Source organism: Rhodoferax sp. GW821-FHT02C08 (assembly GCF_059421805.1).
On record NZ_JBWKVR010000006.1, the window covers coordinates 116,269 to 173,939 of the forward strand.

The following is a 57,671-nucleotide window of genomic DNA, read 5'->3' on the forward strand; positions in this document are numbered from 1 at the left end:
ACCGCCAAGACCGTCACCGAAACCTTCGGTATCGGCGGCAGTGCCGCCGGCAACTATGTGCTGGCCAGTTCCACCGCCACTACCACCGCCAACATCACCCCGGCCACCGTCAGCGTCAGTGGCGCCGGCGCCGCCTCCAAGACCTATGACGGCACCACCACCGCCAGCGTCAGCGGCGGCACGCTCAGCGGTGTCGTCAGCGGCGACACCGTAACGCTGAGCCAGAGCGGTAGCTTCGATACCAAGAACGTGGGCACCGCCAAGACCGTCACCGAAACCTTCGGTATCGGCGGCAGTGCCGCCGGCAACTATGTGCTGGCCAGTTCCACCGCTACCACCACCGCCAATATCACCCCGGCCACCGTCAGCGTCAGTGGCGCCGGCGCCACCTCCAAAACCTATGACGGCACCACCACCGCCAGCGTCAGCGGCGGCACGCTCAGCGGTGTCATCAGCGGCGACACCGTAACGCTGAGCCAGAGCGGTAGCTTCGATACCAAGAACGTGGGCACCGCCAAGACCGTCACCGAAACCTTCGGCATCGGCGGCAGTGCCGCCGGCAACTATGTGCTGGCCAATTCCACCGCCACCACCACTGCCGATATCACCCCAAAAGCGATCACAGTTTCCGCGCAAGGTGCAAGCAAGGTCTATGACAATAACGCCGCAACCGATCCGGCTCTCATTTATGTGGCGAACGGTCTCATCGGCGGCGATGGTTTGGAGGGCACATTGAGCCGGGTCAGCGGTCAAAATGCAGGTAGCTATGCGATAAATCAAGGCAGCCTGGCCAACGCGAACTACAGCATTGCATTCACAGGCAATACCTTCTCCATCACTCCTGCGCAACTAACGATCGCAGCGAATAGTGCCAACCGCTTAGTGGGACAAAACAACCCCGCGTTCAGTGCAACATTTAATGGTTTTGTGCCTGGTGAAAGTGTCAGCAATTCTGACTTGTCAGGCAGTTTGGTTTTTGGCACCACTGCAGCCAGTAACTCCGCGCCAGGACAGTACCCCATCGTTCCGAGTGGGTTGAACAGCAATAACTACCAATTGCACTATGAAGCAGGCACCTTGCTTGTCGACCCTGCCAGCTTGGTAACCGTCGCACTAGGCTCATCAACCAACGAAACAGGCTATACAGCCGCAATGCACGGGCTGTCCAATTTGGAACCCAGCAGCAACCGACTGACTCAAACAGTTTCAGCCGGTCATGCTGATTGCGGCTGGAGTTCAACCAAAGCCAGTTTAAGAGTAAGGGTCGTGTGCCGCACCAAGTGATAGCCACACTACAGCATGTTCTGTCGCTAATGCTATGCAGCATGCTACTGCCAGCAATGGCACAGACGTTTCCAGATGCAACTGGCACGCCCTCTTCCGCCTCTACCCAGGGTGCGGAAGAAAAGATTTCCATCCAAAAAATCCGCGTGACAGGTGCAACGATTTACTCCGCGGCCACACTCGAGGCCTTGGTCAATTCATTGGACCATGGGGAACATACCCTTGCAGAACTGCAGCTTGGAGTAGAACGCATCAATGCCTTCTACCGTGCGGATGGATGGACCCTGGCACGTGCCTATTTGCCCACGCAAACGGTACGCAATGGAGAGATTGAAATCCGCGTCTTGGAAGGCGCCCTGTCTGAAGTACATATCGACAACCAGAGTCGGCTACGAACCAGCGTGTTGGAAGCTCGCTTGGCCCCCATCCCACGTAGTGCTCCGCTCAACCAGCATCAGCTTGACCGCACCTTGCTATTACTTTCGGATGTATCCGGTACCCAGTTCAGCGCAGACTTGGCACCCGGCGTGTCCACAGGGTTGACCGATTTGCGCCTTAGCGCCCAAACATCACCACTGCTCGCTGGGCGTCTGGAAGTAGACAACTATGGATCGCAATACCTGGGCCGCGTACGGACAGGTGGCAAATTCGCGTTAAACAATCCATTGGGCTACGGTGAGCAATTTGGCCTGCATGTGCTGGGAGGCCATTCATCTCTCTTTTTCGGAAATATCTCCGCACAAGTCCCTTTGGGTTTCAACGGCCTAGGCCTAGGGGCCAGCGTCACCCGCACGCAGTACCGACTAGGCTCCGACTTCGCCCAGCTTGATGCGACAGGCAGCGTCAGAGCCGCCGCGATCAACATCAATTACGCATGGATTCGCAGCCTAAATACCAATTTAAGCAGCCAGATCAGTGTGGAAACCCGCGCGTTACAAGACAAAGTCAACGCAACGGAGACCGTGATCGACAAGCACGCCCAGCATGCCAGCCTGGACTTGACCTTCAGCCATCACAGCGAGGGTGGAAGCAACAATCTGGCTATTCTGCGATTCGGCACGGGACACCTGGCGCTGGACAACGAGGTCACGCGCGCAATCGACGCTGCTAGCGCCCAGACGGCGGGACGCTACAACACCCTAGACCTAGAGCTGCAGCGAACCCAGCCATTGCTCGGAAAGTGGGAAGCATATGTACGATGGCATGGCCAAGCCGCATCCAAAAACCTGGATTCTTATGACAAGCTGGGACTCGGCGGCCCCAACGGAGTGCGCGCCTACCCGTCTGGAGAAGCCACCGGTGACCAAGGCTGGCTCTCTCAAGTAGAACTACGCTACACAGCATCTCCCATGCTCATCCCGTCCGTCTTTTGGGATGCTGGCGCCGTGCTTATCAATAAGAATCCATTTTTGTCCGGTGACAATCACCGTCGCCTGGAAGGTGCGGGGCTAGGAATTCGCGGTAGTTACCAGAATTTTGACTGGCAAGCATGGCTGGCTTGGCGGCGAACCAATCCCGCCCAATCCGAAAAAGATATGTCCCCCCGCGCATGGATTCAAGGCAGTTGGGCTTTTTAAAGAACTAATATGCAACAGCATTTGACCCTCTCCAACATACTGCCTGCGGACCACCCAGACGCATTGCTGGTTGGCCGCATCTGGATGGAAGGCCGAGGCCCGGTGCTGGTCCAGGTGAAGGCCGACGGCATCTACAGCCTGGAACATCTGGCCCTCACCTGCAGCCAGCTGCTGGAGCTGGCCGACCCGGCGGCCATGGTGCGTGCCCAGCCCGGCCTGCGCCTGGCGGATACAGCCGCAGTGCTGGCCAACTCGGCGCACAACGCCCGCAATCCGTCACAGCCCTGGCTGCTGGCGCCCTGCGATCTGCAGGCCCTGAAAGCGGCCGGCGTCACCTTTGTGGCCAGCATGCTGGAGCGGGTGATCGAGGAACAGGCGCGTGGCGACGCCAGTAAGGCGGCTGCGGTGCGCGCGGCCGTGGTGGCGGTGATTGGCGACAACCTCGGCAATATCCAACCCGGTTCGGCCGCTGCGGCCGAACTCAAAAAAGTACTGCTGGCCCAGGGCATGTGGTCGCAGTACCTGGAGGTGGGCATAGGCCCGGACGCCGAGTTGTTCACAAAATCGCAGGTGATGAGCGCCGTGGGCCTGGGCGCCGAGGTCGGCATCCACCCCGGCAGCGCCTGGAACAACCCCGAGCCCGAGGTGGTGCTGGCCGTCAACAGCCGCGGTTCGGTGGTCGGCGCGGCCCTGGGCAATGACGTGAACCTGCGCGACTTCGAAGGCCGCAGCGCCCTGCTGCTGGGCAAGGCCAAGGACAACAACGCGTCCTGCGCCATCGGTCCGTTCATCCGCCTGTTCGACGCGCATTTCTGTATGGACGACGTACGCCGCTGCGACCTGGCCATGGAAGTCGCCGGCCATGACGACGGCTTTGTCATGCAGGGTGCCAGCAGCCTCAGCAAGATCAGCCGCGACCCAGTGGACCTGGTGGAGCAGGCCATAGGCCCCAACCACCAGTACCCGGACGGCTTCATGCTGTTCCTGGGCACCATGTTCGCCCCCACCCAAGACCGCCATGGTCCTGGCCAGGGCTTCACGCATGTGATTGGCGATACGGTGACCGTGCGCACTGCCCAGTTGGGCCAGCTGGTGAACCGCGTCAACACCTGCGACCACGTAGCGCCCTGGACCTATGGCATCAGCGCCCTGATGCGCGACCTGGCGCGGCGCCGGCTGCTGGCATAATCCAGCGTCTTTTACGGCCTCTACGCAGATTGTTACTGCGCTAGAAGCTATATTTTCAATAGCAATCTGCTTGCGCAACGCTTGGCCCGGGCCCATTAGCCTGCGGCTCTGCGTTGCGCCAGTCATTTGGCTGCAACTTCAAGGAACTCTCATGGCAATCACCACCACCGCTTCCGGCCTGCAGTATGAAGACACCGTTCTGGGTGCCGGCGACGTGGCCACCAAGGGCAAAAGCGTCACCGTACATTACACCGGCTGGCTGTACAACGACGGCGTGCAAGGCGCCAAGTTCGACTCCAGCAAGGACCGCAAGGACCCGTTTGTGTTTTCCCTGGGCGCCGGCATGGTTATCAAGGGTTGGGACGAAGGCGTGGCCGGCATGCAAGTCGGTGGCCAACGCACGCTGATCATCCCCGCAGACCTGGGCTATGGCGCCCGTGGCGCTGGCGGCGTGATCCCCCCGAACGCCACGCTGAAGTTCGACGTCGAACTGTTGGCCATCAAGGGCTGATCTCCGCCCGATTTTTTGCCCGCTGCCCCCTTGAAATCCAGGGGGTAGCCCCCAAGCTTGAACGCTGGTTCACTCGATTCCCCCACAGAACATGTCTGAAAACACCTCCAACCCCGACCACCAACCTCTGGACGGCATGGCCCCCGCTGAAGAGCTGGCCACCAGCGACGTGGAAGCCCTGGCCATCGCCCAGGCTGAGTTGGCTGCACTGAAAGCCAAAAGCGCCGATCTGGCTGACCAGTTTCTGCGCGCCAAGGCCGACGCCGAAAACGCCCGCCGCCGTGCCGAAGAAGACATCAGCAAGGCCCGCAAGTTCGCTGTGGAAAGCTTTGCCGAAAGCCTGCTGCCCGTAACCGACAGCTTGGAAGCCGGCCTGGCCATCAAAGACGCCACCACCGCCCAGATCCGCGAAGGCGCCGAAGCCACCCTGCGCCAGCTGAAAAGCGCGCTGGAACGCAACAAGGTCATTGAAATTGCCCCTCCCGCCGGCACCAAGTTCGACCCGCACCAGCACCAGGCCATCAGCGTGGTGCCTGCCGAGCAGGAAGCCAACACCGTGGTGACCGTGTTGCAAAAAGGCTATCTGATTGCCGACCGCGTGCTGCGCCCGGCCCTGGTAACCGTTACCGCCCCCAAATAACTACACATTTGGTAACCCCACACTTGAAGTGGGAAAAGTTATCCACACATTAGATCCATCCGGGCGCTGAACCCAGCTCCCACCCTTTATTTAGATTGCAGGAGAAAAACATGGGAAGAATTATCGGTATTGACTTGGGCACCACCAACAGCTGCGTGTCCGTCATGGAAGGCAACACCCCACGCGTGATCGAAAACGCCGAAGGCGCTCGCACCACGCCGTCCATCGTGGCCTACCAAGAAGACGGTGAAGTGCTGGTCGGCGCATCCGCCAAGCGCCAGGCTGTCACCAACCCCAAGAACACCTTGTACGCGGTGAAGCGCCTGATCGGCCGCAAGTTCACTGAAAAAGAAGTCCAAAAAGACATCGACTTGATGCCCTACTCCATCGTGGCAGCCGACAACGGCGACGCCTGGGTGCAAGTGCGCGGCAACAAGCTGTCGGCCCAACAAGTCAGCGCCGACATTCTGCGCAAGATGAAGAAGACCGCTGAAGACTACCTGGGCGAAGCCGTCACCGAAGCCGTGATCACTGTGCCCGCGTACTTCAACGATGCACAGCGCCAAGCCACCAAGGACGCTGGCCGTATTGCCGGTCTGGACGTGAAGCGCATCATCAACGAACCTACCGCTGCAGCCCTGGCCTTCGGCCTGGACAAGCAGGAAAAGGGCGACCGCAAGATCGCCGTGTATGACCTGGGTGGCGGCACGTTCGACGTGTCCATTATCGAAATCGCCGATGTCGATGGCGAAAAGCAATTCGAAGTGCTGTCCACCAACGGCGACACCTTCCTGGGCGGCGAAGACTTCGACCAGCGCATCATCGACTTCATCATCAGCGAATTCAAGAAGGAATCCGGCGTCGACCTGTCCAAGGACGTGCTGGCTCTGCAGCGCCTGAAGGAAGCCGCTGAAAAGGCCAAGATCGAGCTGTCCAACAGCGCATCGACCGACATCAACCTGCCCTACGTGACAGCCGATGCCTCCGGCCCCAAGCACTTGAACATCAAGCTCAGCCGTTCCAAGCTGGAAGCCCTGGTGGAAGAGCTGATCGAGCGCACCATCGCTCCTTGCAAGATCGCCATCAAGGATGCAGGCGTGAGCGTGGGTGACATCCATGACGTGATCCTGGTCGGCGGTATGACCCGCATGCCCAAGGTGCAAGAAAAGGTCAAGGAATTCTTCGGCCGCGATCCCCGCAAGGACGTGAACCCCGACGAAGCCGTGGCGGTTGGCGCTGCCATCCAAGGCCAGGTGTTGTCTGGCGACCGCAAGGATGTGCTGCTGCTGGACGTGACGCCTCTGTCCCTGGGTATCGAAACCCTGGGCGGTGTGATGACCAAGATGATCGCCAAGAACACGACCATCCCCACCAAGTTTGCGCAAACCTTCTCCACTGCGGACGACAACCAGCCCGCCGTGACCATCAAGGTGTTCCAAGGCGAACGCGAAATCGCCAGCGTCAACAAGCTGCTGGGCGAGTTCAACCTGGAGGGCATCCCCCCAGCAGCGCGTGGTACGCCGCAAATTGAAGTGTCGTTCGACATCGACGCCAACGGCATCTTGCACGTGGGCGCCAAGGACAAGGGCACCGGCAAGGAAAACAAGGTCACCATCAAGGCCAACTCCGGTCTGTCGGAAGCCGAAATCCAGCAAATGGTGAAAGACGCCGAGCTGAATGCCGCTGACGACAAGAAGAAGCTGGAACTGGTGCAAGCCCGTAACCAAGGCGAAGCCAGCGTGCACAGCGTGAAGAAGAGCCTGACCGAGTACGGCGACAAGATCGAAGCGTCTGAAAAGGAAAGCATCGAAGCCGCCATCAAGGCACTGGAAGAAGCCCTGAAGGGTGAAGACAAGGCCGCTATCGACGAGAAGAACACCGCGTTGATGACCGTCAGCCAAAAGCTGGGCGAAAAGATGTACGCAGACATGCAAGCCAAGCAAGCCGCTGAAGAAGCCGCTGCCGGCGCAGGCGCGGCACCTGCTGGCGAGCAAGCCGCGGGTGCCAAGGCTGCGGACGACAACGTGGTCGACGCCGAGGTGAAAGAAGTCAAAAAGGGCTGATCCACACGTCTGATTGATCGCGTGGATTCGCCGCCGCGTCGAATGGCCGGAACTCCCCAGTTCATGGTCTTTCGACGCGGCTTTTTGCCTCCCATGCAGCCCCTGCTTCACCACACCCGACCATGAACAAGACGCGACTGGAAGCCTTCAGCGATGGCGTTATTGCCATCATCATCACCATCATGGTGCTGGAGCTGAAGGTGCCCCACGGCACCGAAATCGCGGACCTGTTGCCTTTGTTGCCGGTGTTCTTGAGCTATGTGTTGAGCTTTGTGAATGTAGGCATCTACTGGAACAACCACCACCACATGCTGCATACCGTGAAGAAGGTCGATGGCCGTACCCTGTGGGCCAATCTGCACCTGCTGTTCTGGTTGTCGCTGATGCCGTTTACCACGGCCTGGATGGGGGAGAACCATTTCGCGGCCCTGCCCATGGCCTTGTTCGGCGGCGTGCTGCTGATGTGCAGCATTGCCTATGCCACGCTGAAACGCAGCATCGTCTGCCTGCATGGCACGGATTCGGTTTTGGCCCGGGCCGTAGGGTCGGACGTCAAAGGCAAGTTGGCCACGGTGGCTTATGCGCTTGCCATCCCGGTGTGCTTTGTGAGCACCGCGCTGGCGGCTGGAATTATTGTGGCAGTGGCGCTGATGTGGCTCATCCCCGATCGCCGTATTGAGAAAGTGATTGCAGAATGAGCAAAAAAGATTATTACGAATCCCTCGGCGTTCCCAAGAACGCGTCCGAGGACGAAATCAAAAAGGCTTATCGCAAGCTGGCGATGAAGTACCACCCTGACCGCAACCAGGGTGATGCCGGCAAGGTGGCCGAAGAGAAGTTCAAGGAAGTCAAAGAAGCCTATGAGATGCTGAGCGACGCGCAAAAACGCGCCGCCTACGACCAGCATGGCTTCGCCGGCGTAGACCCGAATATGCGTGGTGGAGCTGGCGCAGAAGGCTTTGGCGGTTTCGCTGAAGCCTTTGGCGACATCTTTGGCGACATGTTCGGCCAAAGCCGGGGTGGACGTGGCGGCGGCCGCCAGGTATTCCGCGGCAGCGACCTCAGCTACGCCATGGAAGTCAGCCTGGAAGAAGCCGCCCGCGGCAAGGAAGCGCAGATCCGTATCCCCACCTGGGAAGCCTGCGACACCTGCCATGGCAGCGGCGCCAAGCCCGGTACCCAGGCCAAGACCTGCGGCACCTGCGCAGGCCAGGGCACGGTGCAGATGCGCCAGGGCTTCTTCAGCGTGCAGCAAACCTGCCCCACCTGCCGTGGTAGCGGCAAGGTGATTCCCGAGCCTTGCACCGTGTGCCAGGGCCAGGGCAAGCTGAAAAAGCAAAAGACGCTGGAAGTAAAAATCCCGGCCGGCATCGACGACGGCATGCGCATCCGCAGCGTGGGCAATGGCGAGCCAGGCTCCAACGGCGGCCCGCCGGGCGACCTGTACATCGAGATACGCCTGAAGAAGCACGACATCTTCGAACGCGACGGCGGCGACCTGCACTGCTCGGTACCGGTAAGCTTCATCACCGCAGCCCTGGGCGGCGAGATCGAAGTGCCCACTCTGGCCGGCAAGGCAGCCATCGACATCCCCGAAGGCACCCAGGCCGGCAAGCAGTTCCGCCTGCGCGGCAAGGGCATCAAGGGAGTGCGTGATAGCGCGCCCGGCGACCTGTACTGCCACATCACGGTGGAAACGCCGGTCAAGCTCACCGAATACCAGCGCAAGCTGTTGCGGGAGCTGGAAGACTCGCTGAAAAAAGGCGGCGGCAAGCACTCGCCCACGGGCGACAGTTGGACCGACCGTTTGAAGAAATTCTTCAGCGCATAAAACAAAGCCCTCGACTTGAACTTCGAGGGCTTTTTTTATGTCTGACCAGAGATCTTTACTTGCTATTAACTAGATAGCACCCTATGCACGGTTTATCTGCGCTACGGGCCTTTTTATCCATAAGAATAGCAAGCGTGCAGAGATATACCGGTGCAAGAGTCGCCGCTTATAGTTCAAGCCTTTGATTCTGAGAGCTTCGCCCATGAAAACCAAAGCCGCAGTCGCCTGGAAAGCAGGCGCCCCCCTGACCATAGAAACCGTGGACCTGCAAGGCCCCAAGTTCGGCGAAGTGCTGGTCGAGATCAAAGCCACCGGCATCTGCCACACCGACTACTACACCCTCAGTGGCGCCGACCCCGAAGGCATCTTCCCCGCCATCCTGGGCCATGAAGGCGCCGGCATCGTGGTCGATGTCGGCCCCGGTGTCACCACGCTGCAAAAGGGCGACCACGTCATCCCCCTCTACACCCCGGAATGCCGCCAGTGCAAGTTCTGCCTCAGCCGCAAGACCAATCTGTGCCAGCTCATCCGTGGCACCCAGGGCAAAGGCCTGATGCCCGACGCCACCAGCCGCTTCAGCCTGGACGGCCAACCCATCTTTCACTACATGGGCACCAGCACCTTCAGCAACTACACCGTGGCCCCCGAGATCAGCCTGGCCAAGATCCGCAAGGACGCACCCTTTGACAAGGTCTGCTACATCGGCTGCGGCGTCACCACCGGCATCGGTGCCGTGCTGTTCACCGCCAAGGTGGAAGCCGGCGCCAATGTGGTGGTCTTCGGCCTGGGCGGTATCGGCCTGAACGTGATCCAGGGCGCCAAGATGGTGGGTGCCGACAAGATCATCGGTGTGGACATCAACCCCGAGCGCCAGGCCATGGCCCGCCAGTTCGGCATGACCCACTTCATCAACCCCAAAGAGGTACCGAACGTCGTAGACGCCATCGTGCAACTCACCGACGGTGGTGCCGACTACAGCTTCGAGTGCATAGGCAACACCCAGGTCATGCGCCAGGCGCTGGAATGCACCCACAAGGGCTGGGGCCGCAGCATCATCATCGGCGTGGCCGAGGCCGGTGCCGAGATCAGCACCCGCCCGTTCCAGCTGGTCACTGGCCGCAAATGGGAAGGCTCGGCCTTTGGCGGCGCCCGTGGCCGCACCGACGTGCCCAAGATCGTGGACTGGTACATGGAGGGCAAGATCAGCATCGACCCGCTGATCACCCACACCATGCCGCTGGAGGACATCAACAAGGGCTTTGATTTGATGAAGCGCGGCGAGTCCATTCGCGGCGTTGTCTTGTATTAATCCCTGGCAAGCGTCCTCGATTCACTGCCCTCTTACTTCTAAGGCTGTATGACTGATTCCTTAAAAACCCTTTCCGAGCACGGCTGCTTTGGCGGTGTGCAGACCTTCTACCAGCACGACTCGATGGAAATCGGTTTGCCCATGAAGTTCTCGGTGTTTCTGCCGGCGCAGGCCACGTTGGGCCGGGTGCCGGCCCTGGTGTATCTGGCGGGACTGACCTGCACGGACGAGACCTTTATGACCAAGGCGGGCGCCCAACAGTACGCTGCCCAGCATGGCATGGCGCTGATTGCACCCGATACCAGCCCGCGCGGCGCAAACGTGCCCGGCGAGACCGACAGCTGGGACTTCGGCCTAGCGGCCAGCTTCTATATCGACGCCACCGAAGAACCCTGGTCCAAACACTACCGCATGGAGAGCTATATCGTCCATGAACTGCTGCACATCGCGGTGCGCAACCTGCCCATAGACCCGGAGCGCATCGGCATCTTCGGCCACTCCATGGGCGGGCACGGCGCGCTGACGCTGGCGCTCAAGCACCCCGGTCTGTTCCGCTCGGTATCCGCATTCGCGCCCATCTGCGCGCCCACGCAATGCGCCTGGGGGCAAAAAGCCTTCACCGGCTACCTGGGTGCGGACAACAGCAGTTGGCCCGCGCACGATGCCGTATTCCTGATGGCCGAACAAACCACGCCGCCCTACCCGGACGGCATCCTGATCGACCAGGGCATGGCCGACAAATTCCTGGCCGAGCAGCTGAATCCGCATATCTTCGAGGCCGCCTGCAAAGCCGTGGGCCAGCCGCTGCTGCTGCGCCGCCAGATGGGCTACGACCACGGCTACTACTTCATCTCGACCTTCATGGCCGACCACATGGCCCACCACAGCAAGGCCTTGCACGCCCCCTTGACCGCACAGGCCTGAAAGCCCTCCCCCCATGCAGCTCTTCAACAACCGGACTTTGCAAACCGGCAAACATCCCGCCTGGCTCATTCTCATCTCCAGCCTCTGGATCGCCACGGTGTGCAATGTGCCGCTATGGCGTGAGCTGAACCGCCTGCCCGAGCTGCACAGCCTGCGCGGCCTGGCCTTTGCCGCAGGCTTTGGCGTCATCATCGCAGCCACCATGGCGCTGCTGCTCAGCCTGCTGGCCTGGCGCTGGGTGCTGATTCCCGCCATCACGCTGAGTCTATTTGCGGCGGCCTTTGGCGCGCACTTCATGTTGTCCTATGGCGTGGTGATAGACACCACCATGCTGGTGAATGCGCTGCAGACCGATATGCGCGAAACCCGTGACCTCATGAATATGCGCATGCTGCTGACGGTGCTGGGCATGGCCGTGCTGCCCTGCCTGTGGCTGTGGCGCCAGCGCCTGCGTCGCCGCAGCGTGCTGCGCCAGATCGGCGGCAACCTGCTGGGCGTTGTCGTATCCTGCGTCGTGCTGGTGGCCACACTGTTCCTGGTGTACCAGGACTTTTCATCACTGATGCGCAACCGCACCGAGATACGCTATCTGATCAACCCGCTGAACTCGTTCTACGCCTTGGGCGACATCGCCGCCAAGCCCTTCAAGCGCGACGAAAGCAAAATTCTGCCGGTAGGCCAGGACGCACAACTGGCCATCCCACCCGGCCCCGCCGGCAAGCCCCCGCTGCTGCTGCTGGTGGTAGGCGAAACCGGGCGCATGGGCAACTTCGGCATCAACGGCTACGCGCGTGCCACCACGCCCGAGCTGGCCAAGGAACACATAGTCACCTACCAGAACGCCTGGTCCTGCGGCACCAACACCGCTGCCTCGGTGCCCTGTATGTTCTCGCACCTGGGCAAAAAGGCCTACGAAAGCCGCGACGCCAACTACGAAGGCCTGCTGGACATACTGCAGCGCAGCGGCCTGGGCGTGGTGTGGATAGACAACCAGTCCGGCTGCAAAGGCGTGTGCGACCGCGTGCCCAACACCAGCACCACCCAGCTGACCGACCCCGAGCTGTGCGTGGGTGGCGAATGCTTTGATGAAATCATGCTGCGCAAGGCCCAGGCCCGTATCGACGAACTCCCCGCCGAGCGCCGCGCCAAAGGCGTGGTCATCGTGTTGCACCAGATGGGCAGCCACGGCCCCGCCTACTACAAGCGCGTGCCCGCGGCCTTCAAGAAATTCCAGCCCGAATGCACCAGCAACAACCTACAGGACTGCAGCCAGGCGCAGTTGGTCAACTCCTACGACAACACCATTCTGTACACCGACCACGTACTGGCCACCGCCGTCCACTGGCTGAAGACCAAGCAGGCTACCAACACCACCGCCATGGTCTATGTGGCCGACCACGGCGAGTCGCTGGGTGAAAACAACATCTATCTGCACGGCCTGCCCTACGACATCGCCCCCGACCTGCAAAAACACGTGCCCTGGGTTACCTGGTTGTCGCCCGCCTACGAGCAACGCACCCACGTCACCACCGAGTGCCTGCAAAAGCGCAAGGACGAACGCGTCACCCACGACAACTACTTCCACTCGGTACTAGGCCTGCTGAACGTGAAGACCAGCCTGTACCAGCCGGCCCTGGACATGTTCGCGCCCTGCGTGAAACCGGGGTAGATTGCTCTTTTATTGATAGCATGTTGCGCAGGTATTACCTGCGCTGGTGAGCGATTTGATTTGTGGTTGCTTTGGGGCTTGGTGGCGCCACCCAATATAAAAAATGGCCCCAGCACAAATGAAAGCTAAGCAGCCACTACAAACAAGTTTGCTTCCTAAAACAAACTCCCCTGCCCCGACAACAAGCCCGGCCGAAACTGGCTGATGTCCAGCTCCACGCGCTCCCGGTTCAAGCCCAGCTTGACGCAGGTTTTGTGGAAGCGCTGGCGTATCAAATCGGCCCACAGGCCGCTGCCCTTCATGCGGGTTCTGAAGTCGGCGTCGTAGTCCTTGCCGCCGCGCATCTCCTGGATGCGGGCCATCACCCGGTCTGCGCGCTGCGGGTAGTGCAGCGCCAGCCATTCACGGAACAGCGGCTGCAGCTCCCAGGGCAGGCGCAGCACGGTGTAGAAGGCGGTGCGCGCGCCGGCCTCATAAGCAGCGGCCAGCACCTGCTCCATATCGTCGTTGATGAACGGAATCTGCGGCCCCACACTCACGCCCACCGGTACGCCCGCCTCGGCCAATGCGCGGATGGTGCGCAGGCGCCGGTGCGGCGCGGCGGCGCGCGGCTCCAGCGTGCGGGCCAGGGCGCCGTCCAGCGTAGTGAGGGTGACATAGACGGCCGCCAGCTTGCGCTCGGCCATAGACGCCAGCAGATCCAGGTCGCGCTCCACGCCACTGCCCTTGGTCACCAGGGCCAGCGGATGGTGACAACTGTGGGCCAAGGCAATGGCGCTGCGGGTCAGGCGCAGCTCGCGCTCAATCGGCTGGTAACCATCGGTCACCGTACCCAGGGCGATCATGCGCGGCACATAGCTCTTGGCCGCCAGCTCGCGCGCCAGCACCTCGGCCAGGTTGCGCTTGGCGATGATCTTGGTTTCAAAGTCCAGCCCCGGCGACAGGTTCAGGTAGCTGTGCGTGGGCCGGGCATAGCAATAGATGCAACCATGCTCACAGCCACGGTAGGGATTGAGCCCGTAGTCAAAGTAAATGTCGGGCGAATCGTTGTGGGTGATGGCGCTGCGCGCGTCTTCAAAAATCACCTGGGTGGCCAGCGGAGCTGTAGGCTCGGCGCCCTCCAGCGTGCCCCAGCCATCGTCAAACGCGGCCCGGTCTACCGACGAGAAGCGGTGCGCCAGGTGCGTGGCCGTGCCCCGGCCTTTGATGGCGTGCACGGGGATATGTGCGTCGGCCACGGCTCATCCCCTGGCGGGCTGTGGCCACGCCACAGGCTTCAAGCCAAAACGCCGGCCAGCGCAGATAGCATCTGCGCAAGCAGCTATTAAAAATGAAGCATGGGTAGAGAACATTCCACGGGCTGGCTTGGCGTCGCCAAGCACAAATACTGATTATTTATACAGTATATAGTAGCACGGCATGCAGCACCAGGCCCGCCAGCCCGCCCACAAAGGTGCCGCTGATGCGGATGAACTGCAGATCGCGGCCGACGGCGAACTCCAGCTCCTGCACCAGTTGGCGGTCGTCCCAGCCCTTGATGGTTTGCGAAATATGCGCTGTCACGCCGCTGCGCAAGCTCAGCGCCAGCTGGCCCGCGGCCGCCATAACATGCTCGTTGATGGCCTCGCGCAGGCTGGCGTCGCTGGCCAGGCGCTCGCCCACGGTGCGCAGCGCGCCTTCCAGGTTGCGGGCAATGGCGGACTGCGGATCGGCCAGGTCAGCCTGCAGCAGCTGCTTGATGTCGGTCCACAGCGAGGCGACGAAGCTGCGCAGCGCCGGGTCGGTCAGCGCCTTCTCCTTCAGCGCGTCGCAGGCCTGGCGCAGGGCCGGGTCATCGCGCAGGCGCGTGATGTACTCGCTGAGCCAGGCCTCGTAGCGCAGCCGCACCGGGTGTTCGGGCTGGGCCAGCACCTCGCGCAGCTCCTCCAAGGCCGAGGCGCTGAGCTTCTCGGCCATGCTGTCCGCCAGCTTGGAGGTAGAGGCCACCGCGTCCACCATGCCCACCACCTTGGGCCACTCCTTGCGCACATGCTTGAGCAGCAGCTGCGCCACGGTAGCCTTCACCTCGTCCTGCGCCAGGTATTCGTCCACCTTGACCAGCCCGGCATCCAGCAGCGCGTTGTGCCGCCCGCCCTGCGTCAGCAGGCCCAGCACCTCACCGGCAGTCGCCGCTGCGTCCCAGCGCCGCGCCTGTGCCACCACCAGCTCCAGCGTGGCGCGCTGCATGCGTTCGTCGTCAAACATGTTCAAAGTGCCCAGCGCCCAGCCGCGCGCCTCGGCCACCCAGAAGCCGACGCGCGCCGGGTCGCGCAGCCACTCTCCCAGGCGTTGCGCCGGGTCCAGCACCGCCAACTTGGCCAATAGCATAGCCGGGTCCAGAAAATGGTCGCGCACAAAGTCGGCCAGGCTGTCGGCGATGCGCTCCTTGCTCTGCGGAATGATGGCCGTGTGCGGCAGCGGAATCCCCAGCGGATGGCGGAACAGCGCCACCACCGCAAACCAGTCGGCCAGCGCGCCGACGGCCGAGGCTTCGCAAAACGCACGCAGCCAGCCCCAAGCCCCCTGCCCGCCCATCCAGTGGCCGGCCAGCAGGCCGCACAGCGAGGCCAGCAGCAGAGTGGCAGCGATGGCCTTCATCCGGCGCAACGAGTCTGAACGGGAGATGGATGAAGAAGTCATGTATGCAGCATATGCGCTCACCATCTGCAAACTACAGCCATGGCGCAATACCAGTCCGTCGCCATCGGTTCTACGCAAACGGGAAAGCAACAAACCATTGACTCCCCATGCACACCTTCTCCACAAATAGAAGGATGATTCTTCGTAGCAACATGTAAAGCCACGCTTACACTACCGCGCTTTTAGTTACATCTATTCATGAAAAGTGTGAGGGAAATTCCAATAAATGCTCAAGATCTTTCGTTACGTTTCGGCTGCCGTCACGGTTGCAGCAGCCGCAATACTGGTGGGCTGTGCGGGCCCAGCTCCCAACTATGCGCCGTCTATAGACAATGTACAAACGCTCAAAACTTCGGGGATTGAACCCTCCAATGTTGGCAGTATTGCGGTAGCCGCAGACCTATCAGGCGGACGGGCCATGGGTCTGCGCGCCAGCAAAATGCTGTCTCCGGTAGGCGCCAATTTTGGCGACTACGTTACTCAAGCTTTGCGCCAGGAACTGGAACTAGCCAAGTTATACAACCCGAAGTCTGACTTTGAGATTTCTGGATTTTTGCTGCGCAACAACATTGATGCCGGAGGTATTTCTACCAACGAAGGGCAAATCGAAGCACGCTTTATTGTTAAACATTCTGGGCAAATACGTTTTGACAAGACAAAGCGCATTGACCACCAATGGGAAAGCTCATTTGCCGGCGCCGTTGCCATTCCATTGGCGGCAAATAACTACCCAGTGATGGTGCAGAAGCTCATCACTGCGCTTGTCACCGACCCTGAATTCATCCAATCCCTACACAACTGATCTCTGCCAAATGAACCGAATCATCAAACTCCTACTAGCCAGTCTGACCAGCGCCGTATTGTTCGGATGCGCCCATCCCATCTCAATGAAGCCCGACCTGACCAGTCTGAAATCCCAAGGTAGTCCCATAGAAAAGCAAGTTGGCTACTACATGGCAGATACCAGCAAGGCTTTAGAAGTAACCACTCCGGGAGGCGGCGGCGACAAAGTTCGTTACTTCCCCTACCGAGACATTGAACCTGGCTTCTATAAAGCTCTGTCCGAAGTGTTTTCGAATGTCAGCAAGATCAAAAACGCCAAAGACTTGGACGAAGTTAGCAAAAGTGGCATCTCGTTGCTGATCGTGCCTGAGATCACCACGACATCGTCCTCACCCAGCCCGTTTACATGGCCACCAACCTTGTTCTCAGTCACGCTCTCCTGCTCGATCACGGATGCAACTGGACAGTCCATACGCACATTCAGCGTGACAGGCAATGGCAATGCAGAATTTGACGAGTTCAAGAAAAACTTCTCACTCGCCTCTGAACGTGCGACCAACGACGCACTGTCCAAATTGATTGTTGCCTTGCAAGAAGCACCCGAGTTGCGCAAGTAATAGCCCGACGTCAAAGACGTTTTTAAAGCGCTGGCAATTGGTTTACCAGCGCTTTTTTTATTTGGATGCCGCCAAATATGCCCGCCAGCCACCGAACGCGGTGATGTCACGCGCGCCGTCCAGCCCCGAGGGCTCGCAGATGAAGCCCGCCACCAACGAGCCATCGGCCAGCAGCGTCCGGCCTATGCCCAGCGGCGCAGGAATGCCATCCACAAAGCTACCGAACTGGGCGCCGGGCAGCTCCCAGACTTCCACCTCGATGGCAGCCCCGCCCTCGGCCACCCGGACCAGGCCGGGGCGCTTGCCATCGGCCAAGGCGTAGAGCCGGTATTCCGGTGCCGTCGTGGTGCGCTGCACCAGGCGCCCGCCACGGCTGGTGAGCTGCGGATTCAGCGGCTGGCCTTGCAGATGGGCGCCGCAGACTGCCACCTGGATTTGGCCTGAAGGTACGGCATTCCCTGCCTCGAAGGGCACGGAGGCATGGCCCGTAGCGCCAAGCGTAGCCGCCCTGCCCTGCAGGCTTGTCTGCCAGCGCTGCGCCAGGTGCAGCAGTGGCTGGTCCTGGTGCGCCGGCGCCACCAAGGTGATGCCAAACGGCAGGCCATCGGCGCGGAAACCAGAGGGCACCGCGATGGCCGCGTAGTCCAGCAGATTCACGAAATTGGTGTAGATGCCGAAGTCGCTGTTGCGGGCAATCGGCTCGGCCAGCATGGTGGCTATGCGGTGGATGGTGGGCGCGGTCGGCAGCAGCATGCAGTCGATGCTGGCCCAGACCGTAGCGCAACGCTGGGCTAAAGCCCGCAGCCGGTACTGGGCGGCGAACGCATCGGCCGCCAGCGGCTTGACGCCGCCCAGCGTGATCTCGCGCGTGACGGGGAAAACGGCATCCGGCTGCGCATCGATGAACGCGCGGATCGCCTGGTAGCGCTCGGCCACCCACGGGCCTTCGTAGAGCAGGCGCGCAGTTTCGAAGAAGGGTGCAAAGTCGATCTCGACCAGCTCGGCGCCCAGCGCCAATGCATGGACGCGAGCCTCTTCAAAGCACTGCGCGTAGCCGCTATCGCCCAGGAACTGCAGCTGGTCCGCACGCGGCACGCCCAGGCGTGGCCGGGCGGCACGGCCGAAGTCATGGCCGTGCGGCTGGGCTGGGCGGGCATACGCGTCTTGCGCGTCATAGCCATGGGCGACGGCGAACACCTGCTGCGCGTCGTCGGCCGTCAGCGCGAAGATCGACACCGCGTCCAGCGAGCGGCAGGCGGGCACCACGCCGCTGGTGGACAGCAGGCCCAGGCTGGGTTTCAGGCCGACCAGATTATTGAACCCCGCCGGTACCCGGCCCGAACCGGCGGTGTCCGTGCCCAGCGAAAAGCTCACATGGCCGAGTGCCACCGACACGGCCGAGCCAGCACTGGAGCCGCCCGATACATAGTCCGGATTGAAAGAGTTACGGCAGGCGCCATACGGCGAGCGCGTGCCGTTCAGGCCGGTGGCGAACTGGTCCAGGTTGGTCTTGCCGATGGCGATAGCACCCGCGTCTATCAGCCGCTGCACCACGAAGGCGCTGGCCTGTGGCGTGTAAGCGTAGGCCGGGCAAGCGGCGGTGGTCGGCACGCCGGCCAGGTCGATGTTGTCCTTGATGGCGAACGGCACGCCCCACAGCGGCAAGCCCTCGGGGCCACGGTCCATCAGGGCTTGAGCACGGGTACGCAGCGTGGCGGCGTCGATGCGGTGTATCCAGGCGGTGTGCAGGTCGTCGCCAATCGCGGTGACGACCTGCTCCACCATCTGCAGCGGCGTCAGGCTGCCGTCGCGGTAGGCCTGCTGCAGTGCACCCAGGCTCAGGGAAATCTCTGTCTTGCTCATGCTTCTTCTCCTTGCGTCATGCCCACAATGACCACCACGTCTTGCCCTGCCGCCACGGCGCTGCCTTCACGGCAGGCCATGCGCCACACCGTGCCGGCGCAGGGCGCAGCGACGGTGAATTCCATCTTCATCGACTCGATGACCAGCAGCGGCTGGCCCTCCACCACCGCGTCCCCTTCGGCCACCAACAGCTTCCACACGCTACCGGGCACAGCACTGGCCACGCTGCGCGCGCCAGGGGGCAAGTCGTCTTGCGACACGGCGGCGTCGATGGCTTCGGGCTCGCCCACGTATTCGGCCTGGCCTGCCACACGCCAGCGCTCGCGCTCGTCCTCAAACGCATTGCCTTGCAGCGCGCGGAAGGCGGCGACGTCGTTGGCGTTGTCGGCCAGGAAGCCGCGGTAGTCGTGCAGGCTGAACGTGCCCTCCTCCACCCGCAGCGGGTAGCGGCCGGCAGGGAAGTCGCGGCGGATCTGCAGCAGTTCCTCCTCGCCCACCGGGTAGAAGCGGATCTGGTCGAAGAAGCGCAGCAGCCACGGCTTGCCGGCCTCAAACGCTGGCGCACCACTGCTCGCATCGCGCCAGCGGTTCCACATCTGCAGCGTGCGGCCCACGAACTGGTAGCCGCCCGGGCCTTCCATGCCGTAGACGCACATATAGGCGCCGCCGATGCCCACGGCGTTCTCCGGCGTCCAGGTGCGCGCCGGGTTGTACTTGGTGGTCACCAGGCGGTGCCGCGGGTCCAGCGGCGTGGCCACCGGTGCGCCTAGGTACACATCGCCCAGGCCCAGCACCAGGTAGCGGGCATCGAACACCGTGCGCTGGACTTCGGCAATGCTGCCCAGGCCATTGATGCGGCGGATGAACTCGATATTGCTCGGGCACCAGGGCGCATCGGGCCGCACCGACTGCATGTATTTCTCGATCGCCAGCCGGGTCGCGCTGTCGTCCCAGCTCAGCGGCAGGTACACGGTGCGCGAGGGCACGACCAGGTCGTCGGTATCACCCAAGGCATCGTCTGCTACAAAAATCGCAGCTATCAGCGCAGATACATCCAGCGCCAGCGGCTCGAAATGTATTTGCAGCGAGCGTATGCCCGGCGTCAGGTCCACGATGCCCGGCAGCTGCTGCGCCTGCAGGGACTGCATCAGGCCGTGCACGCGCAAGCGCAGCGCGATGTCCAGCACCGCATCGCCCAGCTCGACCAGCACATAGCGGTCGCCGGCCTGGCGCAGCACCAGCGCCGGACGTTCACCCTGGGCGGCGCGCTGGGCCAGGATGGGCGAACCAACGGCTTCAACACGCTGCGGAGTCTCGGGCGGGTTCCAGGCCAGATCGGCAATGCGGCGTTCTTGCGCAGCGTGCAGGGCCAAGGCCTCGTCGGCCGTCACACAGCGAAAACGCACACTGTCGCCGGGACGCAGCTGGCCCATCTTCCAGCGTTCGCTGGCCAGCACCACGGCCGGGCAAACGAAGCCGCCCAGGCTCGGGCCATCAGGCCCGAGGATGACGGGCATGTCGCCGGTGAAGTCGATGGCGCCAATCGCGTAGGCGTTGTCGTGGATGTTCGACGGGTGCAGCCCGGCCTCGCCGCCATCGCGCCGCGCCCACTCGGGCTTGGGGCCGATCAGGCGCACCCCCGTGCGGCTGGAGTTGTAGTGCACCTGCCAGTCGGTGCCGAAGAACATCTGTACGTCACCATCGGTGAAAAAGTCCGGCGCACCGTGCGGACCGTAGAGCACGGCGATGTCCCAGTGGTTCTGGTACACCGGCACCACCTCGGCCGGCAAGGCGGCCAGCGGCTCGGCGACGGTATCCGCGCCAATGTGCAGCATGTCTCCCACCCGCAAAGTGCGCCCGGCGTGGCCGCCGAACTGACCGAGCGTGAAGGTGGATCGGCTACCCAGGTACAGCGGGACGTCCAGCCCGCCACGCAGCGCCAGGTAGGTGCGTGCGCCCGCGCCCCGCACCGCGCCTAGCTTCAGCACGCTGCCAGCCTTGACTAGGTGCGACTGCCACAAGGCCAGCGGCACACCGTCCACGCTGACGGCCATCGCTGCGCCACAAACTGCAATGACCGTGTCGGAATGGAAGCGCAGGCTGGGGCCGCTGAGCGTGCATTCCAGCGCCGCGGCATGTTCCGCATTGCCGACCAGGCGGTTCGCCAGCCGCATCGCCAGATCGTCCATCGGACCACTCGGCGGCACGCCGACGGCCCAGTAGCCGACGCGGCCCGGGTGGTCTTGCACGGTGGTCTGCACGCCGGCGTCCAGCACCTCCAGCGCCTGCGGCTGGTAGTGCAGATCGGCCAGGCTCCGCGTGACCATGCAGCCCTCGACAAACACCGGGTCGGCGGCGACGGTGCGCAGATAGCGCAGATTGGTTTCTATGCCCGCCAGCCGGGTCGCTGCCAGCGCGGCCTGCAGCTTGGCGACGGCGTCAAAGCGGTCGCTGCCGGTGACGATGAGCTTGGCGATCATCGGGTCGTAATTGGGCGGCACCTCGCTGCCGGTGGCGACCCAGGTTTCGATGCGTGCGTCTGCTGGGAACACCACCTCGGTGAGCCCACCCGCACAGGGCTGGAAGTTGCGCGCCGGGTCTTCGGCGTAGAGGCGAACCTGGATGGATGCGCCTTGCGGCGCCGGCACGTCCAGCGCGAAGTCATCACCGCGCGCCAGCTTCAGCATCCAGGCCACCAGGTCCACGCCGGTCACCTGTTCGGTCACGCCGTGCTCTACCTGCAGCCGGGTGTTGACCTCCAGGAAATAGAAGGCGCCGGTGTCGGCGTCCAGCACGTACTCCACCGTGCCGGCGCTGCGGTAGTTCACCGCCTCGGCCAGGCGCACGGCGGTCTGTTGCAGGGCGGCGCGGGTAGCGTCGGACAGGCCGGGTGCCGGGGTTTCTTCGATCACCTTCTGGTTGCGCCGCTGGGCCGAGCAGTCGCGTTCGCCCAGCGCCACCACCTGGCCTTTTCCGTTGCCGAACAGCTGCACCTCGATGTGGCGGGCGCGTTCGACGAACTTTTCCAGGAACAGGCCCGCGTCCTTGAAATTGGCCTGGGCCAGGCGCTGCACCGCCTCGAAAGCCGGCCCCATTTCGGCCTCGCTACGTATCAGCCGCATGCCGATGCCACCGCCACCTGCCGTACTTTTGAGCATCACCGGGTAGCCGATGCGCGCGGCCTCGCTCTGCGCCTGCGCCAGGTCGCTGAGCAAACCGCTGCCGGGCAGCAGCGGCACACCCTGGGCCTCGGCCAGCGCGCGGGCGGTGTGCTTCAGGCCGAAGGCACGCATTTGCGCGGGCGTGGGGCCGACGAAGGCGATGCCGGCGTCTTCACAGGCCTGGGCGAAGTCCGGGTTCTCGGACAGAAAGCCGTAGCCGGGGTGGATAGCGCCCGCTCCCGTCGCCCGCGCTGCATCCAGAATGCGCTGCGGGTCCAGATAGCTTTGGGCGGCTGGTGCCGGGCCGATGCAGACGCTGGTATCGGCCAGCGCCACGTGCAGCGAATCGGCATCGGCCTCGGAATACACGGCCACCGAGCGCAGGCCCAGCGCCTTCAGGCTGCGGATCACACGGCAGGCGATGGCGCCGCGGTTGGCGATCAAAACGGTATCGAACATAAGGATGTCCTCATGGGTGGGTCGTCCCACCAAGTGGATAGCGCGCCACGAGTCGTCCCGCGGGCAAATGCAAATTCAAAGAAAATCGGCCTATGGCGCAGGTAGTACCTGCGCCAGCAGCTACGAATTCAATGGCAACTCAATCCCATACCAGCAAGCGGATCGGCGTCGGGTTGTAGCCGTTGCAGGGGTTATTCAGCTGCGGGCAATTCGAGATCAGCACCACCACGTCCATCTCGGCCTTCAGTTCCACGTACTTGCCAGCGCCAGAGATGCCATCTTCAAAACTCAGATGGCCATCGGGAGTGACCGGCACGTTCATGAAGAAGTTGATGTTGGGTGCGATGTCGCGCTTGCCCAGGCCTAAAACGCCGGCTTCCTGGCAGTGGCAGAGCGCGTGCATGAAGCTGTCGCGGCAGCTGTGCATGGGGCGCTTGTCCAGCGCGTAGCGCACGGTGTTGCTCTCGCTGGAACAGGCGCCGCCCAAGGTGTCGTGGCGGCCGCAGGTGTCTGCGGTGATGCTCAGCATGACACGGCCTTCGCTGGAGTACAGGCGCGAGCCCAGGCCCAGGTAGAGCTGGCCGTTGCGGGCGATGGTGTCGGCTGCGCTGTAACGTTCCTCGGCGTTGGCGGCGCTGTAGAACAGCGTGTCTACCGCCTGGTTGCCTTCGAGGTCGAGGATGCGCAAGGTTTGCCCGGCCCGCACCGTGGCCATCCAGGGGTCGCCGGCCATGCAGGTCTGGTCGAGCACGGCATTGGCCGGGTTCAGGGGGCTTTCCAAAAGCTTGCTCATGCTGCCACTCCAGTGGACGCTACGTAGCGTTCGGTATTGGTGAAGGCGCGGCCGTTCTGCGCGCACTGGGTGCGGCAGACGTCGTCGGCGGCCACAGCGTCGGCGCGGTAGGCGCTGAGCTGCACGTCTGCGGGTGCATACGCGGTGCTGACATCCAGCGGATGCGGTGCGCTGCTGAGCACGACCAGGGTGTCCATCTCGAAGCGCAGATCCACATAGCTGCCCGCCACGCTGTGGCCGCTCACATGGCTGAGTGCGCCGTCGGCATCAGGCACCACCTTGCTGAAGAAGTTGACGCTGGGCACCAGGTCGCGCGCGCCCAGGCCCCACTTGGCCAGCTCGATCAGCAGGTTGTCGCGGCCGTTGCGGTGCATGGCGTTGCGGTGCTGCTGGTAGCGCTTCTCACCGTACCGGGCCAGCACCATGGCCGCGTCACTCACGCCACACCAGGTGTCGTGCCAGCCCAGGCTGTCGGCCGTGATCGAGCACAGCACCCGGCCCATGTCCGATTGGCAGACATAGCCGGCGGTGAGAAAGGCGGTGTGCTGCGACTTCAAGGTGTCGGGCATGTTGTAGCGCTCCAGCGGCTGCTCGGCGTTGAAGAACAGCGCGGACACATTGGCGCCGCCTTGCAGGTCGGTGAGGCGCAAGGCCGTGCCGCGGCGCAGCCGGCCGGACCAATGGTTGCCGCCGGGGAGGTGTTCCTCCCACAGCAGTTGGTTGGCGGGGATGGGGTTCATACAGGGTTCCTTTCTTCGGCCAGTTGCGTGAGTTTTTGCAATTGGTCCAGGTCGGTTTTCATGCCCGAGGTTTCGCGGATGCGGTCCAGCAGTTGGCGTTTGAGGCGCAGGAACTCGGGAGCCAGCTTCATGTCCTGCTCGCGCTTGGTCGGCAGGGGCACTTCGTAGATCGAGTCGATACGGCCCGGACGCGGCGCCATCAGCACCACGCGGTGGCCGAGGTAAATGGCCTCTTCCACGTCATGCGTGACAAACACGATGGTGGTGCGCTCCAGGCGGTGCACGTGCAGGATCAGGTCGTGCATCACCTCGCGGGTTTGCGCGTCCAGCGCGCCAAAGGGCTCGTCCATCAGCAGTATCTGCGGCTTGCCCATCAGCGCACGGGCAATCGCTACGCGCTGCTGCATGCCGCCCGAGAGCTGGTTGGGATAGGCGTTGGCCGAAGCCGTCAACCCCATCAGCTGCAGCAGCGCGTCGGCGCGGCCCGAAGCGGCCTCTACATCGGCGCTGCTGCGGTTGCGGGTCTGGGCGCTGAGCTGGCGGCAGAAGCGGATGTTTTCTGACACGCGCAGCCAGGGGTAGAGGCTGTAGTGCTGAAACACCATGGCCCGGTCCTGGCCGGGACCGGCGATCGGCTTGCCATCCACCAAGACGTCGCCTTTGCTGTGCGTTTCCAACCCGGCCAGAGTCCGCAACAAGGTGGACTTGCCGCAGCCCGAAGCGCCGACCAAGGTCACGAACTCGTTGTTGGCGATGCCTAAGTTCACGTCGTTCAGGGCCATGGTCTGGCCGAAGTATTTCCAGACGTTTTTGCATTCGATTTTCATATATGCACTTCTAGAAATTCAGGTTTTCGGGATGAAGTGCTAGGCGCACGGAGCGCAGGACACCGGAATGCACTTTGGTGCATGAGGATTCCGAGCACCGCGCAACGACGCAATTCGCCCGAAAAATGGATTTATGGGAGTGCATATCAACGTCCGTGCATCCAGGGGAATGCCTTGCGGTGCAGCAGGCGGAACAGCTGGTCAATGGCCAGGCCGATGCAGCCGATCAGCAAGATGCCGGCAAAGATCTTGTCGGTCTGCAGAAAACGCTGGGCCTTCAGAATCGCAAAGCCCAGGCCCGAGTTCGCGGCCACCAGCTCGGCGACGACCAGGTAGGTCCAGGCCCAGCCCATGGTGATGCGCAAGGTGTCCAGCAGCGCCGGTTTGGCCGAAGGCAGGATCACCTTCTCCAGCACCTCACGCCGGGTCGCGCCCATGGTTTGCGCGGCTTCGATCTGTGCCATGGGCACGCGGCGCACGTCCTCGGCCACCATCAGCACCATTTGGAAGAAAGTGCCGATGAAGATGATGGCCACCTTGGCGCCCTCGTCGATGCCGACCCACAGCATCACCAGCGGGATGAAGGCCACGGCGGGCATGTAGCGGATGAAGTCGGTCAGCGGCTCCAGCAGGGCCTGCACCGCGCGCCAGCTACCGATCAGCAGGCCCAACGGCAGCGCCAACAGGGCCGACAGCGCCCAGCCGGTGACCACACGCAAGGTGCTGATGGCGGCGTCGCCCAGCAGGTCGTCTTCCATGGCCCAGGTGATGATGCGTGCCACCACCTTCTGCGGACCCGGCAGAAACACCGGGCTGACGCCGGCAAACGCGCTCAGCAGCGCCCAGCCCAGCAGTGGTACCACCAGGCCGGCGAGCGCAAGCAAGCCGTAACTGCGACGCGAGATCGCCAGTCTTATCGACCACATCGCGCGTGCCTTACTTCAGCGCGTCTTGGACCAGCGTGCCGTCTATGCCCTTGGCGGCGTCCGGCTTGCCATCGATCAGCTTGTACTGCGTCAAAAATGCGGCAATGGTCGGCGCGGTGCTGGACAGCGACAAGGCATTCTTGGCATCAAACGCCTGGGTGTTGGCGGTGGCGTCGAAGAACTTGGTGCCGGGCAGGAACACCGTGTATTCCTCGGGCGACATGCTGACCACCTTGGACATGATCTTGGCGGCTTCGGTGGGTTGCTCGCGGATGAACTTCTCGGTCTCGAACCAGGCCTTGATCATGCCGACCAGCTCTTTGCGCTTGGTCTGGATGGCTTTGTCTTGCGCCACCAGCAGGTCGGGCACCAGGCCGGGCATGTCTTTGGAAGTGAACAGAGGTTTGCCCTTGCCGCTGGCTTCGATCTGGTGCACCCAGGGGTTCCACAGCACGGCGGCATCGACCTTGCCGCTGATGAAGGCGGCAGCGGCATCACCGGCCGACAGATTGACGATCTTCACGTCGCCCAGCTTCATGCCGTTCTTGGCCAGCGCCGTGGCCAGCACGAAGTGCGAGATGCTGTACTGCTCCAGCGCCACCTTCTTGCCCTTGAGCTGGGCGAAGGAGGTGATCTTGGGGCCGACCATCAGCGCGTCGTTGCCGGCCGAGTTGTCGTTCACCAGAATCGCCTTCAGCGGCAGGCCCTTGGCCAGCGGGCCCAGGGTGTCGGACCAGGTTTGCGAGTTGGCATCCAACTGCCCGGAGGACAACGCGCCTATGGAGTCGGTGTAATTGGCGAACCAGACCAGCTTCACGTCAGCGCCGTATTTCTTGAAGAAGCCTTTTTGCTCGGCCACATACCAGGCGACCCAGCCCGGCCAGTCGGACAGGCCGACCTTGATTTCGGCGGCAGCCGGCCGGGGCAGGCTGACCGCCCCCAGGCCGACCAGCACCATACAGACGCTGACGGCACAACGTTTGAACGCAAGAGAAATCGGAGAAAAATGGAAAGACATAACAGCTCCAAGGTTGAAAAACAAATGCGGGAGACCACCTCGACAACGAAGTGAACCTCCCGGGCTTTTGTCCCGCCGTGGAGCCGGCAGCGGTATGGGCCGCTGCTGGCCGACTGCTCTCGGACCAGACACCGCTTGATGCTCAAGCGGCCGGAACCCTAGCTGTCATTTGAAGAAGCGATCCAGAGTGGCCGCCCCGCGTTGATCAAGCATGCAAATTCGATGCCAACGAAGAAGCTGGGTGGTAAAACTGCGCGCCCACCTCTGTACACACGCTAGCTCAACCCAAAGTTCTAGATCAGCAAGGCATACAAAAGCGCATTTCTCGGCACACAGATGGTGCCTATGCACGACTGCAGTGCACCCATGCCGGGTTCAGCAGTCCCGGTTCTCAAGCCCTACAAACGCTATATTTTTCACAGCACCATGCGCAGTATTTACATGCGCCAGCCGCACATCAGGCCGCATGCAGAAAGTCCGCCAGCGCGGCCGCCAGGGGCAGGCCGCTTTGCGCCTCGAACGCGCTATAGGCAGGCAAGGAGTGGACTTCAAAGCAGACATAGGTGCCGTCCGGGCGCAAGCGCAGGTCTATGCTGGCCAGCGGTAGGTCCATGGCCTGCGACATGCTCACGCATTGGGCGGCTACGGCATCTGGCAGGCTGGTGGCGCTCCAGCCAGCGTCGCTGCTGGCCTCAGCGGCAAACACCTGCTCGCCCACCACATGGACGCAGATGTCCACCCCGGGCACATGGGCCTGGAACTGGGTGGGCAGCTGCGCCAGGCGGTGCATGCGCGACAGGCTGGCGTCATCCAGCTCGGCCACACCCACATCTGCGTCGCTGATGGAGCTGAACATCACACGCCCGTGCTGATTGCGAAAGCTGCGCACCGCCTCGGGGTCGGAGCTGACCAGGGTGGCCGGCACCAGAAAGCCCGCTTCGCCCATGCGCTGGGTCTGCAGGGGTTTGGAGGCATTGGCCTGTATGGCTGCGGGCCGACTGACCACCAGTACCGGGGCGATGTCAAACCAGTCCAGCAGCTGCTGGTGCAGGGTTTGCGCATGGGCATTGGCCGCCGAAGCGCCATCCAGCAGCATGGGTGGAGAGGGGCGCGCGTAGACGGCACGAATGTCTTGCAGGAGCAGTGCCTGCCTGACCACCACCAGTTCGCCCGATATGCCCGGCGGGCCGACCGAGATGTCCAGCGAAGCCTGGTCCAGCGCGGCCGTGTCCAGATGCAGATAGGCTGCGTCTACGGCCTGCAAGGCCCGCACCAGGCAGCTAATGGGTGGGTCGTCCGCCTGGCCGTAAACGAGGATCATGCGACGCCGTCGCGCTCCAGCTCGACAGCAGCCTGGCTGTGCACCAGATCACAGATGCAGGTGGCCACAGCGTCTATGTCCTCCAGGTCGGTCAGGGCCGGGTACGGGCTTACGCCGACCAGCACAAAAACCTGGTCTCTGCGCACGAAGCGGAACTCCAACACAGAGAACCCCAAGGCCTGGCTCGCCGCCACGCAAGCCCGGCCAAAGCGACCCGCCAGCACGCCCGTGGTCTGCGTGCCCGCCACCAGTACGGTGGCATCCCATTCCAGCGCCGGCATGCCAGCATCGCGCTGCGCCACGGGCAGGCCGCACTGGGCCGCCGCCTGGGCCCAGCGCAGCATGGGTAACTGCGGTGACAACAAGGGCTGGTTGCGCAGCGAATGCAGAACGCGGTCACCGAAGGATGCCAGCCAGCTTTGCATCAAGGCATGGAACTCGGCCGCCGCATAGTCGCGGTCCTGGGCGCTGCCGTACAAAAAACTGGGCATGGGCAGGTGCTGGATACGGTTGAAAACAGCGCGCACCTGGCTGCTGAGCAACGCGGACCGGCCCGGCAGCGTGAACTGCGTTTCAGCATGGCCATGGTCATCCACATGGTGCGACCAGATGGCCTGGCTGAGCATGGCGGGCCGCACGGTCCAGACCTCCACCGCAGCGCAGGCGCAGTCTTCGCGCAGCATGGAATGCAAGGATGCCGCAACCGACGCAGCACCCGCATCAGCCGCATGGGCCAGCACCAGAACGACCTCGCTCATAGCACTGCACCTCGCACGGGCACGGGCCGGCCATAGGTCTTGGGCAGGCTGGGGCGTACGGGGCAAAAATGGGCGTTGCGACAGTTCATCAGGGGCTCTCCTCAAGTAGATCTGCAGCGTGACACGCTGCAGCTACGAGAGTGCAACAGCGGGTAAAGCGGTACAGCATTCACCCATTTGGGCGACCCCTGAACGATAGGCGCGCACAGGGGCTACGTCACCCACGTCTTCCACCTTTTTGAGGGAAAAACCAAGCACAAGATATAGCGCGTGTAAAGCTCCGCAACCCGCGCCGGAGCCGCCTGCCTACCAGACGTCGGAGCGCACCTGGGATTCCCATGCACCGTCGCGCACGCGGTAAACACCGATTACGCCATAGCGTTGTTCACCCTTGGCATCCCACTTCATGGAGCCGGTCACGGGTGCATAGCCATCCAGCTTGCGCAGCGCCTCCACGACAGCCGCAGGCTTGGCCGAAGGCGTACGACGGATGGCTGCGGCCAGCACATAGGTGGCGTCGTAACTGTAGTGCCCTGCATAAGCGGGGTCGATCTTGAACTTGGCGCGATATTTGTCCAGGAAGGCCTGGCCGGCGGGGAATTCCCCCACATCCAAACTTGGCGACGTGGCGAATACACGCTGTCCAGCAGAGACTCCCTTGCGCATCAACGTAGTCTTGATGGTGTCGCCGCCGAGCAGGGTCACATCGGCATGGTCAACCTTTTTCAGCGCCTCAAACAAGGCCAGCACCTGGAAGTCGTTCAGCGTAGAAACGATCACTTCCACGCCCTCGGCCTTCATCTTCTGGGCCAACTCATCGAACGCAGTCGTTTTATCGTCAAACGACTGCACCAAAACGATGTTCTTTTGAGCCGCCTTGAGCTGTGCTCCAGCGCCAGCGGCCAGCCCCTTCCCGTAAGGCGTGCCATCGTCCAGCAACGCGTATTTGCTGCCCTTGATTTGTGATGCCGCAAAGCTGCCAATGGCCTTCGCCTGCAACGTGTCATTGGCTACAAGCCTGAAGGTTGTGTTGAGGCCCAGCTCGGTAAATTTGGGGTTGGTGGAAATAGCCAGCTGTGCGATGCTCTTTTCGGCATAAACAGGCGCCGCCGCGATGCTGACACCAGAATTCAAATCGCCCACGACGGCCACTACGCCGGCATCCACCAGTTGGTGGGCTACCTCCACGCCTGTCTTGGCATCAGCGCGGTCGTCCACAGCCACCACCTCCAAGGTCACAGATTTGCCATTGACCTGAAACCCTTGCTTGTTGAGCTCTTCTACCGCCAACGTGACCCCATTGAGCATGTCTTGCCCCAACGGCGCTAAATTGCCGGTCAAGGGCTGGGCTACACCAATTTTGATGGTCGATGGAGGACTGTCACAACCCTGAAGCAGCGCCACGCAAGCGCCCAACAGAGCTAAATGCAAGCCACGGGTGTACCGAACGGAAGATCGCAGAAGCATGGGCATTTCCAGTAAAAAAATGGTTCGAATTGAAACAAAGCGTATCGAGTATGCATTCTTTGGGCCAAGGGCGAAAATGCCAGACCCTACCCCCCCTCTCTTGCCGCCTTTTCCCTACTTGCATCGGAACGCCAGCGCCTTTCTTTTATTCAGCGTACCGCTGCACTAGATACACAACGGGCCCAGAACGTGCACCTGATCTGTGCGGATAGCCTGGCCTACAGCGACTTTTGCTTGGGTGATACCGGCGCCATATTGGGCCATTCACAGGCCATTGCGACGCTTAGCGCTTGGCTGGACGTGTTCGAAGCATTTTTACGTGAATTGAGCGCGCACTGATTTGCTATCAAAAAAAAGAGCTGCCAGCGCAGTTAACACCTGCGCTAGCAGCTCTTTTTATTCAAAACCCTGTAGCTCAATATCCGTCAGCGTAACGCTCCAACTCCCAGGCGCTGACGTAACCGGCATACGCGTCCCATTCAGCGGTTTTGAGTGCCAGAAACTGCCGGCAGAACGAGTCGCCCAGGCTTTGGCGCAACACCGCGTCTACTTCCAGCGCGGCCAATGCCGAACACAGGTCGCGCGGCAAACGGGCAGGCATGGCGTCCGGATGTTGGACCTGCTGGGCATACAAATCGACAGAACAAGGCTCGGGCGCCCGCATCTGCTGGTCCAGGCCATCCAGACCAGCCGCCAAGGTCGCGGCCACTGCCGCATACACATTGCAGGACGGGTCTGGCAAGCGCCACTCAATGCGCCCGGCCACTGTGCGCGCCAGGCAGGTACGGTTGTTCTCGCCATAGGCCTTCCACACCGGCGCCCAGGTGGTGCCCGATGCACTGTGGCTGGCAGCCAAACGCTTGTAGCTGTTCACGGTGGGTGCGCACAGCGCCGCCAGCGCGTCCGCATGGTGCAACAGACCGGCAATAAAACTGTAGCCCCCGGCGCTCAGCCCCAGCGGGTCGGCGCCCTGGGCAAACACCGACTGGCCCTGGGCATCGGTGATGCTCAGATGCATATGCAAGCCGCTGCCGGGCGCATGCGCCAACGGCTTGGGCATACAGCTGAAATGCAGCCCGTGTTTTTGCGCCACCGCATGGGCTGCCAGCTTGAACAGCATGTAGCGGTCTGCAGCGGCCAGGGCGTCGTCGAACCGGTAGTTGATCTCGTACTGCCCGGTCGCGTCTTCGTGGTCTATCTGCTCCAGCTGGAAGCCCAACGCCACCAGGGTTTGGCGCATATCGTCCAGATAGGCCTGGTTGCGCTGCAGCGCCTTCAGGTCGTAGGAGGGCTTGTCCAGGGTGTCGAGCGCATCGCCCACACGCCATATGCCCTGCGCGTCCTTGCGCAACAAAAAGAACTCGGGCTCTATGCCCACCCAGAGCGTCCAGCCTCGCTCTTTCAAGCGTGCCAGTTGCCTCTTCAGCAGCTGGCGGGAACAGGTGTCCAGCGGCTCGCCGCCGGCAAAGCCATCTGCGACCGCATGGGCCACACCGGGCATGAAAGGCAGGGGCCGCACATGCTCCAGACCCATGCGTGCGTAGTACTCGCTGCGCGGGCCTAGACGCGGCAAGCCCGTGCCCCAGATACTGGGCCCGGCAAAACCGGCACCCACCTCCACCCATTGGCGCAGATGCTCCACCGGCACCAGTTTGCCCTTGGCCACACCATGGATGTCGGCAAACTGCACCAAGATGCTGTGTATGCCCTGGGCCTGCAGCGATTGCTGCATGGCCTCTAGCGTCGCGGTCGTATCGCCCATGGGATCAGACCGGGCTATCGATACGGATCCACGTCGTCTTGCACTCGGTGTATTTGTCGAAGGCGTGCAGCGACTTGTCGCGCCCCACCCCGCTTTGCTTGAAGCCACCAAACGGCACGGTGATGTCGTCCTCGTCATACTGGTTGACGTGCACCGTGCCGGCGCGCAGAGCGCGTGCCACGCCGTGGGCCTTGTTCAGGTCACTGGTCCAGACGCCGGCCTGCAGGCCGTAGATGGTCTGGTTGGCCTGGCGCACCACTTCGGCGGTATCGGTGAAAGACAGCACAGACAGCACCGGGCCGAAGATTTCTTCGCGTGCAATCGTCATATCGTTGCGCACACCATCAAACACAGTGGCCTGCACATAGCAGCCGCCAGTCTCAGTCAGGGCCTGTTCGCCACCGGCCAGCAGCTTGGCACCTTCGGACTTGCCCAGCTCGATATACCGCAGTACATTGTTCATCTGCACAGTGTCCACCAGGGCACCCATGATGGTGTCCGGCTCCAAGGGGTTGCGGGGGGCGTACTGGGGCAGCAGGGCCAACGCTTTTTCCAGGAAAGCATCCTTGATGCTGGCTTCCACAAACAAGCGCGAAGGTGCGTTGCAACTCTGGCCCTGGTTGAAGAAGATGCTGCCTACGGCGGCTTCCACCGCGCGGTCCAGATTCGGACAATCGGCGAACACGATATTGGGCGACTTGCCGCCCAGCTCGGTCCAGGCGCGCTTCAGATTGCTTTGGCCGGCCATGACGTGGATCTTCTTGCCCACGGCGGTGGAGCCGGTAAAGGCAATGCAATCCACGTCCATGTGCAGGGCCAGCGGCGAACCGGCTTCCGGCCCGTAGCCCGGCACTACGTTGAACACGCCGGCGGGTATGCCGGCCTCCAGCGCCAGGTCGCCCAGGCGCAGCGCAGTCAAGGGGGATTTCTCGCTGGGCTTGAGCACCACAGAGTTGCCCGCAGCCAGGGCCGGAGCAATCTTCCAGGCGGCCATGATCATGGGGTAGTTCCAGGGCACGATAACCCCGACCACGCCGACCGGCTCACGCGTGATGAGGGCCAGCGCCGTGTCGGCCGTGGGGGCAATTTCGTCATACACCTTATCCACCGCCTCGCCATACCAGCGCAGACAGTTGGCCGCGCTGTTGACGTCCACGGCCTGGGCATAGCGCAGCGGCTTGCCCATGTCTAAAGTCTCAGTCAAGGCCAACTCCTGGGCATTGGCCAGCACCAGGTCGGCGAAGCGTGTCATCACCTTCTTGCGCTTGGCCGGTGCCATGCCGGACCAGCGGCGGTCTTCGAACGCGGTGCGTGCGGCTGCCACGGCGGCGTCGATGTCGGCAGCCTCACAGCGGGCCACCTCGGTCAGCACCGCACCATCCACCGGTGAGATGCAAGCAAAGGTCGCGCCACTACGGGACGCTACGCGTCGGCCGTTGATAAGCGCACGGCCGTCAAAGGCGGGTCGGGTCAAAGTCTGCATAGCCTCATTTCCTGGACTGAAAAATACGGGAATCAAAAATTCTCAAGCCATGAGCGATTCCCGTATTCGATCAAATCCGGATCAAAGCTTTACCCCGCCCCAAAGGCGCGCGGTCAGAAGTTCACGATAGTTTGCAAGCCGATCGTGGTGTTGCTCTTGCGGTAGGTGCCGTCCGACCATTGGTAAAAAGATGGCTTGGTCGCATGATCAAATCGCAGTTCGCCACGGAAGGCCACATTGCGAGTCAACCGGTAAGTAGCGGCACCGGTCACAGAGAAACGGTTTGAACCCTTGCTCGGGTCGTAGTTGGGGTCCGTTGGATCTCCTGGGCCAAATCCGTTGTAGAAGTCGCCCACGGCAACGCCAGCGCCTGAGGGATCATTTGCAAATACGTTCGGCGTTCCGCCACCATTCTTCTGGTTGTTCAGGTAGTCAAAGCGGCCCGCAAATGTCCAGGCAGGCCCCACCTTCTTGGACAACATGTAGGACATGCCGTACCACTGGGAATCCCCCCCATTGAAGGCTGCAAGTTGCTGACGCCCAAGGGTCAGCTGCAGATTGGTGTTGATGTCACCACGCGTCCACCAACCGTCGATCTCGAACTGGTCCAAACGGGTCGCGGAGGGTGTACCAGTCAAAGACGAATTGGGATTGGTCACCTTGCCCTCGTAGCCCGTGAATTCCACCCCCCAGAACTCATCCTTGGCATAGGTTGCGTTGTAGATGAAGGAAGGAAGACGAGAAGACGATGTGCTGCTGCCGCTCACGTCATTGCGCGCCGAGTTGAAGTTGGCCAAGAACAGCTTGGTGTCCCACGGACCTCGCACCAAGTCCAGACCCACGCCGGTATACGCTGTCGCGGCAGTGAAATCAAACAGCAAGTTCTTGGTCACGAAATACTCGGCATAGCCTGGGTACAGTAAGTTGGAAGACAGGCTATTGGCGCCCACAAAGCTATTGAAGAAGGGTTGGTAGCCCGATACATCCGGCATTTGCCCCACCAGCAATCGGGTGGAAGGGCCGTCGATCGGGATGGATACCGACGCTTCGTGCACGATATTGCCGAAATTGAAACCCGCCCCAGCTGATTTGCTAGGCGCCAAGGTCAAACGGAACCGGGTACCGCCGTCGTCCATTTCCTTCTGGATGTCCAAGTAGGCCAAACCAAAGAACGAGTTGTCATAGGAGTACACCTCGCCACTGCCATTCACATCACCAAAATTATTCAAGAACGCAAACGAGCTTGATTGCTTGTTGCGGTTGTAAATATAGGTCGGATCAATTCCGCCGCTGATACGTAGGCCTTTGAAACCAGCCACTTCCGACTGGTCCTCCATAGCCTCCACCTTGGTCTTGATGCGGTTGAACTCATCCGGATCTACCGCTGATGTCTGCGCGGCTTGCACGGGAGCCGACGCCGGCGCAGCACCTTTCAACGCCTCGGTCAACTGCTTAATCTGCAGCTGAAGTGCATCAATTTGGCGTTGCAGATCAGCATTCGACTGGGCGCTGGCCAGTATGGGAAAAACCAGAGATACAGCTAACGCAGTTTGTTTCAGTTTCATCATCGGATCTCCATCTCCATGGGTTACATCAAACAATCAATCCTCAAGCAGCGACGGTCTGGCCCTCTCGATACGCCGCGGCTTGCTCTGCAGCGCGTTGACGCTCCTTGCGGCTCATCCACAAGCTGCCTGCCAACACCCCCACCGACACCACGGCAACGGTGATGGTGGCAATCGCGTTCACCGTAGGATTCAGGCCCAGGCGCGCCCGGGACAAAATCACAATGGGCAAGGTGGTCGATCCAGGGCCGGACAAGAAGGCGGTGGAAACCACGTCATCCAGCGAAATCGTGAATGTCAGCAACCAGGCGGACATTAGCGACGGCGCAATCATGGGCAGGGTGATCAGGTAAAACACCTGGAACGGCTTGCAGCCCAGATCCACAGCGGCTTCCTCCAGAGAGCGGTCCATTTCCAGCAAGCGCGACTGGATCACGACAGCCGCATAGGACAAACCAATCGACGTATGCCCCACCCAAATGGTGAAGATGCCGCGTTCTGGCATGCCAAACATGCGCTCGCACATGACGAAGAACAGCAGCAGAGACAGGCCAGTAATGACTTCGGGCACAACCAGAGGTGCATTGATATGGGCATTGAAAGCCGTGCGGCCAAAAAACTTCTTGTAGCGCACCATAGTGAACGCGGCCAAGGTGCCAAACACCACCGACGCCGTGGCCGTCAAAAGCCCAATCTTGAGTGACAGCAAAAAGCCGTCAATGACCTCAGTATCGTGCGTGATCACCCCATACCACTTGAAGGTAAAGCCGCCCCAGAGGGTGACCATCTTCGAATCGTTGAACGAGAAAACGATCAGCGTGACGATGGGTAGGTAGAGGAACAAATACCCTGCCCCCAGCCAGAATCTTCCTATACGCGAGTCCATGTTCAGTTTCCTCTCACACCGCCGGAATCGGCTTGGTATTTGTTGAGAATCGCGAGCGGAATCAGGATCAACACCACCATGGTGACTGCCACCGCAGAAGCCATTGCCCAGTCGTTGTTACTGAAGAACTCGTCCCACAAGACGCGCCCAATCATCAGCGTCGAAGGACCGCCCAGTAATTCCGGGATCACGTATTCACCCACGCTCGGGATAAATACCAACATGGCGCCAGCGATGATGCCGTTCTTGGACAAAGGCACGGTAATCAGCCAGAACGCCTTCCAGGGTGTAGCCCCCAGATCTTTGGCCGCCTCCAGCAAACGCAGGTCCATCTTTACTAGGCTTGCATACAGCGGAAGAATCATGAACGGCAGGTAGGTGTAGACCATGCCGATAGTCATGGAAAATCCGGTGTGCATCATCTTGATCGGTTCGTCGATCGCATGTATGGCCATCAGTATGTTGTTGAACACACCGTGGTCATCCAACAATCCCTTCCAGGCATACACACGCAGCAGATACGACGTCCAAAACGGCAGCGACACCAGCATCAGCAGCGCGGGTCGCATGCTCACCGGCGAGCGCACCATGAAATACGCAAACGGGTACCCCACCAACAGACACCAGAATGTATTGATCAGAGCAAACCGTATTGACGACAGATAGGTCTGAACGTAAAGCGGGTCCGTCGTCAAAAACACATAGTTGGACAGCTTGAGGCGCAGCGTCAACATCCCGTCGACATAACTCGTCAAATCGGCATAGTGCACGCCATCGGAGTCCGAGACACTGATCTTCAACACCACGAAAAATGGCACCGTGAAAAACAGTATCAAGAAGCTGTAGGGCACGCCGATCACGCTGCGCTTGCCCCACCCCTGCGACAAGGCGCGCAGGTAACGGTTGTTGGATAAGCTGCTCATGGTGGGAGTACCCTGTGCTCAGCTTGTCAACACTACCAGAGCATCTGGTGCGAATGTGGCGTATACCGTCTCGCCACGCTGGAACAGCTCACCGTGGCGCTGACCATGGGTGATCTGGATCTGCAACTTCTTGCCACCCGCCAAGTTCATGCGATAGAGAGAGAAGCTGCCGAAATACCCGTTGTCGGCAATTTCACCGCGCAGGCAGTTGTGTTGCGCATCGGCTGGCGGGTCACGCTGCAGGCTGACTTTTTCCGGACGCACAGCCACGGTAGCCGGCATGCCCAGCGTACCCGTCACCCCATGGTTCACGTAGAAGCTACCATGCTCGGAGCCCACCACGCAGTGGTCTGGCTCATCAATCTCCAGCTTGCCATCGAACAAGTTCACGTTGCCGATGAAGTCAGCCACGAAGCGGCAGCTAGGGGTTTCGTAAATTTCACTAGGCCGCCCCACTTGCTTGAACTGGCCCTCGCTCATGACGGCAATGCGGTCGGCCATGGTCATGGCTTCTTCCTGGTCATGGGTGACCAGCACGCAGGTCACGCCCACGCGTTTGATGATGCTGTGCAGCTCAAACTGGGTTTGTTCACGCAGCTTGCGGTCCAGCGCACCCAAGGGTTCGTCCAACAGCAATAGCTTCGGGCTCTTGGCCAGGCAACGGGCCAATGCCACCCGCTGCTGCTGGCCGCCAGAAAGCTGGTGCGGCTTACGTTTGGCGTAGGACTTGAGCTTGACGATATTGAGCATGGCATCCACACGCTCATTGATTTCGCTCTTTGGCAAGCTGTCACGCTTCAGACCAAAGGCAATGTTGTCCCACACTGTCAAGTGGGGAAACAAGGCATAGGACTGGAACATCATGTTGATGGGCCGTTCATATGCCGGCATGGAGACGATGTCGGAACCCGCCAACAAGATATGACCAGAAGTGGGCGTCTCAAACCCTGCCAGCATGCGCAACAGCGTGGACTTGCCGCAGCCAGATGAACCCAACAAGGCAAAAATTTCGCCCTTCTCGATGTCCAGTGAAACATTGTCTACGGCAGTTGCTTCATCGAAGCGCTTGGTCAAGCGATCGATGCGCAAGAAACTCTTATCGTGGGCTGCACCAGCGGCACCCAACTCTGGATTCGACATATGAAAGCCTCTGTCAATTATTGTTTTGAACCATTGGAGCTGGCGTGCTCCAATGGTTTTCGCTCGCGCCTACAACCCGGTTTTTATGGAGGTGTACAAACGCGTACGTAGTCTACGTACGTCGCTGTTGACTGCATCCGGCGGCACCATCCGTGCCAAGTCATCCTGCGCCATGAAAACCGACTTGTTGCTGGCAACCTCTGGCTTGACGAACTTGAGTGCGCTGGGCACGGGGTTGGCATACAGCACCTTGTTGACGATGCCAGCGTTGACTTCAGGTCGATATATATAGCTGATCCATTTGTAGGCATTCTCAGCGTGCGGCGCATCAGCAGGAATGGCCATGGTGTCAAAGAACAGAACAGCGCCAGATTTGGGCACCAAGGACTTGATGACATTGCCATTCTTGGCTTCGTTTGCACGGGCCTGGGCGATGCTGATGTCGCCGTTCCAACCCATCACCAGACACAAGGAGCCACCTGCTAGGTCATTGATGTAACCCGAAGAAGAGAACAGCGTGATGCTGGGTCGGATTTTCTTCAACAGCTCGGCGGCTTCCTGGTAGTCCGCAGAGTTCTTGCTGAAGGATGGTTTGCCCAGATAGTGCAGTGCAGCGGGGAACAGTTCGTCGCCCGAATCCAGCACGGACACGCCGCAAGACTTGGCCTTGGCTGCGTACTCTGGCTTAAAGAGCAGGTCCCAGGCGTTGTCGGGCCAGGGCAAGTTGCCTAGCGCCGCTTTGAGTTTGGTTTCGTTGACGCCTATCGTGGTGATACCCCAGGCCCACGGAACCGTGTACTGGTTGCCAGGGTCCATCTCCGCCAGCTGCTTCATCACGTAGGGGTCCAGATTGGCGTAGGTCGTGATCTTGCTTTTGTCGAGCTTGGTCAAAAGGCCACCCTGGGCCTGGATCTTGGCCCAGTGCGATGAGGGCACCACGATGTCATAACCGGTTTTACCGGCCACCATCTTGGCATGCAAGGTTTCGTTACTGTCAAAGGTGTCGTAGCGCACCTTGATGCCGGTCTCCTTTTCAAAGTTGGCGATGGTGTCGTCGCCAATGTAGTCAGACCAGTTGTAGATGTTGAGCACCTTTTCATCTGCAGCATGCACGTTTGCGGCAGCGCCCACCAGCGCCCCCACCGCAAACAGGCCATACATGAGTCGGCTAAGCCCCCGTTTTTTCAAACCCAATTGCATATTTATCTCCTGATGACAAAAGAACAATGTAAAAGCATGAAACAAATCATGATGATGAATGACACTGGCAAGAAAACGAGAAACTTTACGCAACAGTAACAGTCCGGCAATGAAAGCAGCCTGCCTGCCGCTCGCTACGCCAATAGCTTTTTGTCTTTCAGCTCTGCGTAGGTCAAATCCAGGCAACGCGTGATCAACTCCACCATCTCGTCAATCTGGGCATGGGTCATGGTCAGCGGAGGCGCAATGATCATCCGGTCGCCGACGGCCCGCATAATCAAACCGTTCGCGAAGCAATGCCGGCGGCACACCATGCCAACCGCCAAATCCTCGCCAAACAGCTCCTGCGTTGCCTTGTTCTTGACCAGAATCAAACCTGCGGTAAAGCCACAGGTTTCCGCCACACCAACCAAGGGATGACCACCCAAGGCTTTAAATTTTTCTGCAAGATATGGGCCAACATCGGTCTGGACGCGGCCGACTAGGTTCTCGCGCTCCATCAGTGCAATATTGGCCAAAGCCACCGCACAAGCCACGGGGTGACCGCTATAGGTGTAGCCATGGTTGAACTCGCCGCCCTTTTCAATCAGCACCTTGGCAACGCGGTTCCCCACCATCACACCACCCAGCGGGATATAGCCGCTGGTCACGCCTTTGGCGAAAGTCACCAGGTCGGGCTTATAGCCAAACTTTTCGTAAGCAAACCAGTAGCCCAGACGGCCAAAAGCGCAAATCACCTCATCGCTGACCAGCAAGATGCCGTATTTATCGACAATGCGCTGGATTTCGGGCCAGTAACTGTCTGGCGGAATGATCACGCCGCCAGCACCCTGCACCGGCTCTCCAATGAAGGCTGCCACCTTGTCCGGTCCTACTTCTAATATTTTTTCCTCCAGCCAGCCGGCCGCGCGTAGACCAAAAGCCTCTTGGGTTTCACCGGGCAGCGCATTCTCAAAAAAGTAAGGCTGCTCGATATGGGTGATGTTTGGAATCGGCAAGTCCCCCTGTGCATGCATGCCAGACATGCCGCCGAGCGACGCCCCCGCCATGGTGCTGCCGTGGTAAGCATTCTTGCGGCTGATGATCACCTTGCGCTGGGGTTGGTCCAGCAGATCCCAGTAGCGCCGCACCATGCGCACATTGGTGTCATTGCTTTCGCTACCGCTGCTGGAGAAAAACACGTGGTCAAACCGCCGGTCACCCACAGGCTTGGCCAGGGTGGACAACTTGGCGGCCAGCTGGGTCGCCGGCACATTGGTGGTCTGGAAGAAGCTGTTGTAGAACGGCAGCTCCATCATCTGCTGGTAGGCAGCCTGGGCCAACTCGGTGCGTCCGTAGCCGGCGCTGACGCACCACAGTCCGCTCATGGCATCCAGTATCTTGTTTCCCTCGGAGTCCCACACGTAAATACCATCGGCCTTAGTGATCACACGTGAGCCACGGGTGGCCAGGTCCTGGTGGTCGGTAAAGGGGTGCATGTAATGCGCGCTGTCCATGGCCTGTATGGCCTTGGTATCCAACACGCTTTCACGGCGAACAATCGCGGGCGGGGACATGAAGTTCATGGGTGAATTCATTTGCGTAACTCCAAATCAAATCAATGCGTTAACCAATTACGGCTGGCCTGACACAGCCATACCAGCCATGCACATCAAACGTGCAACAGCAGGTGCTCTCGCTCCCATGGAGAAATCACTTTCATGAACTCTTCGAATTCCAGGTCTTTGACCTCGGTGTAGACGGTGATGAACTCCTTGCCCAGCACCTCGTGCAGGTCTGGCTCATTGCGCAGCAAGTCCAGCGCCTCGCCCAGGCTGCGGGGCAATGAATACGGCGCCAGATAGGCGTCGCCCTTCATCTCGGCCTTGGGTTTGATCTTCTTCTTCATGCCCAGATAGCCGCAGGCCAAAGTCATGGCCATGGCCACATACGGGTTCGCGTCCACGCCGATCACCCGGTTTTCCACGCGCCGTGCAGCCGGCGTCGAAATGGGGGAGCGGATGCCAACGGTACGGTTATCAAAGCCCCACTCGATGTTGATGGGTGCAGCCGTATTGCGCGACAGACGGCGGTAGCTGTTCACATAGGGCGCCACCAGGGCCATGGCTGCAGGTATGTAGCGCTGCAAGCCGCCGATGTAATGGAAGAAAGCTTCCGACGGCGTGCCGTCTTCGTTACTGAAGATATTCTTGCCAGTAGCGACATTGAGAATGCTCTGGTGCACGTGCATGGCACTACCCGGCTCGCCGGCAATCGGCTTGGCCATAAAGGTGCAGTACATGTCGTGGCGCAAGGCCACCTCGCGGGCCATGCGCTTGAAGAAGAAAACCTCGTCCGCCAATCCCAACGGATGGGCGTGGAAGAAATTGATCTCCATTTGCCCGGCACCCGCCTCATGGATCAAGGTGTCTACGTTCAGCTCCATCTTCTCGCAGTAGTCGTACATTTCTTCAAACAGCGGGTCGAACTCGTTCACCGCGTCGATGCTGTAAGACTGGCGCGAGGTTTCTGCCCGGCCGCTGCGGCCAATCGGGGGGCGCAAGACAGTATTCGGATCGGTATTGCGGGCCACCAGATAAAACTCCAACTCTGGCGCCACCACCGGGTCCAGCCCCTCGGCGGCATACAGGTCGCAGATGCGGCGCAACACACTGCGCGGCGCAAACGGCACCAGCTTGCCGTCGCGGTCATAGCAGTCATGGATTACCTGCGCCGTGGGGTCCGTAGCCCAGGGCACGATGCGCACCGTGGCTTCGTCCGGCTGCAGATGCATGTCCCGATCCGTCGGATCAATCACGTCGTAGTAGGGGCCTTGCTCGGGAAATTCGCCCGTCACACCCATGGCCACAATCGCCTGGGGAATGCGCATGCCGCGGTCTTCGGTGAACTTCTCGCGCGGCAAAATCTTGCCGCGGGCCACCCCGGTCAAGTCGGGTACCAGACATTCCACCTCGGTGACTCTGCGCTCGTTCAGCCACAGCTCCAGATCGTTGAAGCTCATTGCTTTGCGTTGGTCCATATCTATCTCCTCTTTTAGTTCGACGCGCCAGCCAAGCGCGCGGTGTGGCGGGCCTGGCAGGCCTCACCGAATGCATTCAATATGGCGGTGTAAAACGGGTTCTCGGCAAACTTCCACTCGGGATGCCACTGCACGGCGTAGGCAAAAGCCGGCGCACCTTGCACACCAAACGCCTCCACCAGCCCGTCTTCGGCCCAACCCAGCGGCTCCAGACCTGGCGCCAGTTTGTGAATGCCCTGGCCATGCAAGGAGTTCACCATGGCGGTGTCTCCACCGGCCCATTCGGTGAATGCACTGCCGGGGGCAAAGCGCACCACATGTCTGGGCGCGTACTGCAAGTCCAGCGGATCTTCCTCGGGCTCGGTGTGGTCCATCAAGCCCGCGACACCATGTACCTTTTGGTGCAGCGAGCCACCCAGCGCCACGTTGATTTCCTGAAAGCCCCTGCAAATGCCCAACAAGGGCACGCCTTGCTGGATACACGCCTGGATCAAGGGTAGCGTCAAGCTGTCGCGTTCTACATCCAGCGGCAAGCTGGGGTCCAACACAGATTCGTCGAAATGCGAGGGATGCACATTGGACGGCGAGCCGGTCAACATCACGCCGTCCACCCATTCCAGCAGGCTGGCAATCTGGCTGCTCTGCACCAGGGGGAAGATCACGGGCTGGGCATGGGCACCAAATTTGCAGGCGGTTGCGTACTTCTCGCCCAACATCAAATAAGGCAGATCGGCAGAGCCACTATCACGGCCGCGATGGTCCGCCGGCAGCCATACAAGACAAGCGGTTTGTGCTTTTTGCATGGCTTATATGTGAATAAATAATTGCATATTGCTGACAATTGTGCCGGGCTATTGGTTTAATAATAGATCCAGTTTGCAAAGGTCGATGGTGCCACTTTGCAGCCACTTTAGCCCCGGAGCCTGCATGCTGAGCGAATTTCTCGTTACCGAAATCAACAAAGTGGGCGCGCAAGATGCCCTGCCCCTGCACCGCCTGCTGTATGAGTCGCTGCGCCGGGCCATCCTGGGCGGCAAGATTGCTGCAGGCGAGCGCCTGCCGTCCAGCCGCAAGCTGTCGGAAGACCTGGATGTGTCGCGCAACACCGTGGTGGCAGCTATCAACCAGCTTACGGTTGAAGGCTATCTGGTGAGCCATGTAGGCAGTGGCACCTTCGTCAGCGACAACCTGAACAAGGTAACGCTGGCGCGCAAGCACAGCACACGTGCAGAAGCCGGGCACTGCACCCAGCTGTCCAAACGCGGCAGGGCGCTGGCCGAAACCTTTTGCGCCAGTGAGCTGGAGGTGCAGCCATTCACCCCGGGCATTGCCGACTTCAGCGCCTTTCCGGTACAGCTATGGCAGCGCCTGCAGAACAAGTACTGGCGCATGACCTACCCCGACATGCTGGACTACAGCAGCTCGGGTGGCTACGCCCCGCTGCGCCGCGCCATTGCCAACCATTTGCGTATGTTCCGCAGCGTCATCCTGGACCCCAGCCAGGTGCTGATCACCAGCGGCACCCAGCAGTCGCTGGAGTTGTGCGCGCAGCTGCTGGCCGACCATGGCGATACCGTGTGGCTGGAAGACCCAGCCTACTGGGGCGCCGCCAAGGCCTTCATGGCCACTGGGCTGAAGCTGCACCCCATCTCTGTGGACCAGGAAGGCATTGCGCCCGACGCAGCCGACAACGCCCACGCGCCGCGCCTGGTCTACGTCACGCCATCACACCAGTACCCCACGGGCGCGGTGATGTCGCTGGCGCGGCGGCACTTGCTGCTGGCCGCCGCACGCAAACACGACGCCTGGATACTGGAGGACGACTACGACAGCGAGTTCCGCTTCACTGGCCCCCCACTCTCGTCACTAGAAGGGCTGGACCAGGACGGCCGGGTGCTCTACATGGGCAGCTTTTCCAAGGTGATGTACCCGGGTCTGAAGCTGGGCTACCTGGTCGTACCCAAAGCCCTGATCACATCCTTCAAGCAAGCCCACTACGACCTGAACCGACCGGGCCAGATGCACCTGCAGGCGGCCCTGGCCGAATTCATTGAAATGGGACACTTTGCCAGTACCCTGCGCCGCGCCAAGCAAAGCCACGCGCAACGCCGCCAATGCCTGCTGGAAGCCCTGGCGCCCTGCCTGGGCGAACACGCCAGCATCACCGGTGCCGAACAAGGACTGCACCTGTGCCTCAAGCTGCCGCCGCAAGTGGACGACGCTGCGTTGGCCAAGGCCCTGGGCGGTTACGGGTTGACCGTGCGCCCGCTATCCGCCTACTGCCTGGCCCGGCGCGACATCCGCGGCCTGGTGATTGGTTACGGCTACACCATACAGGCCGATATTGCCGCCAGCGGCAAACGCATCGCCGACATGGTGGCTGGCGTCACGGCTGCAGCCGCGCCCAAAAAGACCAGCCGCAAAAACTAAACCAGATCGCGCAAGCGGTGGTACAGCATGCCCAGCACCAGGCTGGGCGTGCGCAGCAAGGCACCGCCAGGAAAGCTCTGGTGCCGCAGCCGCGCAAACACATCGAAGCGCTCGGCCTGGCCGGCAATCGACTCGGCTACCAGCTGCCCTGCCAGCCCCGTCAGCGCCACGCCGTGGCCGCTGAAGCCCTGCAGGTAATACACATTCGTGCCCAGCCGGCCAAAGTCGGGTGCGCGGTTCATGCTGATGTCCACAAAGCCGCCCCACACATAGTCCAGCGGCACACCTTGCAGCCCCGGAAACACTTTGGCAATACGGGCCTGCATGCGCTGCGCCAGATTGGCTGGCGTCGAAGTGCTGTAACTCACCCGACCGCCAAACAGCAACCGGTGGTCCTCGCTAAAGCGGAAGTAGTCCAGCACAAAATTGTTGTCGCATACCGCAGCGTTACTGGGTATGAGCTGGCGGCACATCGCTTCGCCCAGCGGCGGCGTCGCCACGATATAGGTGCCCACCGGCATGATGCGGGGGGTAATTTCGGGGGCCACCGCGGCGCCGTATTCGGCCAGCATGCAATTGCCGGCCAGCACCGCGTAGTTGGCTCGCACCTGGCCCTGCGCGGTGTGTGCACAAACCTTGGCGCCACGGTCCAGCTGTGTGACCGCCGATCCGGTGTAGATGCGCACGCCCAGCGCCCGAGCCGCTGCAGCCAGGCCCAGCCCGAATTTCAACGGATGCAAATGACCTGACAACGGTTCATAGGCTGCCGCGCAGTAGCGCGGGCTGGCGATATGCCGCTGCACCGCGCTACCTTCAACAAAGTCCACCGGCAGCCCGTACTGCGACTGGGCCGTGCGCATTTCGGCCTCCAGCGCACGCGCCTTGCGGGGCGAATCCGCCACGTACAGATAACCGTTGACCCGCTCGCATGCGATGTTGAACTGGGCAATGCGCTGGTCCACCAGCGCAATCGCCTCCAGCGACATCTGCCAGGCCCTGCGGGCATCCGCGGCGCCCAGCTGGTTTTCAAACACGTCTTGGCCACTGGCAAAGCCCACGATGGTCTGGCCGCCGTTGCGCCCGGAGGCACCGCTGCACACCTGGTCTGCCTCCAGCACCGCCACCCGCATGCCACGCTGTGCCAGCTCGATGGCGGCAGACAGGCCGGAAAACCCCGCGCCCACGACCACCACATCAGCCGTCTCGGCACCGCGCAACACCGGGTCGGGTACGCCGCGCTGGACACTGGCTTCGTAATAGCTTTTCTGGTTCAGCTGGGTGTCGGACGCCACCAGAGATTTACGCAGCATGCGGCGCTCCTTTCAGCTTGGCGACCTGCCCGCACAGATAAGTCCACACGCAAGTGGCGGCCGCCAGCGTGGTCAGCTCGGCATGGTCGTACGCGGGTGCCACTTCCACACAATCCATGCCCACCATGTTCAATCCTGCCAGTTGCTCCAAGAAGGTCATCAGCTGCGAGCTGGTCAAGCCGGCAGGCTCGGGCGTGCCGGTGCCGGGTGCAAACGCCGGGTCCAGGCAGTCGATATCCAGGGTCAGATAGCAAGGCCGGTCGCCCAGGCGCTGGCGTATGGTGTCCAGCACCGGATTCAGGCCGGCACCGTCCAGGCCGCGCAGCTGGCGCGCGGTGAATATCAGGCCACCCTGGTCTTGCACGTATTCACGCGCGGCCCGCTCGCCGCTGGAGCGTAGTCCGATCTGCACGCAATGCGTAGGGCTGACTAGGCCTTCCTGCAGCGCTTCGTAGGTCCAGGTGCCGTGGCCTGACGGCTCACCAAAATGGTCTACCCAGGTATCGCAGTGCGCGTCGAAATGCACCAATGCCAACGGTCCATGCTGGGCGTGGGCGGCCCGCAGCAACGCCAGGGTGACGGAATGGTCACCGCCCAAAAACACGCAGTGGTGGCGCGCCATAAGCTCCGCCGCCTGTTGCTGGATATGCGCGCGCACCTCGGTCAGGGGCGAAGCATTGGGCAGGCGCATGTCCAACGCATCGCCCAGGTAACCCAAAGGCGACACGCCGAAATAAGGGTGGAGACCGTCGCACAGCATCAGGCTGGCACGGCGAATCTCCTGCGGGCCAAAGCGCGCGCCTGGGCGATTCGTCACAGCGCCGTCAAACGGCACACCAGCCAGTGCAAACGGCTGCGCGGCCAGCGCCTGGGTGGCTAAAAAATGGTTGTTGTTATTGGCGTATGCAAAATTTCCGAGTCCCATAGATTTCAATGCCTTCATGCAAAGACCGCACGATAGGGCAAATTGGCACCTAGCCCGGTGCCACTTTGAAGCGGCTATAGGGGGCCACTCACAACGCGCCCCGCCCTACACTGCGCCCTCCAGCAAAACGAAAACGGGCCTGCGGGCCTGACCCCAGATTCCCTCGCCTGTATGAACCCTGCCCCCCTTGGCCCTTTGACCGCGCGCCTCTGCCTAGCCTCTGGCATGGCCCTTGTTGGCGTGTACGTCGCCATATCCAAGCCACTGGTCGCCGCCCTGCCCGTGTTCCTGCTGGCCTGGCTGCGCTTTGGCATTGCAGCAGTAGCCATGCTGCCCTGGCTGAAAAAGCCGGAGTCCGAAGGGCCGATGTCCACCCGCATGCGCTGGCTGGTGTTTCTGGAGTCCTTTCTCGGCAACTTCCTGTTTTCTATCTGCATGCTGTACGGCGTGAGCATGACCAGCGCTGTCTCTGCCGGGGTGATCCTGGCGGCCATCCCGGCCACGGTGGCCGTGCTGAGCTGGCTGATCCTGCGCGAGCGCATCGGCCTGCGGGTATGGGCTGCGGTGGCTTGCGGCGTGCTCGGCATCGGCCTGCTTGCACTATCAAAATCAGAGCACCTTGCGCAGGTATCTTCTGCGCCAGAGGCCGATTTGGCTTCAAATCACCTCTGGGGCAATCTGCTGGTGTTTGGGGCCGTGCTGTGCGAGGCCGCGTATGCAGTGATCGGCAAAAAGCTCACTGGCAGCATCAGCCCCAAGCGCATCAGCGCCCTCATCAATTTGTGGGGTCTGGTGCTGATGACACCCGCCGGCCTGTACATGGCCATGTCGTTCAACTTCGGCACGGTGCATCCGGGCATTTGGTTGCTGCTGGTGTTCTACGCCATGGCCGCCAGTGTGGGCACGGTGTGGCTGTGGATGACTGGCCTGCGCGTGGTGCCGGCGGCACAGGCCGGTGTGTACAGCGTGCTGCTGCCCATCGCCACGGCGCTGACCGGCGTGCTGGTACTGGGCGAAACCTTGGGAGCCATGCAGCTGTTGGCCTTCGGCGTGGCCTTGTTGGGCGTGGTACTTGCAACACTGCCCTCGTCCCTACCTGCGAGCTGAGGAGCCCCCATGCGTCTACGCCACATCGAAGTCTTCAACGCCATCATGCTCACCGGCAGCGTCAGCGCTGCGGCACGGCTGATCAACGTCACCCAGCCTGCCGTCAGCCGAGTGCTGGCGCATGCCGAATTGCAGCTGGGCTTTCCGCTGTTCCAGCGCACCAAGGGCAGGCTCACGCCCACCAACGAAGCGCAAACCCTGTACCCCCATATCGAGCGGCTGTTTGCCCAGCTGGACGATGTGCAACGCCTGGCCAACAGCCTGCGCCAGGGCCACCAGGACGGCGAGCTGCACATCCTGACCGTGCTGGCGCTGAGCTACGAGGTGCTGCCCCGTGCGCTCAAGCTGTTCCGCCAGCAACATCCAAATGTGGTGGTGACCATGGATGCGCTGCACTCGCCACAAATCATCTCGTCCCTGGTGCTGCAGGAGGCCGATGTGGGCCTGGTCTTCAGCGCCATCGCCCACCCCTCGCTAGAGCAAAAGCACCTGGCCGATGGCCGCATGGTCTGCGTAGCGCCCAAGGGCGTTCTCAGTGCCAAGCAAGTCAAACAGGGCCTGGTGAACCTGGCCGATCTGGCCCAGGTGCCGGTAGTGAATATCGATGTGCGCGACCCGGTGGGCTCCACCCTCAGCCACGCCTGCCGCGAGGCGGGTGTGGGCCTGTCGTCCAGCATTACCGTGCAGACCTACCACGCGGCACTGGCGCTGGCGCACCATGGCCTGGCGGTGGCGTTGATCGACAGCTGCACCGCCCTGTCGGCCGATCTGGGCAAGGTGGATGTGCTGACCCTGGAGCCACACATCGCCGTGCCCATCAAGGCCCTGCGCGCGGTGAACCGGCCCGGCTCTCTGCTGGCCAGCGCCATGACGCAGTGCGTGCAGCAGGTGATCGAGCAGGCACTGCAGCCCGCCGCATAGCTAAGCGGCTGCAAGTGCGTCGGCCACCGCCTGGGCTGTGCCGAACGCGAGGGTGAACCCCAGGGCCCCGTGGCCGGTATTGAGCAGCAAGTTTTCCGGCCCCTGCGGGTGCCGTCCCACCAGAGGCAGGCCGGTCGGCGTGGCCGGGCGCATACCGGTCCAAGGGTGCAGTTCCAGTCCCTGGTCCAGCCCAGGGAACACAGCGCGGGTTGCCTCGCTGAGTTGCTGTATGCGCTGGGGTTCAATACGGCTGTCATGCCCTACCAGCTCTGCCATGCCAGCCACCCGCAGCCGCTGACCAATGCGGGCGAAAACCACTTTGCGCGCGGCATCCGTCACGCTCACCTGCGGCGCCGTATCCGCACTGTCCGTCAGGTCCAAGGTGATGCTGTAGCCCTTCAGCGGGTAGACAGGTAGCCGCAGCCCCAACGGCCGTGCAAAACCCGCACTGGCGCTACCCAGGGCAAGCACAAACTGGTCTGCCGCAAGCTCGCCCGCCACCGTGCGGATTGCCTGCAGCCGCTTGCCATGGTGCACCACACCCAGCACCTCCTGGCCCAGCACAAAGCGTACGCCGCGCGCCTGCAGCGCCGCGTATAAGCCATCGCAAACCTTGGCGCAATCAGCAGCACATTCGCTGGGCGTATAAACCGCGCCGGCCATGTGGGCCTGGTAGTACTGCAAAGCCGGCTCCAGCTCCACGCAACGCTGGGCCGACACCACCTCTTGCACACTGCCCAGGCGCTGCTGTAGCGCCACCTGTCTGCGTGCAGACTCCAGGCCGGCGGCACTGCTGTAGACCACCAGCTTGCCGCTGCGCGCAAAATCACAGTCCAGTGCCAAGTCCTGCAGCATGGCTTCAAAACCCTGGCGGCTGCGCAGGGCCAGCTGCAGCAACTGGGCCGTGCTGCGGGCGGAGGTATCGGCATTGCAGGCGCGCAGAAACTCCAGCCCCCAGCGCCACTGCTGCGGGTCCCATTGCAGCTGAAATTTCAACGGTGAGTCGGCCGCCAACAGCAACTTGGGCAACTGGGTCCAGATGCCGGGGTCGGCCAGGGGTTGCACATAGCTGTAGCTCAGCTGGGCACCGTTGCCGCCGCTGGCACCAGCACCTGGCGTAGCGCGGTCGATGACCGTCACTTCCTTGCCCTGCAAACGCAAGGCATAGGCCGTGGCCAGCCCAACGATTCCCGCTCCTAAAACAACGACATGCATGTGTATCCACCCTTTGGGCAACACTGTAGGCACGCGATCTGCATGGCGCCAATGCCAAACACAGGCCTAGCCATCAGCAAAAGTTATGCCCAGGTGCCGCCGCCAGCCCATAACTTCAGGTTATGGTGCGCCCCGAAAAAGGCACTATGCACTGCGGCCAGCCCTTTCTAAACTGCCCCACAGCTCCTCCATCACCTCTACTTCAAAGGGTCATCATGCAAGCCTCCTCCGTACTGTCCACGATGTTTCTGGCCGCAGGCCTGGCTGCCACCGCAGCCGCCCACGCGGACACTCTGCAAAAAATCGCCGAATCCGGGCAGATCACCCTGGCCTACCGCGAGTCATCCGTGCCCTTCAGCTACCTGGCCGGTGGCAGCACGCCCGAAGGCTTCTCGGTAGACATCGCCAACGCCGTAGCCGACGCGGTGAAGAAGCAACTGAAGAAGCCTGACCTCAAGGTTGCGCTACAGGCCGTGACATCGCAAAACCGCATCCCGCTGCTGGTCAACGGCACGGTGGACCTGGAGTGCGGCTCCACCACCAACAACACAGTGCGCGGCAGAGACGTGCAGTTCGCCATCAACCATTTCTACACCGGCACCCGGTTGCTGGCGAAGAAGTCGTCTGGCATCAAAAACTACGCCGACCTGGCCAACAAGCCGGTCGCCAGCACCTCGGGCACCACCAACGCCCAGGTCATCCGCAAATACAACCAGGACAAGAGCCTGGGCATGGACATCAAACTGGGCAAGGACCACGACGACTCCATGCTGCTGGTGGACAGCGGCCGCGCCGTGGCCTTTGCGATGGACGACATCCTGCTGTTCGGCCTGATCGGCAATGCCAAGAACCCGGCGGAATGGGAAGTCGTAGGTGACTCGCTGCAAGTCGAGCCCTATGCGTGCATGCTGCGCAAGGACGACCCGCAATTCAAGCAGCTGGTCGATGGAGTCATCGCCGGCATGATGAAGTCCGGCCAGTTCGAGAAGCTCTACACCAAGTGGTTCATGTCGCCCATCCCCCCCAAGGGCCAGAACCTGAACCTGCCCATGAGCAAAGAGTTGCGCGACAACCTCAAGGCGCTGAGCGACAAGCCGGCGGTCTAACCATGCAAGTCGTAGGCATCCTGGGCGGCATGGGGCCCGCCGCCGGCGCGGACTTCGTGCGCTTGTTCGTGCAGTCCTGTATCGAGCATATGCAGGCCATCGGTGTGACGGTGAGCGACCAGCGCTTCCCCGAGCATTGGCTGGCCCAGGTGCCGGTACCGGATCGTACGCAGGCGCTGGAAGACGATACCAGTGGCGCACAGCAGCCACTGGAGCCCATGTTGCAGGCGCTGGGCCGTCTGGCAGCCTTGGGTGCGCGCTGCGTGGCCATGCCCTGCAACACCGCCCACGCCTGGCATAGCCGTATGCAGGCGCGCTTTCCACAGCTCGACGTGCTGCATATCGCCAACGAGATGGCGCAGCAGTTGGCCTTGCAGCGCATACCGGCAGCCGCGCTGATGGCCACCGATGGCACCTACCGCAGCGGCGTGTACGAGCAGGCGCTGCAGCGCGCCGGAGTGCAATGCCATTTGCCAACTGCCGCTGAGCGCGCGCGCATCATGCAAGGCATTTACAACGGTGTAAAAGCCGGCAATATGCCGCTGGCGCAGTGCTGCTTTGGCGAGGTGGCCCAGGCCCTGGCCGAACGCCACGGCGGTGCGCCGCTGATACTGGGCTGCACCGAAATTCCGCTGGCACTGGACGGCGCGGCACAGATGACCGGTTTGCGCAGTTTCAACCCAGCACAGGTGCTGGCAAAAACCTTGGCGCAGCGCGCGTACGCAGCAGCTTAAAGGGCTTCAGGCCCAAACGCCGGTAGCCTCCAGCACCGGCGACAGCTGAGCCTCGCCCCAACGCAAGGCCAATGCACCGGGCCGGCGCAAAGCGCCCAGCACCTGCATCCGCAGCAGACGCTGGGCGCCGGCAAAGCCAGCCAGATCCGGGCCGTCCCACAGAATCTCTGCACGCACCGCCACCTGCAGCAGATCGCCGGTGGCGTAGTCAATGAACAGCAGTCCGGCCTGCGGGTTCACAGCCAGATTGCCCAGGGTGTTGAAAAAGAAGTTGCCTAAAAAGTCTGGCGCCGTCAGCCACTGCTGGCAAGCGGCATCCACCTCGACCCGCACAAAGCCCGGCTTGCCGCCACGATGCGATACGTCCACCCCGTCGGCACGCCCCTCGGGCTGCAAGGCCTGCGGGTTCGCGGAGGCGATGAAGAAAGTGTCCGCCCCACGCACCAGCCGCAGCGCGGCCGCGTCAAGCTGGCTGCTGGCAATCGCCGCCGCCGGCACTTCGATCGTGGCCAGATACACCGGCTCGCGCGCCTGGATGTACTTGGGGCAGTTGCCAAAACTCTGCTCTATGCGCAAGCCAAAGCCGGCGCCATCCAGCGCCATCACCCTGCCGTTGGCGCGGTTGCGCCTGCGGGTATGCGGCTCAATACCCAGCAGGCCAATGGGCGCGTCTGGCTGCAGCGTTTGCGCCAATGGGTCGGCCGCATCCGGCAGCGCCTGCAGCCGCAACAGCGTGGCATCCGGTGAGCGGATGAAACCCGGCGGCTGTGCCAACACCGAGGCCCAGGGCTGGCCCTGCGCGTCCAGGCTGCCCAGCACCACAAAGGGCAACTGTGCGAAGAAATCGCGGTGCTGGTCGGGCATGTAATCGCGGATCACCCGCGGCCCGACCTCGGCCATGCGCTCGGCCACACCGGCGCGTTGCTGCACCGCGCGCTCACCGGCATGGAAGGTGGCGTTCATGCGGCCAACCCAATACGGCTGCGCACCATCGGCACAAAGCCGGGCAATGCCTCGATGCGGGCCAGCCAGGCGCGCAGATACGGATACGGCTCCAGCGCCACATTGCCCTCGGGTGCATGGGCGATGTAGCTGTAGTTGGCAATATCGGCAATGGTTGGCGCGCTGCCGACCAGGTAGTCGAACTGCTGCAGGTGCGCGTCCATTACCTGAAACAGCTGGTTCGCCCGCTGGATCGCATCTTTGGGATCGGTGGGCAGCTTGAACAACTGGATCACCCGCGCCACCGCCGGGCCAAAGGCGATCTGCCCAGCCGCCACTGACAACCAGCGCTGCACCTGGGCCGCCCCCAGTGCTTCGGTAGGCAGCCAGGCGCCAGGCGCGCCATAACGCGTCGCCAGATACACCAGGATGGCGTTGGAGTCGGCCAGCGTGACGTCGCCGTCCTGGATCACCGGCACCTGGCCAAAGGCATTCAGCGCCAAAAATTCCGGCGTTTTTTGGGCCTTGACCAGCAGGTCCACATCAATCAGATCGAACGGCAGATCCAGCAGTGACAACATCAGCTGCACGCGGTGCGCGTGGCCCGAGATGGCATGGCGGTACAACTTGATCGGCTGCGCGGGGCGGGGGGACGTTGATATGGACATATTGTTCCTAGGTGCAAAGTGGTGAAAGAAGCAGTGATTGTGTTTAATCCACTTCACAAGATAAATGACACCCCAGGCATTTAACTACTTCATATATCGGTTTAATATGACCGCATGGACAAACTCAAAGCCATGCACACCTTTGTGCAGATTGCTGACCAGGGCAGCCTGACCGCCGCCGCCCAAGCGATGGACGCGTCGCTGCCTGCCGTGGTGCGCAGCCTGGCCGCGTTCGAGGCAGAGCTGGGGGTGCGCCTATTCAACCGCACCACGCGGCGCATCTCGCTCACCGACGAGGGCCGCCGCCACCTGGACAGCTGCCGCCAGGTGCTGGCCACATTGCAGGAGGCCGAGGCGGCCCTGAAGGCCGAATCTAGCGAACCCGCAGGCCACCTCACCATCACCGCGCCAGTGCAGTTTGGCCAGCTCCATGTGGCCCCGGCCGTCACCCGTTTTGTACAGCGCTATCCGCAGATGCGCTGCAGCGTGCTGCTGTACGACCGGGTGGTGAATTTGCTGGAAGAAGGCATAGACCTGGGCATACGCATAGGCCCGCTGGAGGACTCTTCTCTGGTGGCGCAAACCATAGGCCGTATCCGCCGCGTGGTGGTTGCCAGCCCCGGCTACCTGAAGCGCGTAGGGCTCCCCCGCCACCCCAAGGACCTGCTGCAGGCCAACTGCATACGTAACACCGGCAACAACCCCAGCTGGGGGCCCTTCATCGACAAGGGCCGGTCTTTCAGCATTGCCGTCAGCGGCAACCTGGAGTTCAACCAGATCGCGCCCACGGTGCAAGCCTGCGTAGCAGGCCTGGGTTTGGGCATGTTTCTGTCTTACCAGGTGGCCCCCTATCTGGCGCAGAAGCAGCTGCAGGTAGTACTGGAAAGCTTCGAATCACCACCCCGTCCGCTAAGCGTGGTCTACCCGCATGCACGCTTGCTGCCCACCCGAACGCGGGTCCTGGTGGACTGGATGCGTGAGGAATTGAAAGGCTTTGCCAACCCAGCTGACCAAGGCGAGCGACGCTAGACCAGCGCGGCTGCTCCCAGCACGATGCCGTCCTCGTCGGCATACAACCAGTCGCCGGGCATGACCCACACGCCTTGCACATGCACCGCCACATTGCTCTGGCCCTGGTTGCGCTTTTCGGTGGGCAGGGGCATGGACGCTAGTGCACGTATGCCTATCGGCAAGGCAGCCAGCTCGGCCACGTCCCGCACACAGCCGTCGATGACCACACCAGCCCAGCCATTGCGATGGGCAGCCGCCCCCAGATTGCCGCCCAACAAGGCACGGCGCAAAGAGCCGCCGCCATCCACCACCAGCACCCGGCCCTCGCCGGGCATGTCCAGCGCAGCCTTGACCAGGGAGTTGTCTTCAAAGCATTGCACGGTCCACACCGGGCCGCTGAAGGTGCGCGTGCCGCCAAAGTCGCGGAACACTGGCGGCAATACACGGAAGGCGCCAGACACATCGTTCTTGTGCACATCGCACAGGTCACAGGTCGCAAACACAGTCGTCATGGAGGGCTCACTTTCTGGGCAGAAGGCTTGATGTTCTCACGCCGCGCGGGCAGCACCTGGGCGTTTTCGCGCGGAGCGTTCAACACGATCGAGGTCGAGGTGGTACTGAGCAGACAGAACTTGCTGACCACCGCATCCAGGTGCTGCACATCGATAACGGCGATCTCCAGCACCCAACTGTCTTCGCCGGTCACGTTGTAGGCATTCAGCACCTCCGGGGTCTGGCCAATCAGCTTCACCACCCGTGCGTACTCGGCCCGGGCCACGCGGATGATGGCGCGGATACCGTAGCCCAGCCGGGTCAGATCCACTTCGGCGCGGTAGCCCTTGATGACGCCACTGGTCTCCAGCTTGCGCACCCGCTCGGTCACCGCCGGCTGGCTCAGGTGTACGCGTCGCCCCAGCTCGGCCATGGTGATGCGCGCGTCGCGCTGCAGCTCCGCCAGGATACGATCGTCGCACGCGTCAAATTCAGAAACTTCGGTCAGCATAGTGCTCCAGCAAGAAAATTGAGGCCAATATCCGTTATTACCAAGAATATTGCATGGCGCAGACGGGTTTGACTGCCTAACATCATGGCATGCAAAACCCGCGCCACAACTCTACCCACAACCGCCTCGTGCTGCCCGCATTACTGGCTTGCTATTTCATCTGGGGCTCGACCTACCTCGCCATCCATATTGCCCTGCCCAGCTTTCCGCCGTTCTTCCAGATGGCGACCCGCTTTCTGGCGGCCGGCGGCCTGCTGATGGCATGGCTGTGCCTGCGCGGCCATGCCCGGCCCACACGCACTGAATGGCGCAACGCCCTGCTGATTGGCATTCTGATGCTGGGCGGCGGCATGGGGCTGACAGCCCAGGCCTCGCTGCACATAGGCTCCGGCCTGATCGCCACCTTTATCGCCATCGTGCCCATGATGACCAGTGGCTGGGGCCTGTTGTTCGGGCAACGCCCGTCGCGGCTGGAACTGGCGGGCATGCTGACCGGACTGGTAGGCGTGTGCGTGCTGGTGCAGGGTGCCAGCTTTTCCGCGGCGCCCGTGGGTCTGCTGTGCATCATCGGCGCCACGCTGACCTGGTCGCTGGGCTCGGTACTGTCCACCACCCGCCTGCCCCTGACCAAGGGACCGATGGGCTTTGCCAGCCAGATGCTGTGCGGTGGGGCCGCCCTGCTGCTGGTATCCCTGGCGCTGGGCGAGCACATGGTATGGCCGCCCACGCTGGAAGCCAGCGCCGCCTGGCTGTACCTGGTGCTGGCCGGTTCGCTGGTGGCCTTCAGCGCCTATATGTACCTGCTGGCCCACGCCAGTTCTGCCGTGGCCACCAGCTATGCGTTCGTGAACCCCTTGATCGCGCTGTTTCTGGGTGTAGTGCTGGCCGGTGAAGTGGTCATGGCCAAGGAATGGCTGGCCTGCGGCATCATCCTTTTGGGGGTGGTTTTCATCCTCGTGGCGGGTCAAAAGTCGCCGAAACACTGAAAACGCATACCCCAGAGAGGCTTTACACGGAAAAACACGGGTCTTCAGAGCTAAAAATATGCGCTCCACCTAGGAAACCCGTTTTTTCTCCAGTAGCATCTCGGCCTACCGGTGGAGAAGCTGTTTTTCGCTGGTGAATATTCAACTCCAAGAAGGACCGTCCGTCATGGCAACTGCGAAAAAAACCCCGGCTAAAGCCGCCGCTCCTGCAAAGAAAGCTGCACCAGCAGCCAAAGCCGCTCCGGCAAAAGTAGCCGCCAAGGCAGCGCCTGCCAAGAAGGCAGCTGCAGCCGCTCCTAAGCGCGCCGTCAACGCCGCTTTCATGAAGGCCCTGACCCCCAGCGCAGCTCTGGCTGCCGTGGTCGGTGCAGCACCGCTGCCACGTACCGAAGTGGTCAAGCAACTGTGGGTCTACATCAAGAAGCACAAACTGCAAAACGAAGCCAACAAGCGCAACATCAAGTCCGACGCCAAGCTCAAGGCTGTGTTCGGCAAGGACGAAGTCACGATGTTCGAAATGGCTGGCCTGATCGGCAAGCACCTGAAGTAATCGGCCCACGGCCATTACCAAAAGCCGCAGCGATGCGGCTTTTTTTGTTTGTGCCAGGGATGATGACTCTGGCAAGGATGTGGTGGTGCGGATCGGGATGGGCAAGAAGAGCAACATCCTAGACCACCCGAGTCCATGCCGCCACAGACCGCAGGAAGTTATGCAGAGCATCCCTTGGTGTAACCTTTTCCGGCCTGGCCGGTATAAGAGCCACACAACACGAAGGCAACTATGAAACGCTGGCTCCTGAACAACCGTGGCTTCCTGGCATTTGTACTGTGCCTGGGCCTGTTCCGCACCGTCATGGCCGACTGGAACCCCATTCCCTCGGGCTCCATGCGCCCTACCTTGCTGGAAGGCGATGTGGTGCTGGTCAA

Annotated in this window: 51 protein-coding genes and 1 riboswitch (1 of these 52 running past the window's edge); of the genes, 22 read left to right on the forward strand and 29 right to left on the reverse strand. The window is 61.6% G+C overall.

From position 1 onward, the window contains the following. The 11 genes from AC07VY_RS09500 to AC07VY_RS09550 all read left to right on the forward strand — a co-directional run. The coding region (locus AC07VY_RS09500) for a YDG domain-containing protein (protein WP_495097215.1) at nt 1–1,284 on the forward strand (1,284 nt) is incomplete at its 5' end. Between the two features lie 56 nt (nt 1,285–1,340). Beyond that, nucleotides 1,341–2,861 (forward strand): ShlB/FhaC/HecB family hemolysin secretion/activation protein, encoded by a 1,521-nt coding sequence (locus AC07VY_RS09505; RefSeq protein ID WP_495097216.1) that lies wholly within the window; start codon nt 1,341–1,343, stop codon nt 2,859–2,861. Between the two features lie 9 nt (nt 2,862–2,870). Further along, entirely contained in the window at nt 2,871–4,049 is a 1,179-nt protein-coding gene (locus tag AC07VY_RS09510) for a fumarylacetoacetate hydrolase family protein (protein ID WP_495097217.1), read from the forward strand. A 151-nt stretch (nt 4,050–4,200) separates the two neighbouring features. Next, nucleotides 4,201–4,560: an FKBP-type peptidyl-prolyl cis-trans isomerase gene (locus tag AC07VY_RS09515; RefSeq protein WP_495076620.1), complete on the forward strand. Its 360-nt coding sequence runs from the start codon at nt 4,201–4,203 to the stop codon at nt 4,558–4,560. 136 nt (nt 4,561–4,696) lie between these two features. Then, nucleotides 4,697–5,200: a nucleotide exchange factor GrpE gene (gene grpE, locus AC07VY_RS09520; RefSeq protein WP_495097376.1), complete on the forward strand. Its 504-nt coding sequence runs from the start codon at nt 4,697–4,699 to the stop codon at nt 5,198–5,200. A gap of 110 nt (nt 5,201–5,310) precedes the next feature. Continuing rightward, nucleotides 5,311–7,263 carry a molecular chaperone DnaK gene (gene dnaK / locus AC07VY_RS09525; RefSeq protein ID WP_495076621.1) on the forward strand — a complete coding sequence of 651 codons (1,953 nt, stop codon included), beginning with the start codon at nt 5,311–5,313 and terminating at the stop codon, nt 7,261–7,263. Between the two features lie 122 nt (nt 7,264–7,385). Next, nucleotides 7,386–7,961, forward strand: coding sequence for a TMEM175 family protein (locus tag AC07VY_RS09530; RefSeq protein WP_495097218.1), 576 nt, complete (start codon nt 7,386–7,388; stop codon nt 7,959–7,961). Then, the gene (dnaJ, locus tag AC07VY_RS09535) at nt 7,958–9,094 is read left to right on the forward strand and encodes a molecular chaperone DnaJ (RefSeq protein ID WP_495097219.1); all 1,137 of its coding nucleotides are present in this window, start codon (nt 7,958–7,960) and stop codon (nt 9,092–9,094) included. The genes AC07VY_RS09530 and dnaJ overlap by 4 nt, the downstream gene beginning before the upstream one ends. A 202-nt stretch (nt 9,095–9,296) precedes the next feature. Beyond that, the gene (locus AC07VY_RS09540) at nt 9,297–10,403 is read left to right on the forward strand and encodes an S-(hydroxymethyl)glutathione dehydrogenase/class III alcohol dehydrogenase (protein ID WP_495076624.1); all 1,107 of its coding nucleotides are present in this window, start codon (nt 9,297–9,299) and stop codon (nt 10,401–10,403) included. 48 nt (nt 10,404–10,451) lie between these two features. Then, complete coding sequence (gene fghA, locus AC07VY_RS09545) at nt 10,452–11,327, forward strand: S-formylglutathione hydrolase (protein ID WP_495097220.1); 876 nt, start codon at nt 10,452–10,454, stop codon at nt 11,325–11,327. Between the two features lie 13 nt (nt 11,328–11,340). Then, nucleotides 11,341–12,996 (forward strand): phosphoethanolamine transferase, encoded by a 1,656-nt coding sequence (locus AC07VY_RS09550; protein ID WP_495097221.1) that lies wholly within the window; start codon nt 11,341–11,343, stop codon nt 12,994–12,996. A gap of 155 nt (nt 12,997–13,151) precedes the next feature. Here AC07VY_RS09550 and AC07VY_RS09555 read toward each other — a convergent pair whose 3' ends face one another. Together AC07VY_RS09555 and AC07VY_RS09560 are read right to left on the reverse strand one after the other, a co-directional pair. After that, a complete protein-coding gene (locus AC07VY_RS09555) occupies nt 13,152–14,234 on the reverse strand; it encodes a PA0069 family radical SAM protein (protein ID WP_495097222.1) in 1,083 nt (360 codons plus the stop codon). A 157-nt stretch (nt 14,235–14,391) separates the two neighbouring features. Further along, nucleotides 14,392–15,675, reverse strand: coding sequence for a DUF445 domain-containing protein (locus AC07VY_RS09560; protein WP_495097223.1), 1,284 nt, complete (start codon nt 15,673–15,675; stop codon nt 14,392–14,394). A 226-nt stretch (nt 15,676–15,901) separates the two neighbouring features. Here AC07VY_RS09560 and AC07VY_RS09565 point away from each other — a divergent pair, with 226 nt between their 5' ends. Both AC07VY_RS09565 and AC07VY_RS09570 read left to right on the forward strand, forming a co-directional pair. Continuing rightward, nucleotides 15,902–16,477 carry a hypothetical protein gene (locus AC07VY_RS09565; protein WP_495097224.1) on the forward strand — a complete coding sequence of 192 codons (576 nt, stop codon included), beginning with the start codon at nt 15,902–15,904 and terminating at the stop codon, nt 16,475–16,477. Nucleotides 16,478–16,487: 10 nt separating this feature from the next. Next, on the forward strand, nt 16,488–17,075 hold the full coding sequence (locus tag AC07VY_RS09570; RefSeq protein ID WP_495076630.1) for a hypothetical protein: 588 nt from the start codon (nt 16,488–16,490) through the stop codon (nt 17,073–17,075). A 57-nt stretch (nt 17,076–17,132) separates the two neighbouring features. On the opposite strand, the gene atzF is transcribed toward AC07VY_RS09570, so the two are convergent. From atzF to AC07VY_RS09670, 20 genes are all read right to left on the reverse strand, one after another. After that, the gene (atzF, locus tag AC07VY_RS09575; protein ID WP_495097225.1) at nt 17,133–18,938 is read right to left on the reverse strand and encodes an allophanate hydrolase; all 1,806 of its coding nucleotides are present in this window, start codon (nt 18,936–18,938) and stop codon (nt 17,133–17,135) included. Next, nucleotides 18,935–22,558, reverse strand: a complete 3,624-nt coding sequence (gene uca / locus AC07VY_RS09580) for an urea carboxylase (RefSeq protein ID WP_495097226.1) — start codon at nt 22,556–22,558, stop codon at nt 18,935–18,937. The genes atzF and uca overlap by 4 nt, the downstream gene beginning before the upstream one ends. Nucleotides 22,559–22,697: 139 nt before the next feature. After that, the gene (locus AC07VY_RS09585) at nt 22,698–23,351 is read right to left on the reverse strand and encodes an urea amidolyase associated protein UAAP2 (RefSeq protein ID WP_495097227.1); all 654 of its coding nucleotides are present in this window, start codon (nt 23,349–23,351) and stop codon (nt 22,698–22,700) included. Then, nucleotides 23,348–24,091: an urea amidolyase associated protein UAAP1 gene (locus AC07VY_RS09590; protein WP_495097228.1), complete on the reverse strand. Its 744-nt coding sequence runs from the start codon at nt 24,089–24,091 to the stop codon at nt 23,348–23,350. Before AC07VY_RS09590 ends, AC07VY_RS09585 begins: the two co-directional genes overlap by 4 nt. Then, nucleotides 24,088–24,918: an ABC transporter ATP-binding protein gene (locus tag AC07VY_RS09595; RefSeq protein ID WP_495097229.1), complete on the reverse strand. Its 831-nt coding sequence runs from the start codon at nt 24,916–24,918 to the stop codon at nt 24,088–24,090. Before AC07VY_RS09595 ends, AC07VY_RS09590 begins: the two co-directional genes overlap by 4 nt. Before the next feature lie 146 nt (nt 24,919–25,064). Further along, nucleotides 25,065–25,844: an ABC transporter permease gene (locus AC07VY_RS09600; protein ID WP_495097230.1), complete on the reverse strand. Its 780-nt coding sequence runs from the start codon at nt 25,842–25,844 to the stop codon at nt 25,065–25,067. A 10-nt stretch (nt 25,845–25,854) separates the two neighbouring features. After that, nucleotides 25,855–26,862 (reverse strand): ABC transporter substrate-binding protein, encoded by a 1,008-nt coding sequence (locus tag AC07VY_RS09605; protein WP_495097231.1) that lies wholly within the window; start codon nt 26,860–26,862, stop codon nt 25,855–25,857. Nucleotides 26,863–26,916: 54 nt separating this feature from the next. Further along, a riboswitch (guanidine-I (ykkC/yxkD leader) is annotated at nt 26,917–27,035 on the reverse strand. Between the two features lie 284 nt (nt 27,036–27,319). Further along, a complete protein-coding gene (locus tag AC07VY_RS09610) occupies nt 27,320–28,183 on the reverse strand; it encodes an ATP-grasp domain-containing protein (RefSeq protein WP_495097232.1) in 864 nt (287 codons plus the stop codon). Continuing rightward, the gene (locus AC07VY_RS09615) at nt 28,180–28,941 is read right to left on the reverse strand and encodes a hypothetical protein (protein ID WP_495097233.1); all 762 of its coding nucleotides are present in this window, start codon (nt 28,939–28,941) and stop codon (nt 28,180–28,182) included. The genes AC07VY_RS09610 and AC07VY_RS09615 overlap by 4 nt, the downstream gene beginning before the upstream one ends. Nucleotides 28,942–29,247: 306 nt before the next feature. Further along, complete coding sequence (locus tag AC07VY_RS09620; protein WP_495097234.1) at nt 29,248–30,408, reverse strand: branched-chain amino acid ABC transporter substrate-binding protein; 1,161 nt, start codon at nt 30,406–30,408, stop codon at nt 29,248–29,250. A 415-nt stretch (nt 30,409–30,823) separates the two neighbouring features. After that, entirely contained in the window at nt 30,824–32,170 is a 1,347-nt protein-coding gene (gene glnT / locus AC07VY_RS09625) for a type III glutamate--ammonia ligase (RefSeq protein ID WP_495097235.1), read from the reverse strand. 4 nt (nt 32,171–32,174) lie between these two features. Continuing rightward, the gene (locus AC07VY_RS09630) at nt 32,175–33,653 is read right to left on the reverse strand and encodes an aldehyde dehydrogenase (RefSeq protein WP_495097236.1); all 1,479 of its coding nucleotides are present in this window, start codon (nt 33,651–33,653) and stop codon (nt 32,175–32,177) included. A 113-nt stretch (nt 33,654–33,766) separates the two neighbouring features. Continuing rightward, a complete protein-coding gene (locus tag AC07VY_RS09635; RefSeq protein ID WP_495119485.1) occupies nt 33,767–35,254 on the reverse strand; it encodes a DUF3138 family protein in 1,488 nt (495 codons plus the stop codon). A gap of 7 nt (nt 35,255–35,261) precedes the next feature. Then, complete coding sequence (locus AC07VY_RS09640) at nt 35,262–36,104, reverse strand: ABC transporter permease (protein WP_495097238.1); 843 nt, start codon at nt 36,102–36,104, stop codon at nt 35,262–35,264. Between the two features lie 2 nt (nt 36,105–36,106). After that, the gene (locus tag AC07VY_RS09645) at nt 36,107–37,027 is read right to left on the reverse strand and encodes an ABC transporter permease subunit (protein WP_495097239.1); all 921 of its coding nucleotides are present in this window, start codon (nt 37,025–37,027) and stop codon (nt 36,107–36,109) included. Between the two features lie 18 nt (nt 37,028–37,045). Next, nucleotides 37,046–38,167, reverse strand: coding sequence for an ABC transporter ATP-binding protein (locus tag AC07VY_RS09650; protein ID WP_495097240.1), 1,122 nt, complete (start codon nt 38,165–38,167; stop codon nt 37,046–37,048). Nucleotides 38,168–38,236: 69 nt separating this feature from the next. Then, nucleotides 38,237–39,367, reverse strand: a complete 1,131-nt coding sequence (locus tag AC07VY_RS09655) for an extracellular solute-binding protein (protein WP_495097241.1) — start codon at nt 39,365–39,367, stop codon at nt 38,237–38,239. A 134-nt stretch (nt 39,368–39,501) separates the two neighbouring features. Next, nucleotides 39,502–40,932: an aspartate aminotransferase family protein gene (locus AC07VY_RS09660; protein ID WP_495097242.1), complete on the reverse strand. Its 1,431-nt coding sequence runs from the start codon at nt 40,930–40,932 to the stop codon at nt 39,502–39,504. An 86-nt stretch (nt 40,933–41,018) separates the two neighbouring features. Continuing rightward, nucleotides 41,019–42,386, reverse strand: a complete 1,368-nt coding sequence (locus AC07VY_RS09665; protein ID WP_495076650.1) for a glutamine synthetase family protein — start codon at nt 42,384–42,386, stop codon at nt 41,019–41,021. 14 nt (nt 42,387–42,400) lie between these two features. After that, nucleotides 42,401–43,189, reverse strand: a complete 789-nt coding sequence (locus AC07VY_RS09670; protein ID WP_495076651.1) for a gamma-glutamyl-gamma-aminobutyrate hydrolase family protein — start codon at nt 43,187–43,189, stop codon at nt 42,401–42,403. Nucleotides 43,190–43,313: 124 nt separating this feature from the next. On the opposite strand from AC07VY_RS09670, the gene pdxR reads away from it, so the two are divergent. After that, complete coding sequence (gene pdxR, locus AC07VY_RS09675; RefSeq protein WP_495097243.1) at nt 43,314–44,816, forward strand: MocR-like pyridoxine biosynthesis transcription factor PdxR; 1,503 nt, start codon at nt 43,314–43,316, stop codon at nt 44,814–44,816. On the opposite strand, the gene AC07VY_RS09680 is transcribed toward pdxR, so the two are convergent. Both AC07VY_RS09680 and speB read right to left on the reverse strand, forming a co-directional pair. Then, nucleotides 44,813–46,126: an NAD(P)/FAD-dependent oxidoreductase gene (locus AC07VY_RS09680; RefSeq protein WP_495097244.1), complete on the reverse strand. Its 1,314-nt coding sequence runs from the start codon at nt 46,124–46,126 to the stop codon at nt 44,813–44,815. The genes pdxR and AC07VY_RS09680 overlap by 4 nt on opposite strands. Next, nucleotides 46,116–47,051 carry an agmatinase gene (gene speB / locus AC07VY_RS09685; protein WP_495097245.1) on the reverse strand — a complete coding sequence of 312 codons (936 nt, stop codon included), beginning with the start codon at nt 47,049–47,051 and terminating at the stop codon, nt 46,116–46,118. The genes AC07VY_RS09680 and speB overlap by 11 nt, the downstream gene beginning before the upstream one ends. A 171-nt stretch (nt 47,052–47,222) precedes the next feature. Between speB and AC07VY_RS09690 the strand changes: the two genes are divergently transcribed. Together AC07VY_RS09690 and AC07VY_RS09695 are read left to right on the forward strand one after the other, a co-directional pair. Beyond that, nucleotides 47,223–48,158 (forward strand): DMT family transporter, encoded by a 936-nt coding sequence (locus AC07VY_RS09690; RefSeq protein ID WP_495097246.1) that lies wholly within the window; start codon nt 47,223–47,225, stop codon nt 48,156–48,158. 9 nt (nt 48,159–48,167) lie between these two features. Further along, nucleotides 48,168–49,079 carry a LysR family transcriptional regulator gene (locus AC07VY_RS09695; protein WP_495097247.1) on the forward strand — a complete coding sequence of 304 codons (912 nt, stop codon included), beginning with the start codon at nt 48,168–48,170 and terminating at the stop codon, nt 49,077–49,079. Here AC07VY_RS09695 and AC07VY_RS09700 read toward each other — a convergent pair whose 3' ends face one another. Beyond that, entirely contained in the window at nt 49,080–50,294 is a 1,215-nt protein-coding gene (locus AC07VY_RS09700; protein WP_495097248.1) for a D-amino acid dehydrogenase, read from the reverse strand. Nucleotides 50,295–50,509: 215 nt separating this feature from the next. On the opposite strand from AC07VY_RS09700, the gene AC07VY_RS09705 reads away from it, so the two are divergent. Then, complete coding sequence (locus AC07VY_RS09705; RefSeq protein ID WP_495097249.1) at nt 50,510–51,400, forward strand: transporter substrate-binding domain-containing protein; 891 nt, start codon at nt 50,510–50,512, stop codon at nt 51,398–51,400. A 2-nt stretch (nt 51,401–51,402) separates the two neighbouring features. Continuing rightward, nucleotides 51,403–52,134, forward strand: coding sequence for an aspartate/glutamate racemase family protein (locus AC07VY_RS09710; RefSeq protein ID WP_495097250.1), 732 nt, complete (start codon nt 51,403–51,405; stop codon nt 52,132–52,134). Nucleotides 52,135–52,140: 6 nt separating this feature from the next. On the opposite strand, the gene AC07VY_RS09715 is transcribed toward AC07VY_RS09710, so the two are convergent. Both AC07VY_RS09715 and AC07VY_RS09720 read right to left on the reverse strand, forming a co-directional pair. Then, the gene (locus AC07VY_RS09715) at nt 52,141–53,097 is read right to left on the reverse strand and encodes a pyridoxamine 5'-phosphate oxidase family protein (RefSeq protein WP_495097251.1); all 957 of its coding nucleotides are present in this window, start codon (nt 53,095–53,097) and stop codon (nt 52,141–52,143) included. Next, the gene (locus AC07VY_RS09720; RefSeq protein ID WP_495097252.1) at nt 53,094–53,744 is read right to left on the reverse strand and encodes a glutathione S-transferase family protein; all 651 of its coding nucleotides are present in this window, start codon (nt 53,742–53,744) and stop codon (nt 53,094–53,096) included. Before AC07VY_RS09720 ends, AC07VY_RS09715 begins: the two co-directional genes overlap by 4 nt. Before the next feature lie 114 nt (nt 53,745–53,858). Here AC07VY_RS09720 and AC07VY_RS09725 point away from each other — a divergent pair, with 114 nt between their 5' ends. Next, the gene (locus AC07VY_RS09725) at nt 53,859–54,773 is read left to right on the forward strand and encodes a LysR family transcriptional regulator (RefSeq protein WP_495097253.1); all 915 of its coding nucleotides are present in this window, start codon (nt 53,859–53,861) and stop codon (nt 54,771–54,773) included. Here AC07VY_RS09725 and rraA read toward each other — a convergent pair. Beyond that, entirely contained in the window at nt 54,770–55,267 is a 498-nt protein-coding gene (gene rraA / locus AC07VY_RS09730; RefSeq protein ID WP_495097254.1) for a ribonuclease E activity regulator RraA, read from the reverse strand. The genes AC07VY_RS09725 and rraA overlap by 4 nt on opposite strands. Then, nucleotides 55,264–55,758 carry an Lrp/AsnC family transcriptional regulator gene (locus AC07VY_RS09735; RefSeq protein WP_495076664.1) on the reverse strand — a complete coding sequence of 165 codons (495 nt, stop codon included), beginning with the start codon at nt 55,756–55,758 and terminating at the stop codon, nt 55,264–55,266. Before AC07VY_RS09735 ends, rraA begins: the two co-directional genes overlap by 4 nt. Before the next feature lie 89 nt (nt 55,759–55,847). On the opposite strand from AC07VY_RS09735, the gene yedA reads away from it, so the two are divergent. The 3 genes from yedA to lepB all read left to right on the forward strand — a co-directional run. Further along, a complete protein-coding gene (yedA, locus tag AC07VY_RS09740) occupies nt 55,848–56,744 on the forward strand; it encodes a drug/metabolite exporter YedA (protein ID WP_495097255.1) in 897 nt (298 codons plus the stop codon). Nucleotides 56,745–56,910: 166 nt separating this feature from the next. After that, nucleotides 56,911–57,294 (forward strand): SWIB/MDM2 domain-containing protein, encoded by a 384-nt coding sequence (locus AC07VY_RS09745; protein WP_495097256.1) that lies wholly within the window; start codon nt 56,911–56,913, stop codon nt 57,292–57,294. A gap of 231 nt (nt 57,295–57,525) precedes the next feature. After that, a protein-coding gene (gene lepB, locus AC07VY_RS09750) for a signal peptidase I (protein ID WP_495097257.1) crosses the window boundary here: on the forward strand, nt 57,526–57,671 show its 5' portion. The gene runs 475 nt beyond the window's last position; only the first 146 of its 621 coding nucleotides appear in the window; its start codon is at nt 57,526–57,528; its stop codon lies off the right edge, out of view.

Coding starts and splice junctions, on each gene's coding strand:
- AC07VY_RS09505 (WP_495097216.1), top strand. CDS start 1,341: ATGGCACAGACGTTTCCAGATGCAACTGGCACGCCCTCTTCCGCCTCT.
- AC07VY_RS09510 (WP_495097217.1), top strand. CDS start 2,871: ATGCAACAGCATTTGACCCTCTCCAACATACTGCCTGCGGACCACCCA.
- AC07VY_RS09515 (WP_495076620.1), top strand. CDS start 4,201: ATGGCAATCACCACCACCGCTTCCGGCCTGCAGTATGAAGACACCGTT.
- grpE (WP_495097376.1), top strand. CDS start 4,697: ATGGCCCCCGCTGAAGAGCTGGCCACCAGCGACGTGGAAGCCCTGGCC.
- dnaK (WP_495076621.1), top strand. CDS start 5,311: ATGGGAAGAATTATCGGTATTGACTTGGGCACCACCAACAGCTGCGTG.
- AC07VY_RS09530 (WP_495097218.1), top strand. CDS start 7,386: ATGAACAAGACGCGACTGGAAGCCTTCAGCGATGGCGTTATTGCCATC.
- dnaJ (WP_495097219.1), top strand. CDS start 7,958: ATGAGCAAAAAAGATTATTACGAATCCCTCGGCGTTCCCAAGAACGCG.
- AC07VY_RS09540 (WP_495076624.1), top strand. CDS start 9,297: ATGAAAACCAAAGCCGCAGTCGCCTGGAAAGCAGGCGCCCCCCTGACC.
- fghA (WP_495097220.1), top strand. CDS start 10,452: ATGACTGATTCCTTAAAAACCCTTTCCGAGCACGGCTGCTTTGGCGGT.
- AC07VY_RS09550 (WP_495097221.1), top strand. CDS start 11,341: ATGCAGCTCTTCAACAACCGGACTTTGCAAACCGGCAAACATCCCGCC.
- AC07VY_RS09560 (WP_495097223.1), bottom strand. CDS start 15,675: ATGACTTCTTCATCCATCTCCCGTTCAGACTCGTTGCGCCGGATGAAG.
- AC07VY_RS09565 (WP_495097224.1), top strand. CDS start 15,902: ATGCTCAAGATCTTTCGTTACGTTTCGGCTGCCGTCACGGTTGCAGCA.
- AC07VY_RS09570 (WP_495076630.1), top strand. CDS start 16,488: ATGAACCGAATCATCAAACTCCTACTAGCCAGTCTGACCAGCGCCGTA.
- atzF (WP_495097225.1), bottom strand. CDS start 18,938: ATGAGCAAGACAGAGATTTCCCTGAGCCTGGGTGCACTGCAGCAGGCC.
- uca (WP_495097226.1), bottom strand. CDS start 22,558: ATGTTCGATACCGTTTTGATCGCCAACCGCGGCGCCATCGCCTGCCGT.
- AC07VY_RS09585 (WP_495097227.1), bottom strand. CDS start 23,351: ATGAGCAAGCTTTTGGAAAGCCCCCTGAACCCGGCCAATGCCGTGCTC.
- AC07VY_RS09590 (WP_495097228.1), bottom strand. CDS start 24,091: ATGAACCCCATCCCCGCCAACCAACTGCTGTGGGAGGAACACCTCCCC.
- AC07VY_RS09595 (WP_495097229.1), bottom strand. CDS start 24,918: ATGAAAATCGAATGCAAAAACGTCTGGAAATACTTCGGCCAGACCATG.
- AC07VY_RS09600 (WP_495097230.1), bottom strand. CDS start 25,844: ATGTGGTCGATAAGACTGGCGATCTCGCGTCGCAGTTACGGCTTGCTT.
- AC07VY_RS09605 (WP_495097231.1), bottom strand. CDS start 26,862: ATGTCTTTCCATTTTTCTCCGATTTCTCTTGCGTTCAAACGTTGTGCC.
- AC07VY_RS09610 (WP_495097232.1), bottom strand. CDS start 28,183: ATGATCCTCGTTTACGGCCAGGCGGACGACCCACCCATTAGCTGCCTG.
- AC07VY_RS09615 (WP_495097233.1), bottom strand. CDS start 28,941: ATGAGCGAGGTCGTTCTGGTGCTGGCCCATGCGGCTGATGCGGGTGCT.
- AC07VY_RS09620 (WP_495097234.1), bottom strand. CDS start 30,408: ATGCTTCTGCGATCTTCCGTTCGGTACACCCGTGGCTTGCATTTAGCT.
- glnT (WP_495097235.1), bottom strand. CDS start 32,170: ATGGGCGATACGACCGCGACGCTAGAGGCCATGCAGCAATCGCTGCAG.
- AC07VY_RS09630 (WP_495097236.1), bottom strand. CDS start 33,653: ATGCAGACTTTGACCCGACCCGCCTTTGACGGCCGTGCGCTTATCAAC.
- AC07VY_RS09640 (WP_495097238.1), bottom strand. CDS start 36,104: ATGGACTCGCGTATAGGAAGATTCTGGCTGGGGGCAGGGTATTTGTTC.
- AC07VY_RS09645 (WP_495097239.1), bottom strand. CDS start 37,027: ATGAGCAGCTTATCCAACAACCGTTACCTGCGCGCCTTGTCGCAGGGG.
- AC07VY_RS09650 (WP_495097240.1), bottom strand. CDS start 38,167: ATGTCGAATCCAGAGTTGGGTGCCGCTGGTGCAGCCCACGATAAGAGT.
- AC07VY_RS09655 (WP_495097241.1), bottom strand. CDS start 39,367: ATGCAATTGGGTTTGAAAAAACGGGGGCTTAGCCGACTCATGTATGGC.
- AC07VY_RS09660 (WP_495097242.1), bottom strand. CDS start 40,932: ATGAACTTCATGTCCCCGCCCGCGATTGTTCGCCGTGAAAGCGTGTTG.
- AC07VY_RS09665 (WP_495076650.1), bottom strand. CDS start 42,386: ATGGACCAACGCAAAGCAATGAGCTTCAACGATCTGGAGCTGTGGCTG.
- AC07VY_RS09670 (WP_495076651.1), bottom strand. CDS start 43,189: ATGCAAAAAGCACAAACCGCTTGTCTTGTATGGCTGCCGGCGGACCAT.
- pdxR (WP_495097243.1), top strand. CDS start 43,314: ATGCTGAGCGAATTTCTCGTTACCGAAATCAACAAAGTGGGCGCGCAA.
- AC07VY_RS09680 (WP_495097244.1), bottom strand. CDS start 46,126: ATGCTGCGTAAATCTCTGGTGGCGTCCGACACCCAGCTGAACCAGAAA.
- speB (WP_495097245.1), bottom strand. CDS start 47,051: ATGGGACTCGGAAATTTTGCATACGCCAATAACAACAACCATTTTTTA.
- AC07VY_RS09690 (WP_495097246.1), top strand. CDS start 47,223: ATGAACCCTGCCCCCCTTGGCCCTTTGACCGCGCGCCTCTGCCTAGCC.
- AC07VY_RS09695 (WP_495097247.1), top strand. CDS start 48,168: ATGCGTCTACGCCACATCGAAGTCTTCAACGCCATCATGCTCACCGGC.
- AC07VY_RS09700 (WP_495097248.1), bottom strand. CDS start 50,294: ATGCATGTCGTTGTTTTAGGAGCGGGAATCGTTGGGCTGGCCACGGCC.
- AC07VY_RS09705 (WP_495097249.1), top strand. CDS start 50,510: ATGCAAGCCTCCTCCGTACTGTCCACGATGTTTCTGGCCGCAGGCCTG.
- AC07VY_RS09710 (WP_495097250.1), top strand. CDS start 51,403: ATGCAAGTCGTAGGCATCCTGGGCGGCATGGGGCCCGCCGCCGGCGCG.
- AC07VY_RS09715 (WP_495097251.1), bottom strand. CDS start 53,097: ATGAACGCCACCTTCCATGCCGGTGAGCGCGCGGTGCAGCAACGCGCC.
- AC07VY_RS09720 (WP_495097252.1), bottom strand. CDS start 53,744: ATGTCCATATCAACGTCCCCCCGCCCCGCGCAGCCGATCAAGTTGTAC.
- AC07VY_RS09725 (WP_495097253.1), top strand. CDS start 53,859: ATGGACAAACTCAAAGCCATGCACACCTTTGTGCAGATTGCTGACCAG.
- rraA (WP_495097254.1), bottom strand. CDS start 55,267: ATGACGACTGTGTTTGCGACCTGTGACCTGTGCGATGTGCACAAGAAC.
- AC07VY_RS09735 (WP_495076664.1), bottom strand. CDS start 55,758: ATGCTGACCGAAGTTTCTGAATTTGACGCGTGCGACGATCGTATCCTG.
- yedA (WP_495097255.1), top strand. CDS start 55,848: ATGCAAAACCCGCGCCACAACTCTACCCACAACCGCCTCGTGCTGCCC.
- AC07VY_RS09745 (WP_495097256.1), top strand. CDS start 56,911: ATGGCAACTGCGAAAAAAACCCCGGCTAAAGCCGCCGCTCCTGCAAAG.